50 protein-coding genes and 7 tRNA genes are annotated in these 56,050 nt (G+C 63.4%); 22 read left to right on the top strand and 35 right to left on the bottom strand.

The genetic code is table 11. The annotated features are described in order from the left end of the window. Positions 1-233: 233 nt before the first annotated feature. The gene (locus tag ACQ4WQ_RS05200; protein WP_240453406.1) at positions 234-833 is read left to right on the top strand and encodes a response regulator; all 600 of its coding nucleotides are present in this window, start codon (positions 234-236) and stop codon (positions 831-833) included. A gap of 416 nt (positions 834-1,249) precedes the next feature. Here ACQ4WQ_RS05200 and ACQ4WQ_RS05195 read toward each other — a convergent pair whose 3' ends face one another. After that, the gene (locus ACQ4WQ_RS05195; RefSeq protein WP_121669973.1) at positions 1,250-1,471 is read right to left on the bottom strand and encodes a hypothetical protein; all 222 of its coding nucleotides are present in this window, start codon (positions 1,469-1,471) and stop codon (positions 1,250-1,252) included. A 219-nt stretch (positions 1,472-1,690) separates the two neighbouring features. Here ACQ4WQ_RS05195 and ACQ4WQ_RS05190 point away from each other — a divergent pair, with 219 nt between their 5' ends. From ACQ4WQ_RS05190 to ACQ4WQ_RS05180, 3 genes are all read left to right on the top strand, one after another. Beyond that, positions 1,691-2,278, top strand: coding sequence for a chromate transporter (locus ACQ4WQ_RS05190; protein WP_436495125.1), 588 nt, complete (start codon positions 1,691-1,693; stop codon positions 2,276-2,278). Further along, positions 2,275-2,859: a chromate transporter gene (locus tag ACQ4WQ_RS05185; RefSeq protein WP_436495123.1), complete on the top strand. Its 585-nt coding sequence runs from the start codon at positions 2,275-2,277 to the stop codon at positions 2,857-2,859. Before ACQ4WQ_RS05190 ends, ACQ4WQ_RS05185 begins: the two co-directional genes overlap by 4 nt. A gap of 75 nt (positions 2,860-2,934) precedes the next feature. Beyond that, positions 2,935-3,474: a hypothetical protein gene (locus tag ACQ4WQ_RS05180; protein WP_436495121.1), complete on the top strand. Its 540-nt coding sequence runs from the start codon at positions 2,935-2,937 to the stop codon at positions 3,472-3,474. A gap of 23 nt (positions 3,475-3,497) precedes the next feature. Here the strand turns inward: ACQ4WQ_RS05180 and urtE are convergent, their stop codons facing one another. From urtE to urtA, 5 genes are all read right to left on the bottom strand, one after another. Next, entirely contained in the window at positions 3,498-4,196 is a 699-nt protein-coding gene (gene urtE / locus ACQ4WQ_RS05175; RefSeq protein WP_436495119.1) for an urea ABC transporter ATP-binding subunit UrtE, read from the bottom strand. Between the two features lie 2 nt (positions 4,197-4,198). After that, positions 4,199-5,029, bottom strand: a complete 831-nt coding sequence (urtD, locus tag ACQ4WQ_RS05170) for an urea ABC transporter ATP-binding protein UrtD (protein WP_326455897.1) — start codon at positions 5,027-5,029, stop codon at positions 4,199-4,201. Further along, positions 5,026-6,147, bottom strand: coding sequence for an urea ABC transporter permease subunit UrtC (urtC, locus tag ACQ4WQ_RS05165; protein WP_436495117.1), 1,122 nt, complete (start codon positions 6,145-6,147; stop codon positions 5,026-5,028). Before urtC ends, urtD begins: the two co-directional genes overlap by 4 nt. After that, on the bottom strand, positions 6,144-7,730 hold the full coding sequence (gene urtB, locus ACQ4WQ_RS05160; RefSeq protein WP_436495115.1) for an urea ABC transporter permease subunit UrtB: 1,587 nt from the start codon (positions 7,728-7,730) through the stop codon (positions 6,144-6,146). The genes urtC and urtB overlap by 4 nt, the downstream gene beginning before the upstream one ends. Positions 7,731-7,831: 101 nt before the next feature. Continuing rightward, complete coding sequence (gene urtA, locus ACQ4WQ_RS05155; RefSeq protein WP_436495113.1) at positions 7,832-9,085, bottom strand: urea ABC transporter substrate-binding protein; 1,254 nt, start codon at positions 9,083-9,085, stop codon at positions 7,832-7,834. A gap of 388 nt (positions 9,086-9,473) precedes the next feature. Between urtA and ACQ4WQ_RS05150 the strand changes: the two genes are divergently transcribed. Next, positions 9,474-9,713, top strand: coding sequence for a hypothetical protein (locus tag ACQ4WQ_RS05150; protein ID WP_436495111.1), 240 nt, complete (start codon positions 9,474-9,476; stop codon positions 9,711-9,713). Between the two features lie 170 nt (positions 9,714-9,883). Here ACQ4WQ_RS05150 and ACQ4WQ_RS05145 read toward each other — a convergent pair whose 3' ends face one another. Both ACQ4WQ_RS05145 and ACQ4WQ_RS05140 read right to left on the bottom strand, forming a co-directional pair. After that, complete coding sequence (locus ACQ4WQ_RS05145; protein WP_436495109.1) at positions 9,884-10,678, bottom strand: DUF4349 domain-containing protein; 795 nt, start codon at positions 10,676-10,678, stop codon at positions 9,884-9,886. A 16-nt stretch (positions 10,679-10,694) separates the two neighbouring features. Continuing rightward, complete coding sequence (locus tag ACQ4WQ_RS05140; RefSeq protein WP_326455891.1) at positions 10,695-11,294, bottom strand: transglutaminase-like domain-containing protein; 600 nt, start codon at positions 11,292-11,294, stop codon at positions 10,695-10,697. A gap of 265 nt (positions 11,295-11,559) precedes the next feature. Between ACQ4WQ_RS05140 and ACQ4WQ_RS05135 the strand changes: the two genes are divergently transcribed. The 3 genes from ACQ4WQ_RS05135 to ACQ4WQ_RS05125 are packed head-to-tail and all read left to right on the top strand — an operon-like array spanning position 11,560 to position 16,789. Then, positions 11,560-12,141: a DUF2760 domain-containing protein gene (locus tag ACQ4WQ_RS05135; protein WP_436495106.1), complete on the top strand. Its 582-nt coding sequence runs from the start codon at positions 11,560-11,562 to the stop codon at positions 12,139-12,141. Beyond that, positions 12,138-14,006, top strand: a complete 1,869-nt coding sequence (locus ACQ4WQ_RS05130) for an Hsp70 family protein (RefSeq protein WP_436495104.1) — start codon at positions 12,138-12,140, stop codon at positions 14,004-14,006. Before ACQ4WQ_RS05135 ends, ACQ4WQ_RS05130 begins: the two co-directional genes overlap by 4 nt. A 5-nt stretch (positions 14,007-14,011) precedes the next feature. Next, a complete protein-coding gene (locus ACQ4WQ_RS05125) occupies positions 14,012-16,789 on the top strand; it encodes an Hsp70 family protein (RefSeq protein ID WP_436495102.1) in 2,778 nt (925 codons plus the stop codon). Between the two features lies 1 nt (position 16,790). Here the strand turns inward: ACQ4WQ_RS05125 and ACQ4WQ_RS05120 are convergent, their stop codons facing one another. The 5 genes from ACQ4WQ_RS05120 to ACQ4WQ_RS05100 all read right to left on the bottom strand — a co-directional run bounded on the left by ACQ4WQ_RS05120 (position 16,791) and on the right by ACQ4WQ_RS05100 (position 22,907). Next, a complete protein-coding gene (locus ACQ4WQ_RS05120) occupies positions 16,791-17,474 on the bottom strand; it encodes a PEP-CTERM sorting domain-containing protein (RefSeq protein WP_436495100.1) in 684 nt (227 codons plus the stop codon). A 436-nt stretch (positions 17,475-17,910) separates the two neighbouring features. Further along, a complete protein-coding gene (locus ACQ4WQ_RS05115) occupies positions 17,911-18,342 on the bottom strand; it encodes a GFA family protein (RefSeq protein ID WP_436495098.1) in 432 nt (143 codons plus the stop codon). 63 nt (positions 18,343-18,405) lie between these two features. Further along, positions 18,406-19,947: a CHASE2 domain-containing protein gene (locus ACQ4WQ_RS05110; protein ID WP_436495096.1), complete on the bottom strand. Its 1,542-nt coding sequence runs from the start codon at positions 19,945-19,947 to the stop codon at positions 18,406-18,408. Between the two features lie 106 nt (positions 19,948-20,053). Beyond that, entirely contained in the window at positions 20,054-21,382 is a 1,329-nt protein-coding gene (locus ACQ4WQ_RS05105) for a serine hydrolase domain-containing protein (protein ID WP_414654658.1), read from the bottom strand. Between the two features lie 28 nt (positions 21,383-21,410). Beyond that, positions 21,411-22,907 (bottom strand): alginate export family protein, encoded by a 1,497-nt coding sequence (locus ACQ4WQ_RS05100; protein ID WP_436495094.1) that lies wholly within the window; start codon positions 22,905-22,907, stop codon positions 21,411-21,413. A 209-nt stretch (positions 22,908-23,116) separates the two neighbouring features. On the opposite strand from ACQ4WQ_RS05100, the gene ACQ4WQ_RS05095 reads away from it, so the two are divergent. Then, complete coding sequence (locus ACQ4WQ_RS05095) at positions 23,117-24,259, top strand: sigma-54-dependent Fis family transcriptional regulator (protein ID WP_436495092.1); 1,143 nt, start codon at positions 23,117-23,119, stop codon at positions 24,257-24,259. Between the two features lie 143 nt (positions 24,260-24,402). Continuing rightward, the gene (locus ACQ4WQ_RS05090; protein ID WP_436495090.1) at positions 24,403-26,211 is read left to right on the top strand and encodes an NAD(P)-binding domain-containing protein; all 1,809 of its coding nucleotides are present in this window, start codon (positions 24,403-24,405) and stop codon (positions 26,209-26,211) included. Positions 26,212-26,388: 177 nt separating this feature from the next. Here the strand turns inward: ACQ4WQ_RS05090 and ACQ4WQ_RS05085 are convergent, their stop codons facing one another. Beyond that, entirely contained in the window at positions 26,389-26,955 is a 567-nt protein-coding gene (locus tag ACQ4WQ_RS05085) for a YceI family protein (protein WP_326455881.1), read from the bottom strand. A gap of 471 nt (positions 26,956-27,426) precedes the next feature. On the opposite strand from ACQ4WQ_RS05085, the gene ACQ4WQ_RS05080 reads away from it, so the two are divergent. From ACQ4WQ_RS05080 to ACQ4WQ_RS05065, 4 genes are all read left to right on the top strand, one after another. Next, on the top strand, positions 27,427-27,885 hold the full coding sequence (locus ACQ4WQ_RS05080) for a YbaN family protein (protein ID WP_326455880.1): 459 nt from the start codon (positions 27,427-27,429) through the stop codon (positions 27,883-27,885). A 324-nt stretch (positions 27,886-28,209) separates the two neighbouring features. Next, positions 28,210-29,019 carry a methionine ABC transporter ATP-binding protein gene (locus ACQ4WQ_RS05075; RefSeq protein ID WP_070222288.1) on the top strand — a complete coding sequence of 270 codons (810 nt, stop codon included), beginning with the start codon at positions 28,210-28,212 and terminating at the stop codon, positions 29,017-29,019. Further along, positions 29,012-29,686, top strand: coding sequence for a methionine ABC transporter permease (locus ACQ4WQ_RS05070; protein ID WP_152251093.1), 675 nt, complete (start codon positions 29,012-29,014; stop codon positions 29,684-29,686). Before ACQ4WQ_RS05075 ends, ACQ4WQ_RS05070 begins: the two co-directional genes overlap by 8 nt. Positions 29,687-29,711: 25 nt before the next feature. Next, on the top strand, positions 29,712-30,539 hold the full coding sequence (locus ACQ4WQ_RS05065) for a MetQ/NlpA family ABC transporter substrate-binding protein (RefSeq protein ID WP_326455879.1): 828 nt from the start codon (positions 29,712-29,714) through the stop codon (positions 30,537-30,539). Positions 30,540-30,620: 81 nt separating this feature from the next. On the opposite strand, the gene ACQ4WQ_RS05060 is transcribed toward ACQ4WQ_RS05065, so the two are convergent. Next, positions 30,621-31,238, bottom strand: a complete 618-nt coding sequence (locus ACQ4WQ_RS05060) for an OmpW/AlkL family protein (protein ID WP_436495086.1) — start codon at positions 31,236-31,238, stop codon at positions 30,621-30,623. A gap of 145 nt (positions 31,239-31,383) precedes the next feature. After that, a complete protein-coding gene (locus ACQ4WQ_RS05055; RefSeq protein WP_436495084.1) occupies positions 31,384-32,280 on the bottom strand; it encodes a LysR family transcriptional regulator in 897 nt (298 codons plus the stop codon). A 164-nt stretch (positions 32,281-32,444) separates the two neighbouring features. Here ACQ4WQ_RS05055 and fur point away from each other — a divergent pair, with 164 nt between their 5' ends. From fur to ACQ4WQ_RS05020, 7 genes are all read left to right on the top strand, one after another. Next, positions 32,445-32,882 carry a ferric iron uptake transcriptional regulator gene (gene fur / locus ACQ4WQ_RS05050; RefSeq protein WP_436495082.1) on the top strand — a complete coding sequence of 146 codons (438 nt, stop codon included), beginning with the start codon at positions 32,445-32,447 and terminating at the stop codon, positions 32,880-32,882. 69 nt (positions 32,883-32,951) lie between these two features. Further along, positions 32,952-33,314, top strand: coding sequence for a MerR family transcriptional regulator (locus tag ACQ4WQ_RS05045; RefSeq protein WP_436495080.1), 363 nt, complete (start codon positions 32,952-32,954; stop codon positions 33,312-33,314). Positions 33,315-33,387: 73 nt separating this feature from the next. Continuing rightward, positions 33,388-33,978, top strand: coding sequence for an NAD(P)H-dependent oxidoreductase (locus ACQ4WQ_RS05040; protein WP_436495078.1), 591 nt, complete (start codon positions 33,388-33,390; stop codon positions 33,976-33,978). 180 nt (positions 33,979-34,158) lie between these two features. Continuing rightward, entirely contained in the window at positions 34,159-35,364 is a 1,206-nt protein-coding gene (locus tag ACQ4WQ_RS05035) for a SpoIIE family protein phosphatase (RefSeq protein ID WP_436495076.1), read from the top strand. Between the two features lie 65 nt (positions 35,365-35,429). Then, positions 35,430-35,987 (top strand): SiaB family protein kinase, encoded by a 558-nt coding sequence (locus tag ACQ4WQ_RS05030; protein WP_070222302.1) that lies wholly within the window; start codon positions 35,430-35,432, stop codon positions 35,985-35,987. Between the two features lie 22 nt (positions 35,988-36,009). Further along, entirely contained in the window at positions 36,010-36,408 is a 399-nt protein-coding gene (locus tag ACQ4WQ_RS05025) for a DUF1987 domain-containing protein (protein WP_326455874.1), read from the top strand. 3 nt (positions 36,409-36,411) lie between these two features. Beyond that, positions 36,412-37,152, top strand: a complete 741-nt coding sequence (locus ACQ4WQ_RS05020) for a GGDEF domain-containing protein (RefSeq protein ID WP_326455873.1) — start codon at positions 36,412-36,414, stop codon at positions 37,150-37,152. A gap of 10 nt (positions 37,153-37,162) precedes the next feature. Here ACQ4WQ_RS05020 and ACQ4WQ_RS05015 read toward each other — a convergent pair whose 3' ends face one another. The 9 genes from ACQ4WQ_RS05015 to ACQ4WQ_RS04975 form a co-directional block, all read right to left on the bottom strand. Further along, positions 37,163-37,873, bottom strand: a complete 711-nt coding sequence (locus tag ACQ4WQ_RS05015) for a substrate-binding periplasmic protein (protein ID WP_326455872.1) — start codon at positions 37,871-37,873, stop codon at positions 37,163-37,165. A 172-nt stretch (positions 37,874-38,045) separates the two neighbouring features. Then, a tRNA-Sec gene (locus ACQ4WQ_RS05010) sits at positions 38,046-38,141 on the bottom strand. A 20-nt stretch (positions 38,142-38,161) separates the two neighbouring features. Beyond that, positions 38,162-40,117 (bottom strand): selenocysteine-specific translation elongation factor, encoded by a 1,956-nt coding sequence (gene selB / locus ACQ4WQ_RS05005; RefSeq protein ID WP_436495072.1) that lies wholly within the window; start codon positions 40,115-40,117, stop codon positions 38,162-38,164. Next, positions 40,114-41,523, bottom strand: a complete 1,410-nt coding sequence (gene selA, locus ACQ4WQ_RS05000; RefSeq protein WP_436495070.1) for an L-seryl-tRNA(Sec) selenium transferase — start codon at positions 41,521-41,523, stop codon at positions 40,114-40,116. The genes selB and selA overlap by 4 nt, the downstream gene beginning before the upstream one ends. Then, positions 41,520-42,587 carry a formate dehydrogenase accessory protein FdhE gene (gene fdhE / locus ACQ4WQ_RS04995; RefSeq protein ID WP_436495068.1) on the bottom strand — a complete coding sequence of 356 codons (1,068 nt, stop codon included), beginning with the start codon at positions 42,585-42,587 and terminating at the stop codon, positions 41,520-41,522. The genes selA and fdhE overlap by 4 nt, the downstream gene beginning before the upstream one ends. Positions 42,588-42,759: 172 nt before the next feature. Beyond that, positions 42,760-43,440, bottom strand: coding sequence for a formate dehydrogenase subunit gamma (locus ACQ4WQ_RS04990; RefSeq protein ID WP_436495066.1), 681 nt, complete (start codon positions 43,438-43,440; stop codon positions 42,760-42,762). Next, positions 43,427-44,350: a formate dehydrogenase subunit beta gene (gene fdxH / locus ACQ4WQ_RS04985; RefSeq protein WP_436495064.1), complete on the bottom strand. Its 924-nt coding sequence runs from the start codon at positions 44,348-44,350 to the stop codon at positions 43,427-43,429. The genes ACQ4WQ_RS04990 and fdxH overlap by 14 nt, the downstream gene beginning before the upstream one ends. 13 nt (positions 44,351-44,363) lie before the next feature. Continuing rightward, the gene (gene fdnG / locus ACQ4WQ_RS04980) at positions 44,364-47,435 is read right to left on the bottom strand and encodes a formate dehydrogenase-N subunit alpha (RefSeq protein ID WP_436495062.1); all 3,072 of its coding nucleotides are present in this window, start codon (positions 47,433-47,435) and stop codon (positions 44,364-44,366) included. A 286-nt stretch (positions 47,436-47,721) separates the two neighbouring features. After that, positions 47,722-49,881, bottom strand: a complete 2,160-nt coding sequence (locus ACQ4WQ_RS04975; RefSeq protein WP_436495060.1) for a TonB-dependent receptor — start codon at positions 49,879-49,881, stop codon at positions 47,722-47,724. 382 nt (positions 49,882-50,263) lie between these two features. Here ACQ4WQ_RS04975 and ACQ4WQ_RS04970 point away from each other — a divergent pair, with 382 nt between their 5' ends. After that, positions 50,264-51,973 carry a methyl-accepting chemotaxis protein gene (locus ACQ4WQ_RS04970; RefSeq protein WP_436495058.1) on the top strand — a complete coding sequence of 570 codons (1,710 nt, stop codon included), beginning with the start codon at positions 50,264-50,266 and terminating at the stop codon, positions 51,971-51,973. A gap of 25 nt (positions 51,974-51,998) precedes the next feature. On the opposite strand, the gene ACQ4WQ_RS04965 is transcribed toward ACQ4WQ_RS04970, so the two are convergent. From ACQ4WQ_RS04965 to ACQ4WQ_RS04920, 10 genes are all read right to left on the bottom strand, one after another. Further along, positions 51,999-52,451, bottom strand: a complete 453-nt coding sequence (locus ACQ4WQ_RS04965) for a hypothetical protein (RefSeq protein ID WP_436495056.1) — start codon at positions 52,449-52,451, stop codon at positions 51,999-52,001. A gap of 69 nt (positions 52,452-52,520) precedes the next feature. Beyond that, positions 52,521-54,008, bottom strand: a complete 1,488-nt coding sequence (locus ACQ4WQ_RS04960; RefSeq protein WP_436495054.1) for a SulP family inorganic anion transporter — start codon at positions 54,006-54,008, stop codon at positions 52,521-52,523. Between the two features lie 276 nt (positions 54,009-54,284). After that, positions 54,285-54,358: transfer RNA gene (locus tag ACQ4WQ_RS04955), tRNA-Cys, on the bottom strand. Positions 54,359-54,400: 42 nt separating this feature from the next. Next, positions 54,401-54,476, bottom strand: a tRNA-Gly gene (locus ACQ4WQ_RS04950). Positions 54,477-54,565: 89 nt separating this feature from the next. Next, positions 54,566-54,641 (bottom strand) — tRNA-Gly (locus ACQ4WQ_RS04945). A 56-nt stretch (positions 54,642-54,697) separates the two neighbouring features. After that, positions 54,698-54,773: transfer RNA gene (locus tag ACQ4WQ_RS04940), tRNA-Gly, on the bottom strand. Between the two features lie 71 nt (positions 54,774-54,844). Continuing rightward, positions 54,845-54,920: transfer RNA gene (locus ACQ4WQ_RS04935), tRNA-Gly, on the bottom strand. A gap of 92 nt (positions 54,921-55,012) precedes the next feature. Further along, positions 55,013-55,088: transfer RNA gene (locus tag ACQ4WQ_RS04930), tRNA-Gly, on the bottom strand. A 105-nt stretch (positions 55,089-55,193) separates the two neighbouring features. Then, complete coding sequence (pgsA, locus tag ACQ4WQ_RS04925; RefSeq protein ID WP_034749601.1) at positions 55,194-55,778, bottom strand: CDP-diacylglycerol--glycerol-3-phosphate 3-phosphatidyltransferase; 585 nt, start codon at positions 55,776-55,778, stop codon at positions 55,194-55,196. A gap of 127 nt (positions 55,779-55,905) precedes the next feature. After that, a complete protein-coding gene (locus ACQ4WQ_RS04920) occupies positions 55,906-55,992 on the bottom strand; it encodes a hypothetical protein (RefSeq protein ID WP_287774109.1) in 87 nt (28 codons plus the stop codon). Between the last annotated feature and the right edge of the window lie 58 nt (positions 55,993-56,050).

Genomic DNA, 56,050 nt, shown 5'->3' with positions numbered 1-56,050 from the left:
GCGGGTTTCAACAATTTGCTGATTTCACAGGCAATTTTTTACCCCAATGAAATCAATGACTTGCAATCACGAATTTGCGCTCGAGCAAAGTTACTTCGCCACCATGAAAATATATTTTGCTGTGCATAAGCAATCTAGGCGCCAGGCCGTCTTGCTTGAACAGCATTGTTTTGACAAACCCCGTAGACTGGCATAGTGTGGAGTGGCAAGCACGATCAACGGTGGATAAACGCATGAACATGGATAGCGACAGCGCCGCAAAGGGGGCGGACGAACCGGACTGGCTGGTCGATGAGCCGCTGGCACGGGCAGACGCGGCGGCAGAGCCTGCCACCGCGGCGCCATGGCGCGTGCTGATCGTCGATGACGATGTCGACGTGCACGTGGTGACCAAGTTCGCCCTCAGCCAGGCCAGCTTCCAGGGCCGCAGGCTGAGCTTTTTGCACGCGTATTCGGGCGCCGAGGCGCTGGCCTTGCTGCGCGGCACACAAGATATCGCCGTGGTGCTGCTCGATGTGATCATGGAAACCCAGGATGCCGGGCTGCAAGTGGCGCGCCAGATCCGCGAAGAGCTGCACAACAGTGCCGTACGCATCATCCTGCGCACGGGCCAGCCGGGCCAGGCGCTGGAACACCGCATCATCATCGATTACGATATCAACGATTTCTGGTGCAAGACCGACCTCACCACGCGCAAGTTGTTTACCACCGTGATCGCCTCGCTGCGCACCTACGCCACCCTGCGCGAAGCGGAGCAGCAAGTCGCCGAACTGGCAGCCGCCCTGGCCCAGTGCGGCGAGACGCCAGCGGCGCCGGCCGGCGGCACGCCCTGAACGCGGCCGCTACTTTCAGTCATAAAAACAAGAGCACTGGATAGGCATACAGGCTTGTGCCATGCCCCGTTTTGGCCCATCTTACGCGCCCATGGCAGGCGCTGGCCCGTCCCATTTTCCTAAGTGGCGGATTGTTAAGCGCTTTTTCAGATATCCACACGGACTGTGGATATCTTTGTGGATAAGGGCCTATTGACAGCCTTCAAAGCCACAGCCCGTGCGGCTTTCAATAAACTGCTCAATCAAACAGCAAAAATAAAATCCATTAAAATCAAATACTTAGAAACTCACACATAATCACAAGAAAATTATTTCGCCAATTTCGTTAGCTCATCATTTGTGCATAACTGAGCCGTAATGAACAATCCGACAACACCGGACTGACGCTGCCGGCAACACAGTTGCCGCGAGGATACTCAGTGCACGGCCTGGCGGCGCTGCTCCGGATGCAGCAGCACGCGCTCGATCAGTTCAGGGGCGACATTGTATGACTTCAGGTATTCCAGCGCGCACAAGGTACTGAAGGCAGCCTGCACGGCGATGCCCAGATCGACGATATCGGACATCTTCTGATCGACCCGCGTATGCAGCATCACGGTTTTGACGGGCATATGCAGCGTTTCTGTGGAATGAGGCATGATAAGCAACTCCTGCGAAGGGGACGGAGGGATGAGAGGGCGTAGCGGGGCGAACCACGCCAGCGCGGACAGGGACAGCGGTCATGTTGCCGCTAAAAGTATTGCCGATAAACTCTCGATGTCAATGGCAGGGAAACATGAGCCACGGTTTTTTTCTTGCAGGCACAAGCAGAGCCGAAAGCAATGGACAAGCGTAATCGGCCACGGCGATAATCAGCCATGCCCTCGCCTTCCACGCCCCAGCCCGACCAGCCCCGTCCCCAGCCAGCCTCGCTTGCCGACCTGTTCTTCTCGTTCACCTGGCTGGCCCTGCAAGGCTTTGGCGGCGTGCTGGCCGTGATCCAGCGCGAAATGGTGGAGCGCAAGCGCTGGCTGACGCAGGAGGAATTCCTCGAGGACTGGGCCGTGGCGCAAATCATGCCCGGGCCGAATGTCGTCAACCTGTCGCTGATGGTGGGCGGGCGCTATTTCGGCTTGAAAGGCGCGCTGACGGCGCTGGCCGGCATGCTGGCCGTGCCCCTCGTCATCGTCCTGCTGCTGGGCGTGCTGTACACGCGCTTTGGCGACAACCCGCAGATGGCGGGCGCCCTGCGCGGCATGGCGGCCGTCTCGGCCGGCATGATCGCCGCCACGGGCGTGAAGCTGGCCACCGCACTGGCCAGGCATCCGCTGCCCCTGTGGCTGACCTTGTCCATCACCGTGCTGGGCGTGCTGATGGTGGCGATCTTCCGCTGGCCCCTGCTGTACATCCTGCTGGGCCTGGGCGGCATCGGCTGCCTGCTGACGTACCGGAAGCTGCCCGCATGACGCCGCCATTGCAACTGGCCTTGAGCGCGAGCGACTGGCTGAACCTGTTCGGCCACTACCTGATGCTGTCGCTGATGTCGATCGGCGGCGCCATTTCCACCACGTCCGAAATGCACCGCTTCCTCGTCGAACAGCATGGCTGGCTGACGCAGGCGCAATTCAACGAGTCGATCGCCATCGCGCAAGCCGCGCCCGGCCCCAACGTCCTGTTCGTCGCCCTGATGGGCTGGAACGTGGGCATGAATGCGGGCAGCTACACGGCCGCATATCTCGGCGTGTTCATCACGATGGTGGGCATCATGCTGCCCAGCACCACCCTCACCTACGTGGCGGCCCAGTGGGGCTACCGCAACCGCGACCTGCGCCCCGTGCGCGCCTTCAAGCAGGGCATGGCGCCCATCGTCGTCGCCCTCCTGATTTCCACGGGCATGATACTGGGCGGCGCCAACCATGACATCCGCACGGACTGGCCCCTGTGGAGCCTGTCCATCGTGGCCGGCCTGATCATCTGGCGCACGAAGATCCATTTACTGTGGCTGCTGGCGGCCGGCGCCGTACTGGGGTGGCTGCAACTGGTATGACCCGGCAAACGCAGGCAGGCAGTTTCATCTTATTGAAAGGTGGCAATGGGCGGAGATGTTTTGACAAGCTTGCTGATGCATCCGGTCAGCATCATCGTCTGGCTGGGCGTGCTGCTGGCAAGCACCTGCATCACCTATAAAACGGCAACGGCAAGGATGTTTTTATCGCCGCTACGCCTGCTGACTGGCTACGCTGGCGCTGTGCTGGCCTGCGCCATCCTGGCGGCTTACTCCGCTTACATTTCCCCAAGCGAAGCCAGTGCCGTATGGCACGTGCCAACGGAACGCTATCGGGAAGTACTGCAGCGGGAATTTATTTCCTCCCTCTTCCTCAGCGTCATGACGGCGACGACAGGCATCGCCCTGGTCGGCATGCCTGTCATGTTGCGTCTGGCCCGAGCCGGCCATGCACAGCTAGGCTGGATCATGATGGCGTCCGTGGCAATTTCGCTCGCATGGTCACTGCTGTTCAGTCTGGTTTTTCTCAGTAGTGCAACATTTTGGCTGAAAACGACCTTGCAGCTGATCGGCTTGTCGATTCCCGCCCACCTGTTCATTTGCGGCTGTTTCTGCCTGGGCGCCGGCGTGCCCTGGAAAACGCGCGCTCCAGCCTGAGACAGCTGCAACGCGCCTATCCTTCACACGGCCAGATGCCGCTTCACCTCCTCGCCATCCATCTGTTCCGCCTTGCCGCTGGCGACCACGCTGCCGCGCGACAGCACGATGAATTCGTCGGCCAGTTCGCGGGCGAAATCAAAATACTGTTCGCACAGCACGATGGCCATGTCGCCCCGCTTTTTCAACAAGGAAATGACCCTGCCGATATCCTTGATGACGGAAGGCTGGATGCCCTCCGTCGGTTCGTCGAAGATGATCAATTGCGGCTCAGCCAGCAGGGCGCGAGCGATGGCCAGCTGCTGCTGTTGTCCGCCGGACAGATCGCCGCCGCGCCGCTGCAGCATCTCTTTTAGTACGGGAAACAGCTCATACACGTGGGGATCGATGCGCGAGGCCAGCCTGCCCCGCTTCACCGCCATGCCCATCAGCAAGTTTTCCTCGACCGTCAGGCGCGCAAAGATGTCGCGTCCCTGCGGCACGTAAGCGATGCCCAGCTTGGCCCGTACATGCGGCGCCAGCCGGGTGATGTCGCGTCCATGGAAGACCACCTTGCCCTGCGCCACGGGCAGCACGCCCATCAGGCATTTCAGCAGGGTCGTCTTGCCCACGCCATTACGCCCCAGCAAGGCCAGGCATTCGCCCTTGCGCGCCGACAGGTCGATGCCGCGCAAGGTGTGCGAGGAGCCATAGTATTGATTTAATTGTTGCACTTCGAGCATGGTTACCTTCCCAGATAGACTTCGATGACGCGCTCGTCGGCCTGCACTTCGTCCATGCGCCCCTGTGCCAGCACGGAACCCTCATGCAGCACGGTGACGATGCCTTGCCGGGCGATTTCCGTGACGAAACCCATGTCGTGCTCGACCACCATGATCGAATGCTTGCCGCGCAATTCGTTGAGGAGTTCCGCCGTGCGCGCCGTTTCCGCGTCCGACATGCCGGCCACGGGTTCGTCCAGCAGGATCAGCTGCGGCTCCTGCATCAGCAGCATGCCGATTTCCAGCCACTGCTTTTGCCCGTGCGACAGCAAGCCGGCCGGCCGCGCCTCGTGGCCATTGAGGCGGATCAGGCGCAAGATCGCTTCGATCCTGCCCGCCTGCTCGGACGACAAACGCGCAAACAGGGTGGGCGCCACGCGCTTGTCCATCTTCATCGCCAGTTCCAGGTTGTCGAATACCGTGTGCTGCTCGAACACGGTGGGGCGCTGGAACTTGCGGCCGATGCCTGCGTGGGCGATTTGCGCTTCCGTCATGGTGGCCAGATTCATGGTCTGACCGAACCAGGCCGTGCCGGACGTGGGCCGCGTCTTGCCCGTGATGACATCCATCATCGTCGTCTTGCCCGCGCCATTCGGGCCGATGATGCAGCGCAACTCGCCCACGGAAATATCGAGGCTCAGCTTGTTGATGGCCTTGAAGCCGTCGAACGACACGCTGATGTCTTCCAGATACAAAATCGCGCCGTGCGTCGTATCGACACCCTCGCCTTTTACGCGCGCATACGTGGCGCCAGCCTCGGTGCCGGCCATGCCGGGCAACATGCGGATACTCATGCGGCCTCCTCTGCGACGGCGGCGACTTTTTTACGTTTGAGCTTGTCCAAGACACCGAGCATGCCTTGCTGCATGAACAGCGTCACGCCGATGAACAGCAAGCCCAGCGCGAACAGCCACAATTCCGGCAAGGCGGCCGTGAACCAGCTTTTCAAGCCGTTCACGGTGAAGGCGCCCACAATCGGACCGAGCAAGGTACCGCGCCCGCCCACCGCCACCCACACGACCATCTCGATGGAATTGGCCGGCGACATTTCGGACGGGTTGATGATGCCCACCTGCGGCACGTACAGGGCGCCGGCGATGGCGCACAGCACGGCCGACAAGGTCCAGACGAACAGCTTGAACCACAGCGGGTTGTAGCCAAGGAACATCAGCCGCGCTTCGCTGTCGCGCACGCCCTGCAACACCCGGCCCAGTTTCGAGCGGACGATGGCGCGCGCGCCGATCAAGGCCACCAACAGGAAGGCCAGGGTCAGCAGGAACAGCACGGCCCGGGTGGCGGGTGCCGTGATGTCATGGCCCAATATCGTCTTGAAATCCGTGAAACCGTTGTTGCCGCCAAAGCCGGTGTCATTGCGGAAGAACAAGAGCATGAAGGCATACGTCATCGCTTGCGTGATGATGGAAAAATACACGCCCTTGATGCGCGAACGAAAGGCGAAATAACCGAAGACGAAGGCCAGCACGCCCGGCACCAGCACGACGAGGGCCATGCAATACCAGAAGTGTTCCGTGAAGGCCCAGTACCACGGGTAGGTCTTCCAGTCGAGAAAAACCATGAAGTCGGGCAAGCTGCTGCGGTACTGGCCCTGGTCGCCGATGGCGCGCATCAGATACATGCCGTGCGCATACGCGCCCAAGGCAAAGAACACGCCGTGGCCCAGCGACAAGATACCCGTGTAGCCCCAGACGAGGTCCAGCGCCAGCGCAGCCAGCGCGTAGCACATGAACTTGCCCACCAGCGCCACCGTGTAGGCGGACACATGAAAGGCATGGCCTTCGGCAAACGCCAGATTAAAAATCGGCAACAGCGCCGCCAGCACGCTGCAGGCGGCAATCGCCAGCCAGACGGGCCGCGTGAACAGGCCCTGTTTGATCGGGTAGGAGGTAGTCATTCGACGCTGCGTCCCTTCATGGCAAACAGGCCCTGCGGCCGGCGCTGGATGAAAATGATGATGAATACCAGGATAGCGATCTTCGCCAGCACGGCGCCCGCCACCGGTTCGAGGAATTTGTTGACTTCGCCCAGGCCCAGCGCGGCGATCACGGTGCCGGCCAGCTGGCCCACGCCGCCCAGCACCACCACCATGAAGGAATCGACGATGTAGCTTTGGCCCAGGTCCGGCCCCACATTGCCCAGCTGCGACAAGGCCACGCCGCCCAGGCCCGCGATGCCGGAACCGAGTCCGAAGGTCAGCATGTCGACCTTGCCCGTGGCCACGCCCACGCAATCGGCCATGCGGCGGTTTTGCGTGACGGCCCGCACGAACAGGCCCAGGCGTGTCTTGTTGAGGATCAGCCACACGGCCACCACGACGATGACGGCGAAGGCGATGATGGCCAGCCGGTTGTACGGCAGCACGAGGCCGCCCAGTACCGTCACGCCGCCCGACATCCAGGCCGGATTGGCCACTTCCACGTTTTGCGCGCCGAATATCGTGCGGACCAGCTGCATGAGGATCAGGCTGATGCCCCAGGTAGCCAGCAGGGTTTCCAGCGGCCGCCCGTACAGCCAGCGGATCACCGTGCGTTCGAGCGCCACGCCCACCAGGCCGGCAACAAAAAAGGCGGCCGGCAAGGCGGCCAGCAGATACGCATCCTGCAGGCCAGGCAGATAGGCGCGGAAGAACAGCTGGCATAAATACGTCGTGTACGCGCCTATCATCAGCAATTCGCCATGCGCCATGTTGATGATGCCCATCAGGCCGAAGGTGATGGCCAGGCCCAGCGCGGCCAGCAGCAGCAAGCTGCCCAGCGAGATGCCGTAAAACACATTGCCGGCCAATTCCATGCGCGCCACTCTGCCCTTGATCTGGCGCATGGTGTCGATGGCGGCCAGCTGCACGGCTTCATCCGGCTCGCCGCCTTGCTCCAGCATGGCTTGCAGCACCGGCAGCAGGCGGGCATCGCTGCTGCCCGCCAGCGCCTGCACGGCGGCCTTGCGCGTGGCGGCATCGGGCGCATGCAGGTTGGCGCTGGCGATCAGCAGCTGCAATATCTGCTGGATCTCGCCATCGCTTTCCCGCGCCAGCGCGGTGCGGATCAACGGAAGCTGGGCGGGGTCGACCGCCTTTTGCAAGGCTTGCGCGGCGGCCAGCCGGGCGCTGCGCTCCGGCGCCAGCAGCTGCAAGCCCGACAAGGCGCCCGCCACGGCCGCGCGCAAGCGGTTGTTGACCATCACGCCATCGAGGCCTTCCGGCAGCGGCACGTTCTGGCCGATGACAGGGTCAACCGCCTGCTCGCCGTCAACGATGTACACCTTGCCGTCGGGCGCGGCGTATAAAGTGTCGTCCTGCAGCGCCTGCAGCACCTTGGCGGCCTCGGGCGTGGCCAGGGCGGCGATCCGGGCGACGGCGGCGACCCTGGCGTCGGGGTCGTCGCCGGACAGCGGTGTGAGCAGGTCGGGAGGGATGGCGGCCTGCGCCAGCGAGGATAAAAACAGGCAGGCGAGAACCACCAGTTTGAGGAGAAGCTGCATGTGCGTTCCAAAGAATGACTGCACGGGGGCGTATGCTGCCCCCAAAGGCGACGACTGGGGTCGGACACCCCGGCAGTTGCTGCTGGGTTAAATATCAGCGCCTACAGCTTCTGCTTGCCCTCATTACCCTTGATATACGGGCTCCACGGCTGGGCGCGTATCGGTTCCTTGGTTTTCCACACGACATTGAATTGCCCATCGGCCTTGATCTCGCCGATCATCACGGGCTTGTGCAAGTGGTGGTTCGTTGCATCCATGGTCAGGGTGAAGCCCGATGGCGCCTTGACGCTCTGGCCCGCCATGGCGGCGATCACCTTGTCCGTGTCCGTCGATTTCGCCTTTTCCACGGCTTGCGCCCACATGTGGATGCCGACATAGGTCGCTTCCATCGGGTCGTTCGTTACCACCGAACCGGCGTTCGGCAGCTTTTGCGCCACGGCGTACGCCTTCCACTGCTTGATGAAGGCCGTGTTCACGGGATTTTTGACGGATTCGAAATAATTCCATGCCGCCAGATGGCCAAGCAAGGGTTTGGTATCGATGCCGCGCAGCTCTTCCTCGCCCACGGAAAACGCGACGACGGGCACGTCCGTGGCTTTCAGGCCCGCATTGCCCAGCTCCTTGTAGAACGGCACGTTCGAATCGCCATTGATGGTGGAAATGACAGCCGTCTTGCCGCCCGTGGAAAATTTCTTGATGTTGGCGACGATGGTTTGATAATCGGCATGGCCGAATGGCGTGTAGACCTCGCTGATGTCGCTGTCCTTGACTCCCTTGCTTTTCAGAAAGGCGCGCAGGATCTTGTTGGTGGTGCGCGGATACACATAATCCGTGCCCAGCAGCACGAAGCGCTTGGCGCCGCCGCCATCTGTGCTCATCAGGTATTCGACGGCGGGAATCGCCTGCTGGTTCGGCGCCGCGCCCGTATAAAACACATTCTTTTCCAGTTCCTCACCCTCGTATTGCACGGGGTAAAACAGCAGGCTGTTGAGTTCCTTAAACACAGGCAACACCGACTTGCGCGACACGGACGTCCAGCAGCCGAACACGACAGCCACCTTATCCTGCGCCACCAGCTGTCGCGCTTTTTCCGCAAACAGGGGCCAGTTCGACGCCGGGTCGACGACGACGGCTTCCAGCTTCTTGCCCAGCACGCCGCCCTTGGCATTGATTTCGGCAATCGTCATCAAGGCCACGTCTTTCAGCGACGTTTCGGAAATGGCCATGGTGCCCGAGAGCGAGTGCAAAATGCCCACCTTGATCGTATCGGCGGCCAAGGCTGCCTGCATATAAGTGGACGTGGCCAGGGCCAGTGCGCCGGCGGCGGCCGCTTTCAGGATGATGCGTCGTGACATGGGAACTCCTGTAATGTATTCGTGGGGGACGGACTGGGCATACGATGTTGTTAAAGCAGAATGCATGCCAGGCATTGGCAAATGCAAGCGCCGCTGGGCAACGACGCGGATGCGCGAAGTCCTTCCCCTGTTTTGGTGCGGCGGCGCCATTTTCTGGTGAACGGCGACAGACAGGACGGCAATACGGCAGGTAATGGTGCAGCTGGCATGCGCCTCACGTGGCACGGCCATTGAACATATTATTTTGCAGCAAATATTAATCAAAAAAACAATTGAGCCTTATTGATAACTGCATTAAGATGGAATCACAACATGTCGCGTTTCCGATGACATGCAAAAAAAATAAAGCCATCCCCTCTTTGTACTTAAATAAGGTTAAATTTCGTCCATGAAAAAGATGCTTTTGAGTTTATTTTCGCTTTCTCTATTAAGCGCTTGTGCTTCTTCGCCCATGCCAGCGGGAACGACAACCAATGAAGTTGCCTATGAGGTGGACGAAGCCGTTACAGGCAGCAATATCAAAAAGCGTCTGAGAAAAGGCAACGACGTGATATCGGTGGTCAGTAAAGATGAAGTCGATGATTATCGACAGCAAATGCCGGCACAGCCAGCGGCAAGAGGCTTTTAAGGCGCCAGGATTATCTCCCGCCTATTTTGCAATAGATCTGTTCTGTATCAAAAGGGAATTACCCGCATCCTTCCCTGAAAATAAAAAAGCCTGCCTGCGTACCCAGATTCAATCTCAGTAACGCCGACAGGCTCTTTTATTACGATGCAATCGCGTGATATTCAGTCGTTTCAGCGCGTGATGTTTGCGGATTTACCTCTCAAGCGGCGCCAGCCCTTGCGGCCCAGCGGGAACAGCAGCACGAACGCCACCAGCCACGGCAGGATGTAGGCCATGGCCGTGATGGCGTTGGCCACGCCTTCCGACAGGTTGTCCGTGAAATTGCCCAGCGCGCGCTTGACGGGGCGCCAGAACGATTGCTTGCCTTCGGCGCTGATGGCCACGTTCAGCAAGTCCGTGTCGATGCGCTGCATCAACAGCGCATTGGCCGCCGTCGCCTGCTCCAGCTCCACTTGCACGGTGGCCAGCTCCTTGGTCACCTTGATCAGCGCATCGACATTCGCGCCCGAGCGCTTTTCCAGGTCCTGCAATTGCGCCTGGTACTGTTTCAGCATCTCCAGGCGCTTCTTGCTGTCGAGCACAGGACGGCCCAGGTCTTCCACCTTGGTGCCCTGGCTGGTGACGTCGCCTTCGGCCGCGACCAGCGCGACGAGCTTTTTGATGCCGGCCGGCTTGGCGCGCATGCTGATGCGTGCGTGCACGTAACGGCCGCCGTCGATGCTGGAATCGAGCAGCAGACAGCCGTTTTCCGTATCGGCCTTGCAGGCGGCGACCACTTTTTCATACAGGGGCCGCACTTGCGCCTCGCTCGTATCGACGCTGACATTATGTTCATAGGCAAGAAACTCGCTGCCTTTTTCCTTGCCATCGAGACGCGCGGCGCTCGATTGCCCGCCGCTCTCGCCCTTGCCGCCGCAACCGGCCAGCAGCAACAGGCCGAACAGACCAAGATACACTTTTTTCATGATTTCTTTCTTCGAGTTATTTGTGCTGCGGCAGCAGTTCGATATCGGGCAAGTGCGCCGCCACATCCTGCACGGTCGCATGGCCGGTCAGCGAGGCGATCACCTGGGGCAGCGGTGCCGGCCAGATTTCCGGCAAATCGCGCTCTTCCGGCGCCAGAACGGGAAAGGCCAGCTGTTCCTGCGGCGGCGTGAAGGCGGCGGCGACACCGGGCTTGTTGCCGCGCGCATCGATGCGGTACCAGCCAAAATCCTGCAGATACACGGCGTTCAAGCCATGCAGGCAAAACGGCGGGCCCGCTTCCCCCACGGCCAGGCGCTGGTAGCACAGGCCAGCGGGGATGCCATTGGCGCGCAGCAGCGCGGCCAGCAGATGGCTCTTCGCATAACAATATCCCGTGCCATGCTGCAAGACGTCGGACGCGCGGCAGGTGACGGGATTGCGCCGGTAATCCCAGCTGTGGGCGATCTCGTCGCGCACGAAGGCAAAGCAGCGGGCCGCGACGACGGCGTCGCCCACGGCGCCTGCCGCCAGTTCGGCCGCCTTGGCGCGCACGGCCGGATGATCGCTGTCGATATACAGGCTGCTGCCTAGATAAGGGGAGAAGTCGGTAGTCATGGCATAAAGGCAATGCGAAAAGATAATGCGCGATTCTAGTCGAAACGGCGCAACATTCAGCGTTTCTTTGCGCAGGAACAAAGAAAATCCACGCGTCAGGCTCGCTGCGCGGGGGCCGGCGACTTTGGCGCCGGCCCGGTAGCTGGTATCATGCGGGCAAACGCAGCCGGCCCTATTGGCCCGGCACATGCACTACCCTGCGAAGCGGCCCCGCCACCCGGCGCGCCGCCGACGCCTCCCTACAGATCAGAGAAACGAGTTCCCTATGAGCGCTTCATCGTCCCACCCATCGTTCTGGCGCAGAGTCCCGCTGGCCTTCGGCGCCTTCTTCAGCACCCTGTCGGACGCCGCCTATGCGGCCCGCGTGGAAAAACTGTCCCTGCCCGAGGCCGCCCCGGTAGCGCCCGTGGCCCCTGCTCCGGCGCCCGTGCCGACGCCGGCAGCCGCCCCCGTCATTTTGAAAGAAGCGACGCCGGACGCGGCCCTGCAATTGCTGGCCCTGCTTCAACGCGAAGCGCGCTTGATCGACTTTACCCAGGAAAACCTGGGCAGCCATGCCGATGCCGACATCGGCGCGGCCGCCCGCGTGGTGCATGAAGGCTGCGCCAAGGTCATGCGCGAATATTTCACCATCGACGCCGTGCGCCAGGAAGCCGAGGGCAGCCGCATCGTGCTGCAGGAAGGCTTTGATTCGGCCAGCGTGCGCCTGACGGGCAACGTGGTCGGTTCCGCGCCATTCACGGGCACCCTGAGCCACCGCGGCTGGCGCGCCTCCAGCGTGCGCCTGCCGAAACTGAGCGAGCAGCACGACGCCGCCATCCTGGCACCGGCCGAGGTGGAACTGTGAACGACGCAACGAACAACACCCCGCGCTACGCCATCGGCATCGACCTGGGCACCACCCACAGCGCCCTGTCGTATGTGAACCTGGTCGAGAGCGACGGCGAAAAGTCCAGCCACGGCGTGCTGAAAGTGCCGCAACTGTCGGCGCCCGGCACCGTCGAAGAATTGTCGCTGCTGCCCTCCTTCGTCTACCTGCCGCACGCCGATGAAGTGGCGGCGGGTGACCTGGCCCTGCCCTGGGTCACCGAGGAAGCCGAAGCGCCGTTCGTCGTGGGCGAAATGGCCCGCAGCCGCGGCGCCACCACGCCGATCCGTCTGGTGTCGAGCGCGAAAAGCTGGCTGTGCCACCCGGGCGTGGACCGCCGCGCAGCCATCCTGCCGAACGACGCGCCGGCCGAAGTGGCGCGCATCTCGCCGATCACGGCCGCCACGCGCTACCTGACGCATTTGCGCCAGGCCTGGGATAACGCCCACCCGCAAGCGCCGTTCGCCGAGCAGGAAATCACGGTGACGATACCCGCCTCGTTCGACCCGGCCGCGCGCGAGCTGACGATGGAAGCGGCGCAGGCGGCCGGCTACACCTCGCTGACCCTGCTGGAAGAGCCGCAGGCGGCCCTGTACAGCTGGATACAGACCAGCGAAGGCCGCTGGCGCAAGGAAGTCAAGCCGGGCGACATCATCCTCGTCGTCGACGTGGGCGGCGGCACCAGCGACTTTTCGCTGATCGCCGTCCTGGAGCGCGACGGCGTGCTGGAACCGCACCGCGTGGCAGTCGGCGAACACATCCTGCTCGGCGGCGACAATATGGACCTGGCCCTGGCCCATCTGGTGGCGCGCAAGCTGGCCGCCAACGGCACCCAACTCGATGCCTGGCAAATGCGCGCGCTGACCTACGGCTGCCGCAGCGCCAAGGAAAGCCTGCTGGCCGACAGCGGCCTCGATGTGGCACCGATCGTCGTGCCGAGCCGCGGTTCGAAACTGATCGGCGGCTCCATCCGCACGGAACTGACGCGCGCGGAAGTGTCGACTTTCATTCTCGACGGCTTCTTCCCGCAGGTGGAAGCGTCGAGCCGCCCCGCCGTGCGCACGCGCGCCGGCCTGACGCAACTGGGCTTGCCGTATGCGCAGGACGCGGCCATCACGCGCCACCTGGCCGCCTTCCTGGGCCGCCAAGTGGCGGCAACGGCCGAACTGGAAGGCTTCGCGGGCCGCCAGGCGGAAGGCGCCAGCTTTTTGCATCCGACGGCCGTGCTGTTCAACGGCGGCGTCTTCAAGTCCGACTTGCTGGTGCAGCGCATCATGGCGACCGTCAACGACTGGCTGTACATGGAAGGCGCGGAACCGGCGCGCATGCTGGCCGGGGCCGACCTGGACCTGGCCGTCGCCCGTGGCGCGGCCTACTACAGCTACGTGCGGCGCGGCCATGGCGTGCGCATCCGCGGCGGCACGGCCAGCGCCTTTTATGTGGCCATCGAATCGGCCATGCCCGCCATTCCCGGCATGGAACCGCCGATCCAGGCCCTGTGCGTGGCGCCGTTCGGCATGGAAGAAGGCAGCGAGCTGGAACTGCCGGGCCAGCAATTCGGCCTCGTCGTGGGCGAACCCGTGCACTTCCGCTTCTTCGCCTCGTCCACGCGCCGCAACGACCAGATCGGCGATTTGCTCGACTTCTGGGGCCCCGATGAATTGCAGGAGCTGAGCGAAATCCAGGCGACCCTGTCCGCCGAAGGCCGTCAGGCCGGCGACGTCGTGCAAGTCAAGCTGCACGCGCGCGTCACGGAAGCGGGCACGCTGGAACTGCTGGCCGTTTCCCCTGACGGCGCCGAGCGCTGGAAAGTGGAATTCGACGTGCGCGGCACGCCGCAATAAGCGCCATGGGCAGCACTGCGGGCAAGCCGGCCTTCCTGGTCGGCATCGACCTGGGCACCACCAACACGGTAGTGGCGTACGCCAATGCGGCCAAAGCGGCAGATGGGCAGGCGGACATCGAGCTGTTCGCCATCGAGCAGCTGGTCGCGCCCGGCGAAGTGGGCGCACGCCCCCTGCTGCCCTCCTTGCGCTACCACCCCGCCGCCGGCGAACTGGCGGCGGGCGATTTGCAGCTGCCGTGGCCGCAGCAGGACGTTGAGCATGCCGTGCTGGGCGCCTTCGCGCGCCAGCTCGGCGCCCAGGTGCCGGGCCGGCTCGTTTCCAGCGCGAAGAGCTGGCTGTCGCATGCGAACGTGGACCGCCAGGCGCCGATTTTGCCATGGGGCGCCGATGCCGACGTGGCCAAGGTGTCGCCCGTGGCGGCCAGCGCCAGCTACCTCGCCTACGTGCGCGCCGCGTGGAATCACCGCTTCCCGCAGGCGCCCCTCGAACAGCAGGAACTGGTGCTGACCATCCCCGCCTCGTTCGACGAGGGTGCGCGCGCACTCACATTGGAAGCGGCGCGCATGGCGGGCTTGCCCGCACTGCGGCTGGTGGAAGAGCCGCAGGCCGCCTTTTATGACTTCCTGCAGCGCCGGCGCGCCACCTTGCGCGCAGACTTGTCCAATACGCGCCGCATTTTGGTGTGCGACGTGGGCGGCGGCACCACCGATTTCAGCCTGATCGACGTGGCCTTCGATGACGACGGCGCACCGCAGCTCACGCGCAGCAGCGTGGGCAACCACCTGATCCTCGGCGGCGACAATATGGACCTGGCGCTGGCCCACCTGGTGGAAACGCGCATGGCGGCAGGCAGCGAAGGCGGCATGAAGCTGTCCGCCGCGCGCTTGTCGCAGCTGATGGAACGCTGCCGCGCCGCCAAGGAACTGCTGCTCTCCAGCGATGCGCCCGAGAGCGCCACCGTGACTTTACTGGGCGCGGGATCTCGCCTGATCGGCGGCAGCCGTTCCGCCGACGTCACGCGCGAGGAAGTGGCGGCCATGGTGGTCGACGGCTTCTTCCCGAAAGTTGAGCAAAACGATACGGTGAAAAAGGGCCGTGCCGGCATCGTCGCATTCGGCCTGCCGTATGCGCAGGACGCGGCGATCACGCGCCACCTGGCCAGCTTTTTGCACCAGCAACAGGGCGAGCTGCCCGACACCCTGCTGCTGAACGGCGGCGTGTTCCGCGCCGACGCGCTGGCGCGCCGCCTGGCCGAGACGCTGGCGCACTGGCGGGGCCAGCCCCTCACCATCCTGCATAACGATAACCCCGACGTGGCCGTGGCCCGTGGCGCCGTCGCCTACGCGCTGGCGCGACGGGGCCAGGCGCCGCGCATCGGCGGCGGCTCGCCGCGCAGCTATTTCCTCGTGCTGGGCGAGCCGGGCAAGGATCATCGCGCCGTCTGCATCCTGCCCCGCGGCAGCGCCAGCGGCGAGGAAATCCGCCTGACCGAGCGCCTGTTCGCGCTGCGCCTGGGCCGGCCCGTGCGCTTCCACTTGGCGTCATCGATCGCGGAAACGGGCACGCCGCCCAGGCTGGGCGACATCGTCGACCTGGCCGAGGGCGAGTACCTGCGCCTGCCGCCGCTGGCCAGCGTGCTGCATGCCAGCGACGCAGGCAACGACAAGCGCGAAATCGCCGTGCAGCTGGCCACCGTGACGACGGAAGTGGGCACCCTGGAAGTACACTGCGTGGCCGAAGCCGATGCGGGCCAGCGCTGGCTGCTGGAATTCCAGCTGCGCGGTGAAGAGGAAACGCAGGCCGAAACATCCAGCGTGCCGCCGCGCGTAAAGGATGCCATCGAGAAGATCGAGCGCATCTTCGGCGGCAAGGCGCAAAAGGTCGAGACCAAGGAAGTACGCCAGCTGCGCCAGCACCTGGAACGGGGACTGGGCGGGCGCGAGAGCTGGGACACGCCCTTGCTGCGCCAGTTGTTCGACGCCCTCATGCTGCGCGCGCGTGGCCGGCGCCGCTCCGCCGAACATGAGCGAGTGTGGCTGAACCTGGCCGGCTACTGTCTGCGGCCCGGCTATGGCGACGCGCTCGACCCGTGGCGCATCGAGCAGCTGTGGGCACTGTTCGACGCGGGCGTCCAGCATCACAAGGACAACCAGGTGTGCGCCGAATGGTGGACCCTGTGGCGCAGGGTCGCCGGCGGCTTGAGTTCGGCGCAGCAGCTGCGCCTGCTCGACGACTTCGCCTTCAACCTGCAAGCCGATGCGGCCCAGCGCGGCAGCCGCCCCGTCACCCTGGTGAACGGCAGCGACGACGACATGCTGCGCCTGGGCGCGTCGCTCGAGCGCATCCCCGGCGCCTACAAGGCGGAAGTGGGCGCCTGGCTGCTGAAACGCCTGCAAAAGGCCGGCAAGAAGGAGGAAGCGGCGGACACGAACACGCTGTGGGCGCTGGCCAGGGTCGGCGCGCGCCAGCCCTTCCACGGCAGCGCGCACGAAGTGGTCGACAGCGCCACCGTGGCCGAATGGCTGGCCGTGCTGCTGGCGCTGGACTGGAAAAAGGTGGAGCCAGCGGCGTTTGCCGCCGCCCACCTGGCGCGCATGACGGGCGACCGCTCGCGCGACATCGCCGACGAACTGCGCGCCACCATCCTCGCCCGCCTGAAAGCCGTCGGCGCGCCGCCCCTGTGGCAGGCGATGGTCAGCGAAGTGACGCAACTGGATGAAACAGCTACCCGGCGCATGCTGGGCGAAGCGCTGCCGCCGGGCTTGAAGCTGATCAGCTGAATCAGGCTGGCGCGCCGCTGCGCGCCCCACGGCGGCGGCGCAAGCCGGCTGCGCCGCACAGGGCCAGGCCGGCCAGCAGCATCGCATAGGTGCCGGGTTCCGGTACGGGCGATGTGAAAATGGTCAGGGTCGGATTGACGAAGCGGTAACTCGCATAGGCAGGAAGGCTCACGTCAAAGCTGTAGTCGGGGCCGTTCATGCGATATTGACCCAGCTGTGCATCGACATAGCTCATGCCGCTGATAAACATCGTGAACGGGTCCGTCAACGACAACCCCATTCCTTGCAGCAATATGTTCTGCGTGCCGTCCAGGCTTTCTTGGCGGAATGACTCGCCCGCGATGCGCTGCCCATGCGGCCCGGTCAAAGCGCTGGCTTCCATCGATCCACTGTTGCGCGCGTTGCCAGGCTGAACCATGCTGGCGCCAGGGGGCGCCTCGGCGACCTGCAGCACGCCTACCAGCGTGGCGGCAAAGGAAAAGCCCGTCACGCGATACCCGTTACGCACGCTGATATCGAACACGCCCGTGTACAGATCGCCATTCGACGTGCTGGTTCCCTGCGTATCCATGCTGAGGCTGCTGGCCAGGCTCGTCATGCCCAGTTTCGTCACGCCACCGGCATGGGACAACAGGGTCACCTTCTGTGCCTGCGTATTGCCATTGTATTCAGGATACTCCGTCATCAAAAAATTGCTGGTTTGCAAAGGTTGCATCGTTGCCTGGGCGTGCGCCGCGTGCATCGATGCAGCGGCCAGCATCGCGGTCAAAAAACACAGCTGTTTTCGTATCAGGTTCATTTGTCGGCTTTCGCGGAAAGGGAAGTGAGCACCTGCGGCGCAGATGATGCCTCACATGAAATTATCAAAAAATCATTTTAAATTAGTAAATAAATAAAAACAACAGTGTTTTTAAAATTTACTAAAAGATAATTCCACCTTCCGGCCCGGCCCTGCCATTTCCAGGGGATTTACAGAAGCGTAGGTCCGATTGACGCAGCATAATCCGACAATGCGTTGGTCAACCGGATACCCGAATTCGTCGTGGAAGACGCGCTGGCAGGCCTGTGCGCCATCACCGTTTAAATCGGCGCCAGCAGCACGTCGGATTATGCCCGCTGGGCTAATCCGACCTACTCGCCTTCCCTCCAGGCGGCTCCTCTTCGCTGCGCGAGCCGCGATAGCGCGGCAAGCCATCATTGAGCTTCACCCACTCCAGTTGCGTGCCCGTATAGATATGGCTGTGCGGCGGCAACTGTTCGGGATGGTCCAGGCTGCAGGTGGTCACGTCGACTTCATCGGGATAGGCACTGTCTTCAAAGGTCAGCTGCGTGCCGCAGCGGGGACAAAAGCCGCGCGTGCCATGAACGCTGGACGCATACGACATCGCTTGCCCCTGCAGCCAGCGGAAGTGCGCCCGTGGCACGCTGAACCAGGCGACAAACGGCGCGCCCGACGCGCGGCGGCACACGGAACAGTGGCAGGCGCTTTGATGAAAGCTGTCCGCGCCAGCGTCATAGCGGACCTCGCCGCATAAACATCCTCCCGTCAGCATGGCATCCTCCTGCAATATGAAAAAGGCGCCCAGTTTAGCGCCGCCGCGGCGCCACGGTTTGCGCTAGATCACGGCGACGAGCAACAGCACCACCGCCAGCGGCGCCTGCACCAGCACGATGCCGGGATGCGTGCGGCGCAGCTGGGCCCAGACGGACAGGCCCGGCACTGCCTCGTGCGGATGGTGGGCTTCGTCGCGCAGCGACATCGCGTGCAGGAACATGCCGGCGATCAGGGGGCCGGGGTTGACCCACCAGCCCTGCTCGAGCAAGCCGCGCGACAGGTAGATGGCCAGCGCGCCGATGACGAACGGCGAGGCCCACACCAGCGCCAGCATCAGGCGGATGCCATAGAATTCCGCCACGGTGCCCATGCGGTGCAGGCGGCTGAAATCGTGGTCTTCCATGCGCTTGTCGATGGCCAGTTCGGCGCGGCCGTACAGGGTCCACAGGCCGCCGAACAGGCAGCCCAGCAGCACGCCGATGACGATGTCGGCCGCGAACACCGCATATTTATTGACGTCGGCCGTGCCGATGCCCAGCGACGTGTGGGCGGCCGCGTGCAGGTGCAGGCCCGCCTGCTCGCCTTCGGCCGTCGTATAGCGGTCGCGCACGTCATACGTGCTGCCGATGTACACGACGTGCTTGCGCGGCGCCCCGGCATCCACGCCGGCCAGTCCATCGATCAGTTTGACGCGCGTGCGCGTGGGGTTCAGGAATGCCGGCGCCACGGCGGCCGGGTGAAACGGCGCGGTGACGGCGTTCTGTTCGGCCGCCGCCCTGGCGTCGCCGTGGATCACGGGTGCGAACGCCCAGCGCGCCAGCTCCTTTTCGCTGCCCGTGCGCTGCGCCAGCTGGCACACGCGGCCGGCCAGCGCCACCACTTCCTTTTGCTCGGACAGGATGGCCGGCATGGGCTGTTTCTGCTCCTGCTCGTCGGCGCCATGCGCCAGCTCGAAGGCCACGGCCGCCAGCACGGGGCTTTTCAGTTCGATGCGCGTGACGGCGCCCATGCGCTCGCGGATCTGCGGGCTGGCGAAGTGGATGCCGGCCGCGCAGCGCGCGCGTATCCATGCCAGGTTCGCGTTCCGGTCCGATTGCTCGGGCAGGATCAGCACCAGTTGCCGGCCGTCGGCGGCCAGCCGGTCGAGCAGGCGGTCGAGCGGCCGTTCGCCCGCCTTGTGCTGTTCATACACGGCCGGCGCCAGGTCCAGGTCGATGGCCAGCACCTTGCTGCCGCGCGCGGCGGCGCTGGCGATCACTTGCTCCAGGCGCGTGCGTTCCAGCGGTTCGCGCTCGTCGAACACCTGTTCGAACGCGGGCTGGTCGATCTCGATGATGCCGGGCCGGTAGGCGGCGCCCGGGTCCTTGCCGCGGTTCAGCAGTTGCCCCTGTTCCGCGCTGGCGCGCAGCATGGCCGCATCGAGCCATTCGAGCACGTGAAAACCTTCCAGCGCCAGCATCAGCGCGGCGATCAGGCTGGCGCCGATCACGTGATGCAGCAGATGCGTGCCCGTCAGCTTGAAGGCGGAGCCCAGCTGGGCGACCGGCCACAGCAGGCGCCGCCACAGCGGGGCGCGCGGTTGTTCCTGCTGGCTGGTTTCCACGGTGCGTTCCCTTCGCGTGCGTCACATGAATTATCATTAAAGCAACAAATAATGACGAAAGGATAGTATATTGCAGTTGTGCCCGTTCAGCCGCACTGCTGGCAGCCTACTTCGGCTTGGCCAGCAGCAGCTTGCCCAGCGCTTCGAAGGCCGGCGTGGTGGTCGGGTCGTTCGCCGCATTGGCCGCCGTCGGCGTCGAGGCGAAACGCACGATCACCATTTCCGCCTTCGGATCGACATAGATGCGCTGGCCGTACACGCCGCGCGCCATGTAGGCGCCATGGTCGTTATGCGTGACCCACCACATGTCGCGGTAGCTCCAGCCCTTGAGCAGATCGTAGCCGCCCTTGGCGAACAGCTGCTTGTCGCCGCCACGGCGGATATCGTCGACGGCCGCCTTGGGCAAAATCTGCTGGCCGTTGTAGCGGCCATCGTTGCGCAGCATCTCGCCGAAGCGGGCCAGGTCGCGCAAGCCCGCATTCAAGCCGCCGCCGGCAAACGGCGTGCCCGTCGAATCGACCGTCATGTAGGCATCCTGCTCGGCGCCCAGCTTCTGCCAGACATGCTCGGACAGGTAGTCGTTGACGTTCTGCCCCGTGACACGGGCGATGATCCAGCCCAGCACGTCGGAATTGACCGTGCGGTAGCCGAACGCCTCGCCATGCCGGCCCTCGTGCTGCACCGTTTGCAGGTACTCGAAATAGCTGCGCGGCCCCGTGTAATCCTTCGGCTTGGGCAGCGGGCTGCCGGCCGCCGCGTGCTGCCACACTTCCGCTTTCGGGTCCGCATAATCTTCGCTGAATTTCAGGCCAGTGGTCATGTCGAGCACCTGGCGCACGGTGGCGTCGCCAAACGCGGACTTGGCCAGTTCCGGCACATACTCGGCCACTTTTTTACCAGGATCGAGCTTGCCTTCGGCCACCAGCGCCGCGCCGATGGTGCCCATGACGGATTTGGTCACGGACATGGCGCCGTGCTGGCCGCTTTCCTTGAGCACGCCGAGGTAACGTTCATACACGATGCGCCCCCGGTGCAGCACCACGATGCCGTCCGTGTAGTTGGCGCCCAGCGACTGCTCCCAGGTCATCGTGTCCTTCGCGCCCAAAGGCGTGAAGCGCAGGCTGTCGATATCCGTGCGCAGCGCGCGTTTCAAGGGCACGGGTGCCTTCAAGCCGCGCGAGACGTCCACCGTCGGCATCAGCTGGCGGAAGTGCGACACGCTCCAGCGCAGCTGCGGGAAATTGAAATAGCTGCCATCGTCGAAACGGATGATCTTGTCGGCCGGTGGCGGCGCGCCCACCATCCATTGCAATGCGGCCGGATCGCTGGCGGCGGCCGACAGCGGCGCCGTCGCCTCGGCCGCGTGGGCGCCGGCGGCCAGCGCCAGGCAGGCGGCGGCCAGGGCCAGGCGTTTCATGCTGGGAAAATCGTTCATGCGATGCTCTCCTTGATAGACAGAATATTTAATAAACCCATACCACGTTCGCCAGCCATCCCGTCCAAGTCCTGGCCTGCCCGTTCACCAGCTGGTTCACGCCCGACTGTGCGAACGAGGCGCTGAAGCCCAGGGTCAGGTAGGTATTCGGGTTCACCACGCGCACGTATTTGACGAAGACATCGTTCGCCAGCATCGGGCGCAGCACGCCGGCGATCACCACGGGGGCGCCGCCCGGCACGTCGAGGCGCGTGGCCTGGCCGAACTGCAGCGGGCTGCCCATCTGGTTGGCCCGCACCTGGGCCTGGTAGGCGGTCACGGTGTCCTTCGGCGTCGGGTGCAGCTCGATGGTGGCCTGCAGCGCATTCACGTTGGCATTGACGAAGACCCAGGTCGCCTTGCTGCCCGAAGCCCAGGCGCCCGGCGTGCCTTCGAAGAACAGCGGGTCGAAGCGCTCGTTGCGCGCCGTGCGCGGATCGTCACCGGAAAAACTCTGGTAGCCAAGCGTGAACTTCGGCGTCCACGCCACGTCGGGCAGCGAAAAGCCCCCTTCCGTGCGCCAGCCCCAGGCCCGCATCGGCTCGCGCGTATTCCACTCGCGCGCGGCGTCGACGCCGAACCAGCCTTTCGACAGCACGGTGGGCAGCACGGGAACGCGCGCGTAGCCATACACGAACTGCAAGTCCTTGCGGCCGTCAGGCACGGCCAGCGGTGCGCCGATGCCGCCTGGCGCCGCCTGCGGATACGCCGCATGCGAACGGGGCACCTTGCCATACGCGATGCCGGCCTTGCGGTCGTTCGCGGGCGCGTAGCTGACGTCAACGCCGACGACGCGCGTGCCGCTATCGTTGTCGGGATTTTCATTCGGGTCGAGATAAAACACCTGGGCGCTGAACGCATCCTGGCTTATTTTGGCCACCACGGAATTCTGGAAGGCCTTGCGCGGCCCCAGTTTCAGCGCGCCGCGGTCAAAGCCGTTCGAGCCGCCATTGGCGATCAGCATGCCGGTACCCAGCGTGAAATTCTGCGCGCCGGCCGACACATCGACCATGGCGCGCGTGCCGCCGAGCGGCATGCGGATGCCGGCGACGAATTCCTCGATCGAGATGCGGCCCGTGTCGCCCGCGCCAAACGGATCGTGGCGCAAGGTGCCCGAGCCGACGGCGGACACGCGCGCATACAGCTGCTTGCCGTCGCCCAGGTTGCGCTTGAAGCCGAGCGCCGGCTTGACATAGAACTCGTACCAGTAGGGATTGAAATCGAAGCCGGGATTGCGCGCCGGCGTATTCGACAGCTTCCAGAACAGATTGCTCTCGCCGGCCACCTGCACGCCCGCTTCCACGGAACGCGTCATTTGCCAGCCGGCGACCATGGCCGGTTCGACGGCGGCGCGCCTGGCGACTTCTTTTTCCATGCTGCTCTGGCCATCGGGATCGAGCTGGCCGGCGGCGCCGCAGGCGGCGCTCCAGCCCAGCAGGGCCAGGACGAGTGAGCTGCGCACGGGGAACATCGCTTGCGTTGCCATAGGTATCCCTTGCGATAGCTGACCTCAGATTTGAACGGATGTTATCAGAGATGCTCTTTTTTATTGTTGTAAAGCATCCTACTGTGCGGCGCCAGGCGCTGAGACGAACGTCTCACGCGCGCGCCATGCTGCAGCGCAGAATGCGCCATCCCGGCCTTCATGCTACAAACGGAAATGCCATAAAAAATACCGAGACACCGGAGAGCGCCATGCCCTACGTCCGCCAGACCAGCCATATCGACCGCGTGCGCGACCTGATCGCCGGCCGTATCGTCAATCCAGGGGCCGATACGGCCAGGCTGGCGTCGTCGTACCGGCGCTCGCTGGACGACTACCGGCTCGATCCCGCCTCCACCACGGGACCGCGCATCCTGACGGGCGCCGAGCTGCGCGCCATCCAGCAGTCCGAGGAAAATTTTCTGCGCTCCACGGGCCAGTGCCTGCCGCGCCTGCACGCCATGGTGCGCGAAGCGGGCTACTGCGTCATCCTGGCCAATGCACGCGGCGTGACGATCGACTACATGGTCGACACGGACCAGCGCAAGGATTTCAAGAAGGCGGGCCTGTACCCGGGATCGTGCTGGTCGGAAGAGGAGGAAGGCACGTGCGGCATCGCCTCCGTGCTGCTCGACCAGGAAGCGATCACCGTGCACAAGACCGACCACTTCCGCGCCGCCTTCACGGGCCTGACCTGCAGCGCCGCCCCCATCTTTTCGCCGCACGGCGACTTGATCGGCGTGCTCGATGCCTCGGCCTTGAACTCGCCCGACGCGCGCGACAGCCAGCGCCTGGTCAAACAGCTGGTGCGCCAGGGCGCAACCCTGATCGAGGACGGCTTTTTTCTCAAGTCCTACGGCCATTGCTGCATCCTGCTGGCGCACCGCAACCGCCATTTCGTGGAAGTGCAGCCGGAGATGCTGCTCGCCATCGACGAGCATGGCGACATCGTCGCCGCCAACCGCTGCGCGCGCGACGTCATCGGCGGCCTGGACGCCCTTCCCCGCCCCGTCGCCGAGGTGCTGGAAGTACGCGCCGAACGGCTGTTCGATGCGCGTACGGGACACAGTCTGCTGTCGCTGCGCCTGGCCGGCGGCAGCACCTGGCTGCACGCGCGCGTGCGCGCGCCGCTGCGCCAGGCCAGCGCGCGGGCACGCGTCAAGAACGCCCCCCCCGTGACGCAGGACGCGCCGGCCTGCACGCCGCCGGAGCTGGCCGAGCGCACGCGCATCGTCAACGCCATGAACGCCGCCAAGTGGCGCCCGCTGCAGGCGGCCGCCATGCTGGGCGTCTCGCGCGCCACCCTGTACCGGCGCCTCAAGCAGCTGCACATCGTGCCGCCGCACCGCCAGTAAGGTATCCGGCAAGCTGAGATTTCCGTCTCATATTCCGCCATGCTGCGCTGCGGGATGCGGGTTCAAAACGCCAGTGTTACAACATCGTCAGCGGCAACACAGCCGCATCCCATCATAAAGTCAGCAGACTTGGAGGAGACACGATGCAAACCGAAATCAACCCGCACGACCTGGCCGTGGCCGGCATCCTGGAGCAGCTCGAAGGCTTTCTTCGCGCCAGCGACGGCACGGGCGCCGCGCAACTGTTCGAACAGGATGGCTACTGGCGCGACCTGGTGCTGTTTACCTGGAACCTGAAAACCCTGGAAGGCCGCGGGCAGATCGCCGCCATGCTGGCCGCCCAGCTGGGCGCCGTGCAGCCCGTAACAGTCCGCATCGCCGACGGCGAGCATGCGGTGGAAGCGGGCGGCGTGCTGCAAAGCTGGATCACGGTGGAAACGAACGCGGCGCGCGGCGTGGGTTTCATCCGCATCCGCGACGGCAAGATCTGGACCCTGCTCACCACCATGAGTGAGTTGAAGGGTTTCGAGGAAGCCAAGGGCGGCCGGCGGCCCATGGGCGCGGAACACGGCGCGCGCACCAACCGCAGCAGCTGGCTGGAAAACCGCGAACAGGAAGCCAAGGAACTCGGTTACGCGCGCCAGCCCTACTGCGTCATCATCGGCGGCGGCCAGGGCGGCATCGCGCTGGGCGCGCGCCTGCGCCAGCTCAATGTCCCCACCATCATCATCGAGAAAAACGCCCGTCCCGGCGACAGCTGGCGCAAGCGCTACAAATCGCTGTGCCTGCACGACCCCGTCTGGTACGACCACATGCCGTACATCCCCTTCCCCGATAACTGGCCCGTCTTCACGCCGAAGGACAAGGTCGGCGACTGGCTGGAAATGTACACCAAGGTGATGGAGCTGAACTACTGGGGTTCGACGTCATGCGAATCGGCCAGCTTCGACGAGGCCAGCGGCGAGTGGACGGTGCAGGTGCTGCGCGACGGCCAGGCCGTCACCCTGAAACCGAAGCAGCTGGTGCTGGCGACGGGCATGTCGGGCAAGGCGAACATGCCGAAGTTCAAGGGCATGGACGTGTTCCAGGGCGAGCAGCAGCACTCGTCGCAGCATCCGGGACCGGACGCGTATGCCGGCAAGAAGGTGGTGGTCATCGGCGCGAACAATTCCGCGCACGATATCTGCGCCGCCCTGTGGGAAGCGGGCGTGGACGTGACCATGGTGCAGCGCTCGTCGACGCACATCGTGAAGTCCGATTCCTTGATGGACCTGGCCTTGGGCGACCTGTATTCGGAACGGGCGCTGGCGGCCGGCATGACCACAAACAAGGCCGACCTGACGTTCGCCTCGATCCCCTATAAAATTCTGGCTGACTTCCAGAAGCCCGTCTTCAAGGCCATCCGCGAGCGCGATGCCGACTTTTATGCGCGCCTGGAAGAACGGGGTTTCATGCTCGATTTCGGCGACGACGATTCGGGCCTGTTCATGAAATACCTGCGCCGCGGCTCCGGCTACTACATCGACGTGGGCGCCTCCGAGCTGGTCGCCGACGGCAAGATCAAGCTGAAAAGCGGCGTCGGCGTGCAGGAACTGAAAACCCATTCCATCGTGCTGTCGGACGGCACGGAGCTGCCGGCCGACCTCGTGGTGTACGCCACCGGCTACGGCTCCATGAATGGCTGGGCGGCCGACCTGATCTCGCCCGAGGTGGCGAATAAAGTGGGCAAGGTGTGGGGCCTCGGTTCCGCCACGACGAAGGACCCGGGCCCCTGGGAGGGCGAGCAGCGCAATATGTGGAAACCCACGCAGCAGCAAGCGCTGTGGTTCCACGGCGGTAACCTGCACCAGTCGCGCCATTATTCGCAGTACCTGTCGCTGCAGCTGAAGGCGCGCATGGAAGGGCTGAACACGCCCGTGTATGGGCAGCAGGAAGTGCATCACCTGGCGTGATCGTAGCCAGCAACCCGTGTAGGTCGGATTAGCGCGGGAAGCGCGTAATCCGACACATTGCAGGCGGCTCATGTCGGATTACGCGCGGCTTTGCCGCGCTAATCCGACCTACCTCCACTCAAAAAAAATGGCGGCGGACCGAAGTCCGCCGCCATTTTTACGCCATGCAGCCAACGATTACTGCTTGATGGCTTCGATCGCAAACGTCAGGGTCACGTCATCGCTGACGGCTGGCGCATATTTGCCGGCGTTGAATTCCGAGCGCTTGATCTTGGCCGTGGCATTGGCGCCGCAGGCGTCTTTTTTCAGCATCGGGTGCGGTGCGCAGGTGAACGAGGTGACGGTCAGGGTGACTGGCTTGGTCACGCCTTTCAGGGTCAGGTTGCCTTCCACGGAGGCCAGCTTGTCGCCGTCGAAATTGAACTTGGTCGACTTGTACGTGGCGACCGGGTATTTGGCCGTGTCGAGGAAGTCTTCGCCCTGGATGTGCGTGTTGAACAGGGTCGAACCCGTGTCGACGGATTTGGTGTCGATCAGCACCTCGACGGCGCCCGTCTTGGCGGCGCGGTCCAGCGTGACCTTGCCGGTGGTGTTATTGAAACGGCTTTGCTGCGTCGAGAAGCCCATGTGGGTGTACTCGAAACGGGGGAAGGTATGGCTGCCATCGATGACATAGACTTCAGGGGCGGCAAAAGCGGACAGCGAGAAGCCGGCGGCGGCGATAAAAGCGAGCAGTTTTTTCATTGTTGGTTCCTAACAAAAAGTGGAGGATGTCAAAACCGCAAGCAGCTGCAGGCGAACGCCGCCTGCGGCTGATTGTCTGGCTTCAGTTGTAATGAATTATGCATGGCATGAAGATCGATGTAAAACGGAAAATATACCTAGTTAGCATCGATAAAATCGATAATAGAGCAGATCAGGTCCGCCACAGCGCCTTCTGCTGCCGATTATTGTCTGCATTGCAAAAAATATCCAGCGTTATCCAGCACCGCAGATAAGCCAGTAGATGAGAATGATTCTTGTTATTATTCTTTAGGGTTGCTATCATCGCTGCCCGGGCAGGCAGTGCCGCCCTGATTCATCCATAATAGAAAAAACAGAGCAGAAAACCATGACGGCCACCCGCCACACCCGCCACGATATGCGCATCTTGAACGCCCATCCTGTCGCCCCGCCGCTTCGCAGCCAAGGCCTGGCAGCCGGCGCCCCCGCCTGATGCGGGAGCCGCGCGCCCACGCTCCCCTGCGCGAAGCGCACGGCGTGCGCCTGCGCCGCTGGGCCTGGACGGCCGCCGGCGCCCTGATGGTGCTGCTGGGGATCATCGGCGCCATGCTGCCCGTCATGCCGACGACGATTTTCCTGATCCTCGCCCTGGCCTGCTTCAGCCGCGCCTCGCCGCGCCTCGAGCACTGGCTGCTGCACCACCCCCGCTTCGGCCCATCGCTACGCCAGTGGCGCGAACACCGCGCCGTCTCGCGGCGCGGCAAGGCCATGGCTTGCCTGGGCATGGCCATCGGCTTCGTCGCCATGTGCCTCGGCCATCCGCCGTGGTGGGTCATCGCCATGGTGGGCGCCATGGAAATCGCCGTCCTCATCTACCTGTTGCGCCGTCCCGAAGGCCCTGCGGCCAGCGGAGCAGAATCTGCCCCTGAAGAGGGCAATCGCAGGCAGTAAACGGCCCTGCCCGCATCAAAAAAACGGCAACTGCGCCGAACCGCACATAAAAGCACCGCGATACCGGCACAAGGCGCGTCGAACTTTTCACCAAGATGAGGCTCCGCCACGCCCATCGGCGCGATTAAATTCGGCAAGAACGCCGCTTTCCCGCTTTTTTCACTTGAAAACAGTCTCATAGACATTATTTGCATATTCAAAGCAAGATTCTGTCGTAGGAGTAATAACACGATCGGAGGTATACTACGCAACCGACGTAACAGGCTGGGCGATTTGGCCCCTGCAAGCACGCCTGTCACGGTCCAATAAAAAAGGAAACACTGCATGACCACACCACACCGTACGCCGGTGATTCGCATCGATGGCGCAAACAAGACCTTCGCGCTGCCCAAAGGCGAACAATTCCACGCGGTCAAATCGGTCACGCTGGAAGTCTATCCCGGTGATATTTTCGGCCTGATCGGCAAGAGCGGCGCCGGTAAATCGACCCTGCTGCGCCTGATTAACCTGCTCGAGCGCCCCGACAGCGGCACCATTACCGTGGCCGGGCGCGAACTGACCCGCCTGGGCAAGAGCGAACTGCGCGACGCGCGCCAGAACATCGGCATGATTTTCCAGCAATTCAACCTGCTGCAAAACGCCAGCGTCTTCGACAACGTCGCCTTCCCCCTGAAAATCCACGGCACGACCAAGGGCGAGCAGATCGCCGCCAGAGTCGAGGAGTGCCTGGCGCTGGTCGGCCTGTCCGACAAGCTGCACAGCTATCCGGCGCAACTGTCCGGCGGGCAGAAGCAGCGCGTGGCGATCGCCCGCGCCCTGGCCAGCCACCCCGACGTGCTGCTGTGCGACGAGCCGACGTCCGCGCTGGACGCGGAAACGACGCGCGCCCTGCTCGACACCCTGCGCGACATCAATGCGCGCCTCGGCGTGACCATCGTCATCGTCAGCCATGAGCTGTCGGTGCTGGGCGCCATCTGCAACCGCGTGGCCGTCGTGGAAAACGGCGCCATCGCCGAACAATTCGATTTGAGCGACACGGCCACCCCGCGCAAGACGGCGCTGGGACGCGAGCTGGCGTATTACGGCACCGAGGCGTTTGAAGCCACCGCATGGAAGGATGCAACACATGTTTGAAGAATCGATCAATAACGTCATCAAGCTGCTGCCGGAAATCTGGGTAGCGCTGGGCCAGACCATGACCATGCTGGGTATCGGCCTCACGGCCGCCATCCTGATCGGCGGCCCGCTGGGCATTTTGCTGTTCCTCGTCTCGGAAGGCCAGTCGCTGGAAAACCGTCCCCTGTCGACGATCCTCGGCTGGCTGGTCAATACCGTGCGCAGCTTCCCCTTCATCATCCTGCTCGTCGCGCTGACGCCGTTTACGCGCATCATCGCGGGCACCTCGATCGGCCCGCTGGCGGCCAGCGTGCCGCTGTCGTTCGCCGCCATTCCCTATCTGGCGCGCCTGGTGGAACAGAACCTGCGCGAAGTGCCGCGCGGCGTGATCGAGGCGGCGCACGCCATGGGCGCGTCGGAAATGCAGATCATCTTCCGCGTGCTGCTGGTCGAAGCGCGCTCCGGCCTCGTGCTGGCGCTGACCGTGCTGTCGATCAGCTTCCTGTCGTATTCGGCCGTGGCCGGCGTGGTGGGCGGCGGCGGCATCGGCGACCTGGCCATCCGCTATGGCTACTACCGCTTCGAGACGGACATCATGGTCGCCACCGTGGCCATCCTGATCGTGCTGGTGCAAACCATCCAGTTCGCCGGCACGCGCATCGCCAAGCGCCTCGACAAACGTTAATTCATATTCAGAAACAAGGACCTGCATGAACCACCTTCGCCGTAATTTGCTCCTGGCCGCCGCCAGCCTGGCCTTCGCCACCGCCGCCCACGCCAAGGACCCGAAAGAACTCGTCATCGGCACCAGCTCCGGCCCGTATTCCGACCAGCTGAAGCTGGGCATCAAGCCTATCCTGGAAAAACAGGGCTACAAGGTCAAGATCGTGGAATTCAACGACTACGTGCAGCCGAACTATGCGCTGGCCGAAGGCTCGCTGGACGCCAACGTGTTCCAGCATATCGTCTACCTGACCAAGTTCGCCACCGATAACAAGCTGCCATTGAGCGCCCTGATCACCGTGCCGACCATGCCGATCGGTCTGTACGGCGGCAAGCAGAAGTCCCTGGCGGAAGTCAAGAACGGCGCCACCATCACCATGCCGAACGACCCCACCAACCAGGCGCGCGCGCTGGTGATGCTGGCCAAGATGGGCTGGATCAAGCTCAAACCGAACGTCGACCCGCTGCGCGCTTCCGAGCGCGACGTGCTGGACAACCCGAAGAAGCTGAAACTGGTGCCGCTGGAAGCGGCGCAGCTGCCACGTTCGCTGGCCGATGCCGACTATGCTTTTGTGAACGGCAACTTCGCCCTGGCCGCCGGCATGAAGCTGACGTCGGCCCTGGCCGTGGAAAAGATCTCGGACAGCTACATCAACCTGGTGGCCATCCGCACGGCCGACAAGGCCAAGCCATGGGTCAAGGACCTGGAAGCGGCCTACCGCTCGCGCGCCTTCCTCGACGCGACGAACAAGTATTTGGCCGGCTACGAAAAGACGGACTACCAGCTGGCGCTGGAAAAGACGCTGAAAAAATAAACGGCGCATGCAATGCAAAAAGGACGGCCAAGGCCGTCCTTTTTTATTGTCCGCGCCTTGCGGGCGCTATCGACACTACATTTAGAAGCGGTAGCCGACGCCTACACCGATCAGCAATGGATCAACCTTGACTTCGCTGGCCTTGGCGCCACCGATGAACACGTCGCTGCGGATCTGCACTTTCTTGATGTCGAAGTTCAGGGACCAGTTTTTGTCCAGCTTGTAATCGACACCGGCTTGCAGCGAGTAACCCCAGCTGTCATGCTCCAGGCGGCCGGCGCCGTTCAGCAATTTCACGTCCGAGATATTCGTGTAGTTCACGCCCGCGCCCACGTAAGGGCTGAACTGTTTTTCAGGCATGAAGTGGTATTGCAGCGACAGGGTCGGTGGCAGGTGCTTGAAGGTACCAATATTGTTGCCGTCGAGCTTGACGTCATGCTTTTGCGGGTAGGTCAAGATCAGCTCGGCAGCGATATTCGGCGTGAAGAAGTACGAAATATCGATTTCAGGAATCGTCTTGCTGCTGACCGTCAAACGGTCGGATGCGCCGACGCCACCAACAGGAGCAGATTTATCGGCCGGATCGATATGCACGGCGCGGGCGCGGACCAGCCAAGGGCTTTCCTGTGCCATCGCATTGCCGGCGAATGCGCCGATGGCGGCCAAAACGATTGCTGCTGCAGTTGCGGACTTTTTCATTTTATTTCCCTCTGTCGTTAAGTAACGCTGCGAAGTCTAAGAGTGCAGTGCAACAAAAACTTTGATCCACATCAAATAGTGCTAGATGGCATCAACAGAGGGATTTTTTCCTTTGCCCAGGTCAAGAAAATGCGGCGTTGCAAAATCACGCCGCCTCGGCGAACAGGCTGGCGACCCAGTCGGCAAACACGCGCACGCGCGGCGACAATTGCCGGTGATGGGGATACAGCACGGACACAGGCAGCGGGTCGGGACGCCAGTCCCGCAGCACTTCCACCAGCTCGCCGGCCGCCAGCGCCCGCTCCAGGTGATAACGGGGCGCCTGGATCAAGCCCATGCCCGCGCGGCAGCACGCGTGATACGCGTCCGCATTGTTGACGGACACCGTGCCCGGCAAGGCCACGCTGTGCCGCTGCCCATCCGCCTTGAAATCGAAGGGCCAGACCTTGCCTGTCTGGGCGGAAAAGAAATTGACGGCGCGATGCCCCGCCAGCTGCGCCAGGTTCTCCGGCGTGCCGTGCGCGGCCAGGTAGGCGGGGCTGGCACAGGTCACCTGCTCCAGCAGCGCCACCCTGCGCACCACCATCGACGAGTCGCCCAGTTCGCCCACGCGCAGCACGCAATCGACGCCTTCGCGCACCAGGTCGACGAGGCGGTCGCCCATGCCGATTTCCAGTTCGATCAAGGGATAGCGGGCGCAGAACTGCTCCAGCACGGGCATGACGAAGTGCATGGCCAGGGTCGCGTGCAAGTCGATGCGCAGCTTGCCGGCCGGCTGCTGCGCCGCCGAGGAAAACACGGCTTCCGTTTCTTCCAGGTCCGCCAGCAGGCGTGCGCAGCGCTGGTAATACGCCTCGCCATCGGGCGTGGGCGTGACTTGCCGCGTGGTCCGCTGCAGCAGGCGCACGCGCAGCCGCGCTTCGAGTTGCTTGATCGCGTGCGTGACGGTCGCCTTCGGATAGCCGAGGTCATGCGCCGCCTGCGTGAAACTGCGCAGTTCGACGATGCGCGTAAAGATGCGCATCGCATCGAATCGGTCCATGTCCCCTCCATTGTTATTGCCTGCTGCACAGTGTAGCGATGTGAGCGCGATTTTTCCATCATCCGCCCCATGCAGTTCGCACGACACAAATGAGAATAGTAATGATTATCATTTGCGATATAATGGCTTACCTCGCTTGGCGACTACAACAAGGAATGGGAGACATGGATATATTGAGGGAACTGCGTGAATCGGGCTTGAAGGTAACTATCCCCCGCCTGCGGATTCTGCAGCTGTTCCAGGAAGGCACGATCAAGCACCTGAGTGCGGACGATGTCTATAAACTCTTGCTGGCCGAAAAGATCGACGTGGGCCTGGCCACCATCTACCGCGTGCTGACGCAGTTTGCCGAAGCGGGCATCCTGTTTCGCCGGCACTTCGAATCGGGCCACGCCGTCTTCGAGCTGAACGAAGGCCAGCACCACGACCACCTGGTCTGCACGGGCTGCGGCAAGGTCGATGAATTCGTCGACGAAGGCATCGAACTGCGCCAGAACGAAATCGCCGCCGAACGGGGCTTCGTGCTGCACGAGCACGCGCTGTCGCTGTACGGCACCTGCGCCGAGTGCACGGCGAAGAAAATCCCGCCGCGCCGGGCCTGAAGGTGCCTGGGCCGCCTGGACACCACTGCCTTGCGGTAAGATTCGCTCACGCTCGAGAAAGGATCACCCATGTACATCGGAGAAATCGCCCGCCTGGCGGGCACCTCGCCCAAGGCCTTGCGCCACTATGAAGCGCTCGGCTTGCTGGGCGATGTGCGCCGTTCCGGCGCCTACAGAGTCTACACGCAGCAAGACCTGGCGCAGGTCAAACTGATACGGCAGGCCCAGGTCCTGGGCTTCCGCCTGGCTGAACTGCTGCCCGTCCTGGCCGGCGACGAGACCGACTGGGCCGCCCTGTCGCGGCACATCGATGCCAAGCGCGCGCAGGTGCGGCAGGATATCGCCCGCCTGCGCCAGCTCGACGTGCAACTGGCCGATATCGACACGGAAATCCGCGACTGCCTGGCGCGCCAGCAACTGCAGGCAGCCTGAAAATCCGCGCTTGACTCTGCCATTAGGGGCAGGCTTTAGCATGCAAGCTCTTCTTTAACGGACAGCCTGCATCATGACCAAAACGACACCCAAGCGCATCTTGATTCTCCTCGGCCACCCATCCAGCGACAGTTTCTGCGCCGCCCTGGCCGAGGCCTACGCCGCCACGGCCCGCAGCGCAGGCCATACCGTGCGCGAAGTGCGCCTGGGCCAGCTGGATTTCGACCAGAACCTGCATGAAGGCTACCGCCAGGTGCAGCCGCTGGAGCCGGACTTGCTGGCCGCGCAGGAAGCCATCATCTGGGCCGAACACCTGGTGTTCGCCTACCCGATCTGGTGGGGCGGCGCGCCGGCCCTGCTGAAAGGCTTTGTCGACCGCATCTTCCTGCCCGGCTTTGCCTTCAAGTATCGCCCGGGCAAGGCCTTTCCCGCCCAGTTGCTGCTGGGACGCACGGCGCAGCTGCTGGTGGCGATGGATACGCCGCCCTGGTATTTCCGCTGGGTCTACCACATGCCCGGCATCCACCAGCTGCGCAAGACGACCCTGGAATTTTGCGGCGTCAAGCCCGTCAAGGTGGCCAGCTTTGGCCCCATGATCGATTCCACCGAAGCGCAGCGGACGCGCTGGCTGGAACAGGCGCAGGCGCTGGCGCGGCGCCTGTAAGCCCGGCAACGGCTTGCCATGCAGCCATCTTGCATACGGTTTTGACAAGCCGGTAATCAAGCCGTCATATTCACAGGCTACCATGATGATATTGCCTGTTTGTCAGTCGCCTTGCTCTCGCGACAACAAGGGTCCGATCGTCATGTAAAGGTAGCCGCTGTGGAGTTCAACGCTTCTCGATTGCATCTTCCCCGTTATCGCACGTCGGTGGCGCTTGATCTGTGCATTCCCACGGAATCCGTGCAGGCCGACGCCAGCAACTTCGCCGTGCTGGAACTGTTCACGGAGCGGCGTGACATGATGAGCCTGCCCGTCACGGAGCAGCAAAAGCCCATCGGCTTGATCAGCCGCAATATCTTCATGTCGCAGATGTCCAAGCCCTTTTATCACGAGGTCTACGGCAAGAAGAGCTGCATCGCCTTCATGGACAAGGAACCGCTGATCGTCGATGGCGCCATGAGCATCGAAGACCTCACCTTCCGCGCCGTCGAGGCGGGAGAGAAGGCGCTGGCCGACGGCTTCATCATCACCGAAGATGGCGCGCTGGCCGGCGTGGGCTTCGGCTTGCAGCTGATGAACGTGGTGGCCACCATGCAGGCGGAAAAGAACCGGCAGATCATGCACAGCATCGATTACGCCAGCGTGATCCAGCGCGCGCTGCTGCGCACTTCCGATGCGGAATTGCGCGCCACCCTGCCCGACGCCCACCTGGAATGGCAGCCGCGCGACGTCGTCGGCGGCGACTTCTACTTTTTCGAACGTTACGAAGGAGGCTGGTTCGCCGCCATCGCCGACTGCACGGGCCACGGCGTGCCAGGCGCCTTCATGACCCTGATCGCCTCGTCGGCCCTGAGCCAGGCCTTGCGCGAACGGGGGCCGCGCGATCCGGCCGCCCTGATCGGCGCCGTCAGCCGCGCCATCAAGACCCTGCTGGGCCAGGACGGCGCCGACAGCGCCCACGCCGGCTCGAACGACGGCATGGATTGCGCCTTCCTCTGCTACGACACGGCCAGCGCCAGCCTGCGTTTCGCGGGGGCGAAACTGGCGCTGCACGTGGTGGCGCCGGGCGAAGACGCCGTGCGCGCCATCGACGGCGCGCGCATGGGCGTGGGCTATGTCGACACGCCGGCCGGCTACTGCTGGCACAACGAGACGCCCGACATTCCCGCCGGCAGCCTGCTGTTCATCACCACCGACGGCTTGCTCGACCAGATCGGCGGCGCGCGCGACATCGCCTATGGCAAGCGGCGCATGCGCGAGCAGCTGCTGGCGCGGCGCGACGCGCCGGCCAGCGACGTGGCAGCGGCCCTGCTGCAGGACAGCGCCGCCTGGCAAGGCGCGCAACCACGCCGCGACGACCTGACCTTTTTCTGTTTCCGCCTGTAGTTCGGGCGCCATCGAGCCACCTTATCAACAAGACACCGGGTCACCGGCTAGCCAGGAGCACGGACGTGCTGTACGAAGAATTCAACGAGTTTTGGGATGTGGCCCGCAAGCGCAACATCATCTTTTTTTACGTGGGCTATTTCTCGCAGCACGTGGTCAGCGCCATTTCCGAAACCATCAAGGCGCGCCTCGATACGGCCGGCGCGGCCGGACCCACGCGGCGGCGCATCTTTTCCTCGTTCATCGAGATGTCGCAAAACATCATGCATTATTCGGCCGACAGCCTGACGCCCGACGCGCAGCTGGACCAGCAGATGCGGCGCGGCTCATTCTGCATCGGCACGCGCGGCGACAGCTTTTTCCTGCTGTGCGCCAACCCCGTCTCGACGGACAACGTGGCGCAGATCCGCGCCCGCCTGGAGCCGCTGCACACGATGACGATGGAAGAAATCCGCCTGGCCTACAAGAAGGCCCTGCGCGAGGAAGCGCCGTCCGACAGCAAGGGCGCGGGCCTGGGTTTTCTCACCATGGCGCGCGACGCCAGCGAACCGCTGGAATTCGAATTCGTCCAGGACCCACAGGAGCCTGGCCACACCATCTTCTGCATCAAAGCCATCATTTGAAAGAGCCGACTCAGGAAAGCATATGCAATTACCGTCACCACTGTTCATCGCCGCGACCCCGAGTTCGCCCGAAATCGACTTCCGTTTCGAGCAGCACACCCTGTCGATCAAGGGCGAGTCGTATCCGGAAAACGCGGCCGCCTTCTATGGCCCGCTGATCGCCGCCGTGCGCGCCTACCTGGAAGACTGCCGCGCAGCAGCCATCACCGTCAACGTCTCGCTGGCCTACTTCAACAGCTCCAGCACGAAGATGCTGTTTACCCTGTTCGACACCCTGAACCAGGCGGCCGTGGACGGCAACCAGGTGCGCCTGAACTGGTATCACGACGAGGACGACGACACCATCCTGGAATTCGGCCAGGAGCTGCAGCAGGACTTTACGGCGCTGGACTTCCGCGACCATCCCGTGCAGGGCAGCTAGGGCATGCGCGCCGCCATCTCCGAGGCCGGACCGGAACCCGACCTGTTCACCGTGGAAGCGGCGGCGCTGGCTGCCGCGCGCCGCATGCACGCCGACCTTCACGCCAGCGGCGAGGCCCAGCGCCGCGTGCTCGGTGAACTGATCGGCCACTACGAGCGGTTGATGCGCGAGACGCGCCGCCTGATCGGCCGCAGCGACCGCGCCGAGCGCGACATGCATCTGCTGAACCGGCAATTGCAAACCCTGGCCGGCCAGCTCGAATACCGCGCCACGCACGACCCGCTGACGGGCGCCCTGAACCGCGGCGCCGTGATCGACCATGCGTCGCGCTGCCTGGCGCAGGGCGACATGGCGCTGATCGTGCTCGATATCGACCTGTTCAAGCAAGTCAACGACGACTTCGGCCACCCGGCCGGCGACGGCGTGATCCAGGCCGTGGTCGACTGTCTAAAAGGGTTGTTGGGACAGGAAACGGCCATCGGCCGGGTCGGCGGCGAAGAGTTTTCCGTGGTCTGGCCCACCTCCTCGCGCGACGAGGCGGCGCAAGTGGCGCAGCGCATCTGCGAGACGGTCGGCCGCCAGCGCCATGCGGCGCCCATCACGCGCGCCATCACCATCAGCGTGGGCCTGAGCTGGAACCGCGCCGGCACGCCGTTCGACACGGCCTACAGCCATGCGGACCAGGCCCTGTACCAGGCCAAGCGCGAAGGACGCAACTGCGTGCGCCAGTGGCTGGAAAGCTGAAGCGGCGCAATCAGCGCAGCTGTTCGCGTGCCATGCTGCCGTCGCGGCGCATGGCCGCCGCCGCCCGCTGCATGGCGGCCACCTGCGCCTCGGGCACCTTGAGGTTGCAGGCCAGGTAAGTCTGCACGCGGTTGAAGGTCAGCAGGGGCACCACCTTGCCCTCCCACTCCTTGCCGACGAAAGGCTTGCTGCCCACCGCCAGGCCCACGGCCCACAGGTCGATGCGCCCGAGCAGCAGCTTTTGCGGATTGATCCACTCCTGCGTGACAGGCGCCACGTTCATGCCGTGCTGGCGCAGGTAATCGTCGCGCGCGTCGCCCAGCACCGTGCCGATCACCAGGCCGCGCGCATCGGCCAGGGTGCGCAGCGCCAGATGCCGCTCGGCCAGGCCATACAGTATCCACTCCGCTTCGTTGAGGGGGCCGATCCAGCGAAACTGCGCTTCGCGCTCTTGCGTGCGCGTGGTGGAAAAGATGCAGGTATCAGGCTCGCGCAGCGCCTGCGCATACGCGCGCTTCCACGGCAGCAGTTCTATCGTATAGCCGATGCCGGCACGCGCCATGATCTCGCGCACCTTCAGCGTTTCGCGTCCCACGACGACATTGCCTTCCATCATGCTCGACGGCGGCAAATGCTCGCCGACGATGCGCAGGCCCGCCGCCCCGGCCGCCACCGGCAGCAACAGCGCCGCCAGCAGCCATGCCATGCTTGCTTGTTTCATGCTTGCCTTCTTCTACCACAGGGGATACGCATCCCTGCCACCTGCAGGATGGTACCATCGGCCCCCTTTGGCCATGGCTGAACATTATCAATTAAATCATTATTTTTCCGTAACGTGGCTCAGGGCCAACGCCGGGATCATCATGCAAGGGGAAGATGGCGAGAAAAACAATTGGCGGAAAACAGTAGGAGTCGAACCTACGGGAGAACGTCTGACGCCCTCCACCGGGTTTGAAGCCCGGCCACATCACCGGATGAGTGTGCTTTCCGCGGAGCCTGAGCTAAGTACTTAGCTGTCGGGCAAGGCTGCAGTGTAGGACCACAACGCTTGCGGGCGCAATAGATGCCCATTACCAACACGGCGAGTATAACCGACGCGGTCGAAGAATTCCAAGACCTGGATCGCCCGCTTGCGGCCCAGGCCGCTGGCGTCGCGGAAAGTGGCCGCGCCCACGGCGCCATTGCCGACCGGTAAGCCGGCATCCTCTTCCGCCTTGCGCGCCAGTTCCCGCACCAGTTGCGCCAGCCCGGCCAGCGCCGCCTGGTGATAGAACAGGTCGTGCACCACCTGGCTGATCTGCCCTGCCTTGGCAAGCTTGCGCAGGAGCCGGCGCGTTTCATCCTCGGCCAGGCCGAAGTCGCGCGCCAGGTCGCGCGTCCAGGGCGGATCGGCACGCCCCTGCTCCAGCGCGGCCAGCAAGGGCTCGGCCATCGCCTGCTCCTGCGGCGTCAGTTCCACGCTGTGCGTCGGCAAGTGCAGGCTGGCGCCGCGCGCCAGGATGCCGCCCTGCGCCAGCAAGCCTTCGACCAGGTGGCTCCACAAGGCGTCTTCCATCTCCGCGTCGACGATGCGTTTCAGGCGCCACAGCTCCGGCCCCGCCTCGTCGGGCGCGCGCGCATGGAAGACGGCCAGCGCGGCCAGCACCCGCTCTTGCAGCGCCAGCAAGGCCGCCGGCGCCAGCAGCAGGGCGTCATCGCCGCGCAGGGCGATGCGCCGTGTATCGGGCGGCAGCGCCAGCGCGTTCGCCGGCAGCAGCGACAGGCGCACCAGCAGCGACTGGCGCAGCCCCAGCGGGCTTTGCGCCAGCAGGGCCGCATAGTCGCCGTGCGCGACAAACGCGGCCAGGGCATCGAGCCAAGCCAGCCGCGCCGGGCTGCGGCGCTTGCGCGCGGGACCGAACGGATCGAGCACCATGCCGCCGCCCACCGTCTGCGTGGCTTGCGCATTGCGCACGACGAAGCGGTCGCCCGGCACGCCGTGCATGGGCGCCTCGAACACCAGTTGCACCCTGCCCGTCTGTCCCGGCGACAGGGTCTCGCCATCGAGCATGACGGCGCGCGCCAGCTGGTGCGCCGCGCCCAGGTGCACGTGCAGCGGCGACCAGGCTTTCAGCTGCACGCCCGCGTCGGGCAGCAGGGTCAGTTCCACGTCGAGGCGTTCGGAACACTGCGCCAGCTCGGGCGCGACGATCCAGTTGCCCCGCTCGATGCGTTCGCGGTCGATGCCGGCCAGGTTCAGCGCCAGGCGCTGGCCCGCCATGCCCGTCTCGGCCGCGCGGTTCTGCGCATGGATGCTGCGCACGCGCGCCGGCGCGCCGCCAGGCGCCAGCTGCAGCATGTCGCCCACCTGCGCGCGTCCCGCCAGCGCCGTGCCGGTGACGATGGTGCCCTGCCCCGACAAGGTGAACACGCGGTCCACGCCCAGGCGGAACAGCCGGCGCTCGTCGCGTTGCGGCAGGCTGCGCGCCACCTGCGTCAGGTGCGCCAGCAAGGCGGCAACGCCGGCATCGCCGTCGCGATTGGCGGCGGTGGGGAAGATCGGGCTGCCCGCCAGCGGCGTGCCGGCCAGCAGCGCCTCGATGTCCGCCTCCACCTGCGCCACGCGGGCGCCGTCGGCGCGGTCGATCTTGGTCAATGCCACGGCGCCGCACGTCACGCCCAGCAGCTGCAAGATGGCCAGGTGCTCATGCGTCTGCGGCATGATGCCATCGTCGGCCGCCACCACGAGCAGGGCGAAGTCGATGCCCGTCACGCCGGACGCCATGGTGCGGATGAATTTTTCGTGGCCGGGCACGTCGATCACGCCCAGCACCGTGCCATCGCCCAGCGGCAGATAAGCGTAACCGAGCTCGATCGAGATGCCGCGCGCCTGTTCTTCCTTCAGGCGGTCCGTGTGCACGCCCGTCAGCGCGCGCGTGAGGGTCGTCTTGCCATGGTCGATATGGCCTGCGGTGCCGACGATCATGCGGACAACTCGTCGAGCTGCGCGATGAAAGCCGTCTCGTGCGCCGCTTCCAGGCAGCGCAAGTCCAGCCACAGGGTGTCCTGGCCGATGCGGCCGATCACGGGGCACGGCAAGGCGCGCAGGCGCTGCTCCAGCACGCCCAGCGGATTGCTCAGGCGCGAGCCGGGCGCGCTGCGCACGGCCAGGCCAAAGCTGGGCAGCTGGTCGACGGGCAAGGCGCCGCTGCCGATCTGGCTGGTCAGCGCTTCGGCCGTGACCACATAGGCGGCGCCCAGCGCCGACTGCAGCAGCGGCAGCAGGGTTTGCGCCTGCGCGCGCATGGCGGCCGCGGGACGCGTCAGCAGGCGCAAGGTGGTCAGGCGTTCGGCCAGCAAGTCCGGCGCGCGGTACAGCTGCAGCACGGGGGCCAGGGCCGCCAGGGTCAGCTTGCCGACCCGCAGCGCGCGTTTCAATGGGTTGCGCTTGATCTTCGCGATCAAATCGGCACGCCCGACGATGACGCCGCATTGGGGGCCGCCCAGCAGCTTGTCGCCGCTGAAGGTCACCAGGTCGGCGCCCGCCTCGATGGTTTCGCGCACGGTCGTTTCATGCGGCAAGCCGTACTGCGCCAGGTCGACCAGGGTACCGCTGCCCAGGTCCACGGCCGTGGGAATCGCGTGTTGCGCCGCCAGCGGCACCAGTTCGTCGAGCTCCACGCTTTTCGTGAAACCGGTAATGGCGTAATTGCTGCAATGGACCTTCATCAGCAAGGCCGTGTGTTCATTCACGCCATTCGCGTAATCGGCCAGGTGCGTGCGGTTGGTGCTGCCCACTTCGCGCAGCACGGCGCCCGCGCGCGTCATCACGTCGGGGATGCGGAAGGCGCCGCCGATTTCCACCAGCTCGCCGCGCGAGACGACGACCTCTTTGTTCTGCGCCAGGGTATTCAACATCAGCAGCACGGCGGCCGCATTGTTGTTGACGATGGTGGCCGCTTCGGCCCCCGTCAGTTCGCGCAGCAATTCCTCGACCAGGTCGTCGCGGTCGCCGCGCTTGCCCGTTTCCAGGTCGAATTCCAGGTTCATCGGCCACTGCAGCGCCTCCACCACGGCTTGCACGGCGGCGTCGGGCAGCAGCGCGCGGCCCAGGTTCGTGTGAAGCACGGTGCCCGTCAGGTTGAACACGGCGCGCAGTTGCGAATGCGATTGCGATTGCAGCCGTTCGTCCACCTGCGCGACGATGGCGGCGATCGACGCGCCCTCTTCGCAGACTGCACCGGCCAGCATGGCGGTGCGCAGTTCGGCCAGCACGGCGCGCGCGCAGGCCAGGGTCTGCACGCGGCCGTAGTGCGCAATCAGGGCCAGGCAAGCCGCGTCGCCCAGGATGCGGTCCACCGATGGCAGGCGCACGGTTTGCCCCGTCGTCATGCTGGCTGGCCCTCGTTGCTGTCGCTCTTCCCCAGCCACAGCAGCGGATTGCCGCTGGCGCGCTGGTAGCCCGCTTCGCCCACCAGCAGGTCGAGCATCAGGCTGGCCAGGTCGTCGGCCAGGGGCTCGACGTTGTAATCGTGTTCCTGGTTGAAGACTTTTCGATAGGTGTGGCAGTCGTCGCAGGTTTCCGCGCGCGCCACCTTCTTCGGATCGTTGGCCTTGTTCGGCAATTTGTCGTCCTTCGCCGCCACGGGGTCGAACGGGGCCGCGTCGGCCGCATCGAGGCCCTGGTAGGCGATCTTGCCATTCTGTTCGCAGGTCGAGCATTTCACGCGCACCATATGCCATTCGCTTTCGCAAATGCCGCAATGCAGGTAGCGGTAGCCCTGCGACTGGCCGCCGATGCGGATCACGCTGGCGACGGGATGCGAACCGCAGACGGGACACAGGGTGCCCGTTTCCAGGTCCGGCACGCGCGCGGCGCGCAGTTCGCTGGCAGATACCGACCACAGGATTTGCAGGGCGGCCGCGACGAACGGCGCGTGCATGGGATTGAGGTTGTCGCCGTTTTCATCGAGCACGGCATCGGCGCAGGCATCGAGCGCTTTCGCGTCGAGCGCGCGCAGCTGGGCCAGCACCTGCGTCAGGCCGCCGGACAGGGCCGGCTGGCGTACCGCCGTGGCGGCCAGTTCATCGAGCAGGCTGGCAAAGATGTCGCGCCAGACGGGCGGACGGGCGCCGCTGACGGGCAGCACGGGCATGCGGTGGGCGATGGCGCGGCGCAGCGCGTCGGGGTCGGCGGCAGGCACGGCGCCGGGCGCCAGTTTGCCCACCACGGCGGCCTGCGCATCGGCCAGCGCGGCCATCAGCACCAGGTAGCCCTGCATGCCAGCGTCAACGGGGATGCCCTTGATATTGCCCTGCGCCAGTTCGCGCAAGCGCAAGGCGCGCGCCGTAAACAGGCTGGCTGGCTGCGGCAGCAGCAGGCGCGGAATCGCGTTGTGGTCCAGGCCTTCGATTTCGCCTGGCTGAAGAATGCGTTGTACCAATGGAGTTCCCATCAAAAAAGGCAAGGCAAAGCCAGCGGAGTTGGCTGTGCTGTCAAAGTATTTTAATCCATAAAAAGAAAGGGGCCAGTCCTGGGAGACTGGCCCTGGCTGTCGCTGGCATGAGAAAAACGCCGGCGGCGGAGCATGTCGGCTTACGCGAAGCTAAGCCGACCTACTCTTCCGCCTATTTTTCCGTATGACGGATCACCGCCTCAAACCACTTCGGATGGTGCTTGCGCGCCCAGCCGTAGGTGACGGTGCCGCGCACCATGGCGCCGATCGAGCCCTTGACCCAGATCGCCGCATAGATGTGCACGATGATGGCGCAGATGATGCCGAACGCACACACGGCGTGCAGCAAGGCGGCCGCGCGGATGACGGGAATCGGGAAATAGAACGCGAAATACGCGCGCCAGATCACGATGCCCGACAGCAGCAAGCCCACCATGCAGGCCAGCAGCGCGAAGAACAGCATCTTCTGGCCGGCATTGTATTTGCCGATCTTCGGAAGCTTGTCCTCGCGGTTATTGAGCACGTCGTCCATCTGTTTCAGCCACTGCTTGTCGCCATCCTCGAACTTGTTGTGGTGCCAGAAGCGCACCACGAGGATCGCGAACGAGACGAACATCACCAAGCCGGCAAACGGATGCAAAATGCGCGTCCATTGCCCGCCGCCGAACAAGTTCGCCAGCCACGCCATCGAGGGATGGAACATGGCCAGGCCGGACAGGGCCAGCATGACGAAGGTGATGGCCGTCACCCAGTGATTCGTGCGCTCGTTCGGGTTGTAGCGTTCGATCAAGGGATTGCCATCCTTGTCGCGCAGCTTGTCGTGACGCTCACCGTGCTGTTCATGATGATTCATGCTGACCCTCCTTGATGCGCTCGGCCTCGTCCAGGGCTTCGCGTTCCTCATCCTTGCTCACTTCGTTCGGACCGACACGCGTGTAATGGAAGAAGCCTGCCAGGGCCGTGGCGGCCATGCCGGCCACCGCCAGCGGCTTAGACCAGCCCTTCCAGAAGCCCACCATCGGACTGATGCGCGGGCGTTCCGGCAAGTTCGAATACAGCTTCGGCTTGTCGGCATGGTGCAGCACGTACATCACGTGCGTGCCGCCCACGCCCAGCGGGTCGTACAGGCCCGCGTTCTCGAAGCCGCGCGACTTCAGGTCGACGATGCGCTCTTCCGCATGTACCTTCATGTCTTCCTTGGTGCCGAACACGATGGCGCCCGTCGGGCAGGTTTTCACGCAAGCCGGTTCCTGGCCCACGGCCACGCGGTCCGAGCACAAGGTGCACTTGTAGGCGCGGTCGTCCTTTTTCGAAATGCGGGGCACGTCGAAAGGACAGCCGGCCACGCAGTAGCCGCAACCGATGCAGTTTTCCTGGTGGAAATCCACAATGCCGTTCGTGTATTGCACGATGGCGCCCGGCGCCGGACAGGCTTTCAAACAGCCCGGGTCCTCGCAGTGCATGCAGCCATCCTTGCGGATCAGCCACTCGAGGTTGCCGTCGTTGTTTTCGTGTTCGGCAAAACGCATCACCGTCCACGATTGCGGGGTCAGGTCCGTCGGATTGTCATAGGTGCCATGGTTTTCGCCGACTTCATCGCGCAAGTCGTTCCATTCCATGCACGCCGTCTGGCAAGCCTTGCAGCCGATGCATTTCGACACATCGATCAGCTTGGCCACGGTGCCCGTCACCGGGCTGCGCGCTTGCGGCGGCGTTACCGTGGTCGCCGACAGGCGCCGGATATCTAAGGATTGCAGTGCCATTATTGAGCTCCCATCATGCTTTTTCCACCTTCACGAGGAAGGACTTGAATTCCGGCGTTTGCGAATTCGCATCCCCCACGCCCGGCGTCAGGGTATTAATCAGATACCCCGGCTTGGCCACGCCCGTAAAGCCCCAGTGCAGCGGCAGGCCCACGGTATGCACCGGCTTGCCTTCGATCATCAAGGCCTTGATGCGCTTGGTGACGACGGCCTTGGCGATGATGTGGCCCCGCTTGGAACTGACGCGCACTTCGCCGCCAGCCACGACGCCGATGCTCTTGGCCAGCTCTTCGCCGATTTCGACGAATTGCTGCGGCTGGATGATGGCGTTCAGGCGCGCATGCTTGGTCCAGTAATGGAAATGCTCGGTCAAACGGTAGCTGGTCGCCACATGCGGATACTCCTCATGCGTGCCGAACATTTTCCGGTCATCGGCGAACACGCGCGCGGCCGGATTGCTGGTCGCCTGCGGGTTTTTCGGATGCATGGGGTTGTAGCCCAGCGGATTTTCGAACGGCTCGTAATGCTCGGGGAACGGTCCTTCGGCCATGGCGCCGCGCGCAAAGAAGCGCGCCACACCCTCGCCCAGCATGATGAACGGACCCATGCCGTTTTCCGGAGGTTCGTCGACCTTGAAGTCGGGAATGTCGGCCCCGCTCCAGTTCGTGCCATTCCATTCGATCAACTTGCGGGTCGGATCGAAAGGCTTGCCTTTCAGGTCGCACGAAGCGCGGTTGTACAGCACGCGGCGGTTCGCCGGCCACGCCCAGGCCCAGCCCAGGGTCTGGCCGATGCCGGTCGGGTCGCTATTGTCGCGCCGTCCCATCTGGTTGCCCGCCTGCGTCCAGCTGCCGGCGAAGATCCAGCAACCGCTGGTGGTCGTGCCATCGTCGCGCAATTGCGCAAACGAGGCCAGCTGCTCGCCCTTTTTGACCAGCAGCTTGGTCGGATCTTTCGGATCGTACAAGTCGGCCAGCGCCTTGCCGTTGAATTCGCGGGCGATTTCTTCCGGCTGCGGGTTATGCGGCTGCGCATAATTCCACGTCAGGTTGACGATAGGATCGGGGAACTTGCCGCCCTCTTTCTTGTACATGCTACGCATGCGCAGGAACAGGCCCGACATGATCTCCAGGTCGCTGCGCGCCTGGCCCGGCGGTTCAGCCGCCTGCCAGTGCCACTGCAGCACGCGCGAGGAACTGACCAGCGAACCGCGTTCCTCGGCGAAGCAGCTCGTCGGCAAGCGGAACACTTCCGTCATGATCTTGGTGGGATCGACTTCGTGGTATTGGCCGTGCGCCTTCCAGAATTCGCCCGTTTCCACGGCCAGCGGGTCCATGATGACGAGGAACTTCAGCTTCGACAGCGCTTCCGTGACCTTCTGCTTGTTCGGCGCGGACGCCAGCACATTGAAGCCCTGGCAGATATAGCCCGTCATCTTGCCTTGGTGCATGTTCTCGATGGCTTGCATCAAGTCATACGGCTTGTCGAGTTTCGGCAGGTAGTCGAAGGCGTAGTTGTTCTCGGCCGTGGCGAAGTCGCCCCACCACGTCTTCATGAAGCTGACGTGGAATTTGCGGTAATTGCTCCAGTAGCTGAGCTGGTTCGGCCGCAGCGGCTTGGTGGCGCGCGCGGCGATGTAGGCGTCGAAATCCTGCTCGCCCTCGTTCGGCAAGGTCATGTAACCTGGCAACAGGTTCGACATCAGGCCCAGATCGGTCAAGCCCTGGATGTTCGAGTGGCCGCGCAAGGCGTTCATGCCGCCGCCCGCGATCCCCATATTGCCCAGCAACAGCTGCACCATGGCGCCCGTGCGGATGGTTTGCGCACCCGTCGAGTGGTGCGTCCAGCCCAGCGCGTACAGGATGGTGCCGGCGCGTCCCGGCACGGCGGTCGAAGCCAAGGCTTCCGCCACCTTGTGGAACTTGTCGGCCGACACGCCGCACGTCCGCTCGACCATCTCGGTCGTGTAGCGCGCGTAGTGCTTCTTCATCATCTGGTAGACGCAGCGCGGGTGCTCCAGGGTCGGGTCGACCTTGGCGTAGCCGTCGTCGCCGATCTCGTAATCCCAGGTGGCCTTGTCGGTGTACTTGCCTTTTTCCTTGTCGAAACCCGAGAACAGGCCGTCCTCGAACGCATAGTCTTCGCGCACGATGAAGGGCATGTCCGTGTAGTTGCGCACGTACTCATGCTGGATCTTGTCGTTCGTCAGCAGATAATTGATGATCGCGCCAAGGAAGACGATGTCCGTGCCGGTACGCGTGGCGCAGTAGTAATCTGCCACGGATGCGGTACGGGTAAAACGCGGATCGACAACGATCAGCTTGGCCTTGTTATGCGCCTTCGCTTCCGTTACCCATTTGAATCCGCAAGGATGTGCTTCTGCTGCATTGCCGCCCATGACCAGGATCACGTCGGCATTCTTGATATCGACCCAATGATTCGTCATCGCGCCACGGCCAAACGTCGGGGCAAGACCTGCCACCGTCGGTCCGTGTCATACACGCGCCTGATTATCAAAGGTCAGCATCCCCATGCTGCGCACTGTCTTGTGGGTCAGATACCCGACCTCGTTGCTGCCGGCGGACGCAGCCAGCATGCCGGTGGAGAGCCAGCGGTTGACGGTCTTGCCGTCGGCATTCTTTTCGATCAGGTTGGCATCGCGGTCATCCTTCATCAGGCGCGCGATCTTGTCGAGCGCCACATCCCAGGAGATCGGTTGCCATTCCGTGCCGCCCGGTGCGCGGTATTCGGGCACTTTCAGGCGGTTCGGGCTGTGGATGAAGTCGACCAGGCTGGCGCCTTTCGGGCACAGCGTGCCGCGGTTCACCGGATGATCGGCATCGCCTTCCACGTGGATGATGCTGGAGACGGCATTTTTCGCGCCATCGCCCAGGCCATACAGCAGGACGCCGCAGCCAACGGAACAGTAAGGACAGGTATTGCGGGTCTCGGTCGTGCGAGCCAGCTTGTATTGCCGTACCTCTGCCAACGCCTGCCCCGGCGCGAAACCGAGCAAGGCGAGGCTGGAGCCAGCAATCGTGGCGCCAGTGACCCGAAGGAACTGGCGCCTGGATATCTGAACCATATCAGACCTCTATGATGTGAGTAAATAAAAAGTCATACGGCGTCATGGCAGTGTCATATCATTAAGATATAAGCACCATGCCTGTGCCGTATGACGCCATTTTACCCCTCAAAGCCAGCCAAGGCTTAGTCCGCCAGAAAAAATTGCACACAGTCAACATTATTTTATCGGTACCGAACAATTCCTCTAAACCATGCCAGCCTGCCGGCCCCGGTCCTGCGCAGCGCCCGCCAATGAAAAAACCCGCTCGCGAGCGGGTTTTTGGGGGTGTGACAACAATGACAGATTACAGACTGTAGCGCAAGGTCAGCGCCACGTTGCGCGGCGCGCCCGGCAAGCTCAGGTTCGGGCTGGAACCGTGGCCCGACACGATGTAGCGCGTGTCGCCGATATTGTTGACGTTCAGCTGCACTTCATAGCGTCCCGTGCGGTACGCGGCCATGGCGTCGGCCGTCACATAGCCTGGCAGCACCACCGTGTTGCCCGGATTGGCGAAGCGGCTGCCGACGGCGTTCGCGCCGCCGCCCACCGTGAAGCCGTGGCCCAGGTCTTTCGTCAGCCACAGGTTGGCCGTATTGCGCGATGTCAAGGTCGCGCGCTTGCCCTTGACCGGCACTTCTCTGGCGACGGTGCCGCCCGGCACATTGACGCTCTTGTCGACGGCGATGGAGTCGGTGATGGTGGCGTCCAGGTAAGCGTAGCCGGCCATCATCTTCCAGCCATCATGCAAGTCCGCGTTGAAGGTCAGTTCCAGACCATCCGTGCGCTGCGTGCCGACGGGCACGATGCGGTTCGTGATCGGGTCGCTCGTCTTGATATTGTCGCGCTCCAGGCGGAACAGCGACACGGTGGCGTTGGCGCGGCCGCCCCACAAGTCATACTTGGCGCCCACTTCAGTGTTGCGCGTGGTTTCCGGCGCCAGGTCGGCATTGTTGGCGGCCAGGGCGAAGTTCTCGCCGCTGGGCTGGAACGAGCGACTCCACGACGCGTAGTACGATTGCGTCGCGCCCGGTTGCCAGACGAGGCCGGCGCGAGGACTGTAGGCCGAATCCGTGCGCGACAAATCCGCCGTCGTCACGCCAAGCGCATTGGCGAGGCGCGACTGCTGCTTGTAACGGTCGTAGCGCAAGCCGGCCAGCGCCTTCCACTCGTCGCTGAAGCTGATGGCGTCCTGCACATAGGCGGCGGCCGTGTCGTAGGTACCGAAGGTATCACTGCGCGCGCCCAGCTTGCTGCGATCGACGACGGGCAGAACAGGATTGAAGATCGACACGGGCTTCGCAGGTGTCGTTACAGCGATGGCGGCCCAACTGTTGGCATCCTTGTTTTGCTTGCCGAATTCGGCGCCGTACAGCACTTCGTGGCGCATGGTGCCCGTGACCAGCTTTTGCGTCAGTTCCGTCTGGTTGAACCAGCCGCTTTCGTCGCGGTTGAGCTTGGCGTGGCCCAGGCTCATCGTGCCCTTGACTTCGTTGACGTTGCCGGAAATATTCGTGTTGTTGCGGTCCAGGTGGTAATCGTAATAACGGAAGGCATTGCGCAGCGACAAGCTATCGCTGAACTTGTGCGTCAGCGTGGCGGCCGTGGACACCACGCGCGACTGGCTGAAGTCGGCATCGCGGGCGTTGGCGGCGCCGTAATACGTGCCCGCATCGACGGCGACGGGGCGGCCCTGGTAGGACGGGATGCCGAAGTCCGTCAGGCGGCGGTCTTCCAGGTAATCGCCCTGCAGCAGCAGCTTGGTGGCGCTGGAGAGGCGGATGGCCACGGATGGCGCCAGCGCCGTGCGGTTGATGAATTGCTGGTCGCGGTAGCTGTCGGATAATTCGCGCGCACCCGTGACGCGCCAGTCCACCGTCTCGCCGACACGGCCCACGTCGACTTCGCCGCGGCGCCCTGCCGTGTTGTTCAGGCTCAAGGCCACGTCCGTGATATCGATACCCGGCTTCTTGGTGATGCGGTTGACCAGGCCACCGGATGAGCCGCGTCCGTACAGCACGGCGGCCGGTCCCTTGATCACTTCCAGGCGCTCGACGTTCGACAAGTCGCGGAAATACAGCGCGTCATCGCGGAAGCCGTCGACGAACTGGTCGCCGATGGCCGTGAAGCCGCGGATGAACACCTGGTCGCGCTGGCCGTCGCCTGTCGACAGCCCCACGCCGGGGATGTTCTTCATGATGTCCTGGATCGACATGGCGTTCTGGTCGCGAATGACGGCGGCCGGCACCACGTTGATCGTCTGCGGCACGTCGCGCAGGGCCATTTCCGTCTTGGTGCCGCTGGCGGAGGTGGCGGCGACATAGCCGTCCTTGTCCTTGGCCGCCGTCACGGTGACGGCGGGCAAGCTTTCCTGCGCCCAGGCTGCCAATGGCGTGGCGCCCAAGGTCAGGGCGCCCAGTACGGCGATGGTGATCGGTTTACATCCTGGCTTGCGACGTTGCTGCATACAATTCCCTGGTCGATGTTGTAATACGAATGATTATCATTAGTATTTTATCAGCCAGGGCGGAGAAAAGTAAGGCGGAATGTAAGTGATAGTACTTATGGACCAGGGACTTGATGTAAAAAAGCAACAGGAAATCAATGTCAAAAAATAATTAAAATTGCCGTAAGAAACTATTTCCGTGCGTCAATGCTATACTTGCGGCTTGCTGGGCAACGGTCAGCCTGACCGGCATGCCCCCTGCTTCACCTCCAACGCCACGCTCAGCGCGGCGCGCCGCACAGCCATCACGCGGCACCCGAAGACCCCGATCCCCTGCGCCTTGCGGCGCCTGTCCGCCCCTGCTGGCGGCGGCGATCATGACTATTAAACTGTTAGGAATTACATGAAAAACCTGAACATCGGCAGCCGCCTTGGCGTCGGCTTTGCTGTCGTATTGCTGTTGCTTGCCGCCTTGACCATCACCGCCCTCGTGCGCATGCAAACGGCCAGCGACCTGACTTACCGCCTCATCAATACCAGCATCAAGAACCAGCGCATGGTGGCCGAATGGTCGAAGATCATTGAACTCAACAGCGTGCGCGGCGTCGCCTCGTTCGAGATCACCGATCCCGTCGTGCGCGCCAAGATCGAGGACGATCTGAAAGTCGATGCGGACCGTTCCAGCAAGCTGCAGGACGACATCATCGCCTCGCTGCGCAATCCTGCCGTGATCGAGCAATTCAAGGTCGTGCGCAAGGTGCGCACCGACTACGTGACGACGCGCGCGCGCGCCTTCAAGATGAAGGCCGACGGCGACGTGGCCGGCGCCAAGGTCGTGTTCGACAAGGAAGTCGCACCGATCACCGTCGCTTACCTGGCCGAAGTGAAGCGCTTTGCGGGCATGCAGATCCAGGCGGCCGACGGCGTCGGCGCCAGCATCATCGAAGCCTACAGCGGCACGCGCATCTTCCTGATCACCATGGGTGTGCTGGCCGTGCTGATGGGCATCGGTTTCGCGTGGTGGATCACGCGCTCGATCACCGGCCCCATCCGCGACGCCGTGAAAGTGGCGGAAACCGTGGCGGCGGGCGACCTGAGCAGCGTCATCACGGTGCAAGGCCGCGATGAAACGGGCCAGCTGATGCACGCCCTGAAAACCATGAACGACAGCCTCGTCGGCATCGTGGGCCAGGTGCGCAGCGGCACCGACACCATCGCCACGGCGTCCGCGGAAATCGCCGCCGGCAACCAGGACCTGTCGTCGCGCACGGAACAGCAAGCCAGTTCGCTGGAAGAAACGGCGTCGTCGATGGAAGAATTGACGTCGACCGTGAAACAGAATGCGGACAATGCGCGCCAGGCCAATAAACTGGCCGGCGACGCGGCCGGCATCGCCAGCCGCGGCGGCGCCGTGGTGGCCGAAGTGGTCGCCACCATGGGCGAGATCAATACCTCGTCGAAGAAAATCGTCGACATCATCTCCGTCATCGACGGCATCGCCTTCCAGACCAATATCCTGGCCTTGAACGCGGCCGTGGAAGCGGCGCGCGCCGGCGAACAGGGCCGCGGTTTCGCCGTCGTGGCAACCGAGGTGCGCAACCTGGCGCAGCGCTCGGCAGCGGCGGCGAAAGAGATCAAGGGCTTGATCGACGATTCCGTGCAAAAGGTCGACGTGGGCACGGACCTGGTCGACAAGGCCGGCAAGACGATGGAAGAAATCGTGCAAAGCATCGGCTTCGTCACGTCCATCATGAGCGAAATCAGCAACGCCAGCGAAGAGCAGAGCGCGGGCATCGAGCAAGTCAACCAGGCCATTTCCGAAATGGATCAGGTGACCCAGCAAAATGCGGCGCTGGTGGAAGAAGCGTCGGCCGCAGCCGAAGCGATGCAGGAACAGGCGAGCGAACTGGCGCAGGTGGTCAGCGTCTTCCGCCTCGATACCAATGCGGTGGCCACCGACCGTTTCAGCGTGAAAGCGGCGCAGCGCAGCGCGCCGGCAGCGCCGGCAACCGCGGCCGCACCTGTCCGCAAAGCCCCTGCCCTGCGCCTGCCCGCGACGCGCACCAGCAGCAAGGCAACGGCGCCGGCCGAAGGCGAGTGGGAAGAGTTTTAAATCTGCTGCAGCAAGCCGCGCGGCATCAAGCCGCGCGCGCTTGCGCTGTGGCGATCAGTGCTGCCAGCTCGCGTGGCACCGATTGCCCCAGGAATGCCAGCGCCAGTGCCTCCGGATCGATGGCGGCATCCATCGGCAAGCCATGCTCGAAGCCGCCCACCATGGTGCGGCAGAAATGCGGCGATTCCGCCCGCGTTTCCACATACCAGCAGCCCGCATGACCCTGCACGAAGTATTCGCCGATAAAGTAGCCGAGCATGGTTTTCACCCATTGCCAGCTCTCGTCGCGGATGACGATGGTGCGCATGGCCGCATCGATGTACGGCAGGTATTCGGCCGCGTTGGTCAGCACTTCGTGCGCGGGCTGGATGCCCAGGCGCTCGACAAAATTCACCAGCGACGCGCCCAGCGCGTCATAGTAGGCATCAAAAGCCGCCTGGCTTTGTTGTAACAATTGTTCTTGTTCGTTCGACAGCATTCACACTCCACAGACATTCAACAATTTCGCCCATGCCGAGAAATCGGGCGGAGCAGACTTTCCCCTATTTTACGCCACGCTCACATCGACGCCAGCGCGCTGCAGCAAGGCCTGGTTGCGAGCTGACAGATGCGTCACCTGCAGGTGCTTGCCCGCCTTGTCGTAGCGCTCATACAAGGCTTCGATGGCCGCGATGGCCGAGTGGTCGGCCATGTGCAGGTGGCGGCAATCGAGGATGACGCGGGCCGGATCGGTCGCCGCCTGGAACAGTTCCAGGAAATGCGTGGTCGAGGCGAAAAACAGGGTGCCGTGCGGCAGGTACACGCGCACGCCGGAGCTGCCATCATCGATGTCGGCACGCATGTCGCGTGCATGTTGCCAGGCAAAATTCAAGGCGGCAATCACGATGCCGCACAGCACGGCCATCGCCAGGTCCGTGAACACGGTGATCACCGTCACGGCGACGATCACCAGCGCATCCTGCAACGGCACCTTGCCCAGCACGCGCAGGGAACCCCAGGCAAACGTCTGCTGCGCCACGACGAACATCACGCCCACCAGCGCGGCCAGCGGGATGCGCTCGATCAAGGGCGACAGGAACAGGATGAACAATAAAATCATCACGCCGGCCGTCACGCCCGACAGGCGCGAGCGGCCGCCCGAGCTCAGGTTGATCATGGTCTGCCCGATCATGGCGCAGCCGCCCATGCCGCCAAACAGGCCCGACACGACGTTCGAGGCGCCCAGGGCGATGCATTCGCGGTTCGGCTGGCCCCGCGTTTCCGTTATCTCATCGGTGAGATTAAAGGTGAGCAAGGTTTCCAGCAGCCCCACCATGGCCATCAGCGCCGCGTACGGGAAGATGAGGTGCAAGGTGGCCATGTCCAGCGGCACGGCGGGCCAATGCAGGGCCGGCAAGCCACCGGCGATATGCGCGAGGTCGCCCAAGGTGCGCGTGGGCAGGTGCAGGAAATGGCTGAGCACGCCCACACCCAGGATAGCCACCAGCGCGGGCGGCACGGCTTTTGTCAGGCGCGGCAGCACGTAGACGATGGCCATGGTCAGCAGCACCAGCGCGCCCATCACATACAAGGGCGTGCCTTGCAGCCAGGTTTCGCCCTGCGGCGTGGCCTGGCGAAAATGTTCCAGTTGGGCCATGGCGATGACGATAGCCAGGCCATTCACAAAGCCCAGCATCACCGGGTGCGGCACCATGCGGATCAGCTTACCCAGGCGCAAGATACCAAACAGCGCCATCAGGATGCCGCTCAGCACCACGGTCGCCAGCAGATATTGCACGCCATGCTGGGCCACCAGTGCCACGATGACGACGGCCATGGAACCGGCCGCGCCCGAAATCATGCCGGGACGCCCGCCAAAGATGGCCGTGAATGCGCAGATGATGAAGGCGCCATACAGGCCCATCAGGGGATTCAACTGTGCCACCAGGGCAAAGGCGATGCATTCGGGCACCAGGGCAAACGAGGTGGTCAGGCCCGCCAGGACATTTTTTTGTATGTTCGAGAACCACTCTTCCCGAAAAGTTGCGTTGATCATTGATGCGTATCCAAAGTCGGAACAGGGAAATGCCGGCCCGATGGAACCAATCAGGCGCAGCCATGCCAGCGGGCGTCACAGAAACGCGGCGCTGAGGTTGAATGGCACAGGAAAGGCGTCGGTGACTACATCGGTATGGCGGAAAGGGGCAGTTTCATAAGGCGCCAGGCGGCGCGGCTGAGCTTGCTGGCATTATACAAGATGGCCAGCGGGCGAAGTCTGGCGAAAGCGCAGACAAAAAAATAGCCCACTCGAAAGTGGGCTATTTTTTTCATCTGGAGGCGAGGACGGGAATCGAACCCGTCTAAACGGCTTTGCAGGCCGCTGCATAACCTCTTTGCTACCTCGCCAGAGGAACTGCTTGGATGCGCCTTGCGGCCCACCTTGAAAACTGGAGCGGGAGAAGAGTCTCGAACTCTCGACCTCAACCTTGGCAAGGTTGCGCTCTACCAACTGAGCTACTCCCGCATTGGAGCTTGTTTACCGCCTGATCACGCCGCTTGACTGCTTTACGGCGGATAAAAAAAGGAAGCCAGCTTAGCTTCCCTTTAGAATTCTGGAGCGGGAGAAGAGTCTCGAACTCTCGACCTCAACCTTGGCAAGGTTGCGCTCTACCAACTGAGCTACTCCCGCATTGGAGCTTCTATTTTCTGCTACTGCCATTCTTGCTGTACTGCCTCAGCTTTCGCTGGAGCGGGAGAAGAGTCTCGAACTCTCGACCTCAACCTTGGCAAGGTTGCGCTCTACCAACTGAGCTACTCCCGCATACGAACCGCTATTTTACTGCTTTTTGCTACCGTTTACCAGTGCTGCTTTACTGCTGATCCAGTGTTCACTGGAGCGGGAGAAGAGTCTCGAACTCTCGACCTCAACCTTGGCAAGGTTGCGCTCTACCAACTGAGCTACTCCCGCAGTGGACAACATTGTATCAGAAGCTCTACTACATCGCCAGTACTACTTTTTACTGCATTTGCTGTTTTTACCTATGACACGATCCAGAAAACTGGAGCGGGAGAAGAGTCTCGAACTCTCGACCTCAACCTTGGCAAGGTTGCGCTCTACCAACTGAGCTACTCCCGCGTCATCAACAACAGGCCAGCATTATAGAGGGATTACAGGGGCTGTCAACGGGCAATATCTGGTCTTTTGCAAAATATTCCGCATAAAGCAGCCGCCTGCCTGTTCTTAGTGCAAATTGCCCGCTTTTTCCTTGATGAGCGGCCATGCCAGGCGCAGGTAATAGAACATCGACCACACCGTCAGCACGCAGGCGATCCACAGCAGCTTCTCGCCCCACACATGGGTGTCGATCGCGCCGAAGATCACTTCGTGGTACAGCAGCAAGGGAATGGCCGTCATTTGCGCGGCCGTCTTGATCTTGCCGATCGAGCTGACGGCCACCGACTTCGATGCACCGATCTGCGCCATCCATTCGCGCAAGGCGGAAATCGTGATTTCGCGGCCGATGATGATGAAGGCCAGCACGGCATTGACACGGTCCAGCTGCACCAGCACCAGCAAGGCGCCCGCCACCATCAGCTTGTCGGCCACGGGGTCGAGGAAGGCGCCGAAGGCCGAGGTCTGGTTCCAGCGCCGCGCGAGGAAACCATCGAACCAGTCGGTCACGGCTGCAACGATAAAGACCAGGGTGGCAACCAGGTTCTGGTCGCCATGCAGCAGCATCGACGGCGGCAGGTAAAACACGCCGACGACGAGCGGGATGAGGGCCACGCGCAGCCAGGTCAAAAGGATGGGAATATTAAAAGGCATAAGAGAGCAATCGGCCGACGGGTAAATTGAGCATGAAGAAAGCGTGAAGAAAGCGCCACTAGTCTACATGGCCCCGGGGTATTAGCCTAGTCCGGTTGCCGCAGCGCCGGACCAGGCCACCTGTTCATTAATGCAGCTGCTTGTAGATTTCTTCCGCCAGCTGCGTGGAAATCCCCTCCACCGACATCAGATCCTCGACGCTGGCGTCGACCACGCCGCGCAAGCCGCCAAAGCGCGACAGCAGTTTCTGGCGGCGCTTGGCGGCGCATTGT

Origin of the sequence: Janthinobacterium goodfellowi, assembly GCF_051380695.1 — a bacterium.
Classification (GTDB): Bacteria; Pseudomonadota; Gammaproteobacteria; order Burkholderiales; family Burkholderiaceae_D; genus Janthinobacterium.
Note: the sequence above shows the minus strand (reverse complement) of the source record. Positions and strands in the feature narration are given on the sequence as shown.

What these genes read in the sequence shown, in the direction of transcription:
- ACQ4WQ_RS05080 (WP_326455880.1), top strand. Translation starts at nt 27,427, where the DNA reads ATGCGGGAGCCGCGCGCCCACGCTCCCCTGCGCGAAGCGCACGGCGTG.
- fdhE (WP_436495068.1), bottom strand. Translation starts at nt 42,587, where the DNA reads ATGGGAACTCCATTGGTACAACGCATTCTTCAGCCAGGCGAAATCGAA.
- ACQ4WQ_RS04990 (WP_436495066.1), bottom strand. Translation starts at nt 43,440, where the DNA reads ATGAATCATCATGAACAGCACGGTGAGCGTCACGACAAGCTGCGCGAC.
- ACQ4WQ_RS04975 (WP_436495060.1), bottom strand. Translation starts at nt 49,881, where the DNA reads ATGCAGCAACGTCGCAAGCCAGGATGTAAACCGATCACCATCGCCGTA.
- ACQ4WQ_RS05125 (WP_436495102.1), top strand. Translation starts at nt 14,012, where the DNA reads ATGGGCAGCACTGCGGGCAAGCCGGCCTTCCTGGTCGGCATCGACCTG.
- urtE (WP_436495119.1), bottom strand. Translation starts at nt 4,196, where the DNA reads ATGCTCGAAGTGCAACAATTAAATCAATACTATGGCTCCTCGCACACC.
- ACQ4WQ_RS05145 (WP_436495109.1), bottom strand. Translation starts at nt 10,678, where the DNA reads ATGAAAAAAGTGTATCTTGGTCTGTTCGGCCTGTTGCTGCTGGCCGGT.
- ACQ4WQ_RS05115 (WP_436495098.1), bottom strand. Translation starts at nt 18,342, where the DNA reads ATGCTGACGGGAGGATGTTTATGCGGCGAGGTCCGCTATGACGCTGGC.
- ACQ4WQ_RS04965 (WP_436495056.1), bottom strand. Translation starts at nt 52,451, where the DNA reads ATGCTGTCGAACGAACAAGAACAATTGTTACAACAAAGCCAGGCGGCT.
- ACQ4WQ_RS05040 (WP_436495078.1), top strand. Translation starts at nt 33,388, where the DNA reads ATGACCAAAACGACACCCAAGCGCATCTTGATTCTCCTCGGCCACCCA.
- urtA (WP_436495113.1), bottom strand. Translation starts at nt 9,085, where the DNA reads ATGTCACGACGCATCATCCTGAAAGCGGCCGCCGCCGGCGCACTGGCC.
- ACQ4WQ_RS05070 (WP_152251093.1), top strand. Translation starts at nt 29,012, where the DNA reads ATGTTTGAAGAATCGATCAATAACGTCATCAAGCTGCTGCCGGAAATC.
- ACQ4WQ_RS05195 (WP_121669973.1), bottom strand. Translation starts at nt 1,471, where the DNA reads ATGCCTCATTCCACAGAAACGCTGCATATGCCCGTCAAAACCGTGATG.
- ACQ4WQ_RS04970 (WP_436495058.1), top strand. Translation starts at nt 50,264, where the DNA reads ATGAAAAACCTGAACATCGGCAGCCGCCTTGGCGTCGGCTTTGCTGTC.
- selB (WP_436495072.1), bottom strand. Translation starts at nt 40,117, where the DNA reads ATGATCGTCGGCACCGCAGGCCATATCGACCATGGCAAGACGACCCTC.
- ACQ4WQ_RS05090 (WP_436495090.1), top strand. Translation starts at nt 24,403, where the DNA reads ATGCAAACCGAAATCAACCCGCACGACCTGGCCGTGGCCGGCATCCTG.
- ACQ4WQ_RS05150 (WP_436495111.1), top strand. Translation starts at nt 9,474, where the DNA reads ATGAAAAAGATGCTTTTGAGTTTATTTTCGCTTTCTCTATTAAGCGCT.
- ACQ4WQ_RS05200 (WP_240453406.1), top strand. Translation starts at nt 234, where the DNA reads ATGAACATGGATAGCGACAGCGCCGCAAAGGGGGCGGACGAACCGGAC.
- ACQ4WQ_RS05065 (WP_326455879.1), top strand. Translation starts at nt 29,712, where the DNA reads ATGAACCACCTTCGCCGTAATTTGCTCCTGGCCGCCGCCAGCCTGGCC.
- urtD (WP_326455897.1), bottom strand. Translation starts at nt 5,029, where the DNA reads ATGAGTATCCGCATGTTGCCCGGCATGGCCGGCACCGAGGCTGGCGCC.
- ACQ4WQ_RS05105 (WP_414654658.1), bottom strand. Translation starts at nt 21,382, where the DNA reads ATGAACGATTTTCCCAGCATGAAACGCCTGGCCCTGGCCGCCGCCTGC.
- ACQ4WQ_RS05055 (WP_436495084.1), bottom strand. Translation starts at nt 32,280, where the DNA reads ATGGACCGATTCGATGCGATGCGCATCTTTACGCGCATCGTCGAACTG.
- ACQ4WQ_RS05060 (WP_436495086.1), bottom strand. Translation starts at nt 31,238, where the DNA reads ATGAAAAAGTCCGCAACTGCAGCAGCAATCGTTTTGGCCGCCATCGGC.
- ACQ4WQ_RS05100 (WP_436495094.1), bottom strand. Translation starts at nt 22,907, where the DNA reads ATGGCAACGCAAGCGATGTTCCCCGTGCGCAGCTCACTCGTCCTGGCC.
- ACQ4WQ_RS05120 (WP_436495100.1), bottom strand. Translation starts at nt 17,474, where the DNA reads ATGACGGAGTATCCTGAATACAATGGCAATACGCAGGCACAGAAGGTG.
- ACQ4WQ_RS05140 (WP_326455891.1), bottom strand. Translation starts at nt 11,294, where the DNA reads ATGACTACCGACTTCTCCCCTTATCTAGGCAGCAGCCTGTATATCGAC.
- ACQ4WQ_RS05025 (WP_326455874.1), top strand. Translation starts at nt 36,010, where the DNA reads ATGCAATTACCGTCACCACTGTTCATCGCCGCGACCCCGAGTTCGCCC.
- fur (WP_436495082.1), top strand. Translation starts at nt 32,445, where the DNA reads ATGGATATATTGAGGGAACTGCGTGAATCGGGCTTGAAGGTAACTATC.
- ACQ4WQ_RS05085 (WP_326455881.1), bottom strand. Translation starts at nt 26,955, where the DNA reads ATGAAAAAACTGCTCGCTTTTATCGCCGCCGCCGGCTTCTCGCTGTCC.
- pgsA (WP_034749601.1), bottom strand. Translation starts at nt 55,778, where the DNA reads ATGCCTTTTAATATTCCCATCCTTTTGACCTGGCTGCGCGTGGCCCTC.
- ACQ4WQ_RS05180 (WP_436495121.1), top strand. Translation starts at nt 2,935, where the DNA reads ATGCATCCGGTCAGCATCATCGTCTGGCTGGGCGTGCTGCTGGCAAGC.
- urtB (WP_436495115.1), bottom strand. Translation starts at nt 7,730, where the DNA reads ATGCAGCTTCTCCTCAAACTGGTGGTTCTCGCCTGCCTGTTTTTATCC.
- ACQ4WQ_RS05075 (WP_070222288.1), top strand. Translation starts at nt 28,210, where the DNA reads ATGACCACACCACACCGTACGCCGGTGATTCGCATCGATGGCGCAAAC.
- selA (WP_436495070.1), bottom strand. Translation starts at nt 41,523, where the DNA reads ATGACGACGGGGCAAACCGTGCGCCTGCCATCGGTGGACCGCATCCTG.
- ACQ4WQ_RS05015 (WP_326455872.1), bottom strand. Translation starts at nt 37,873, where the DNA reads ATGAAACAAGCAAGCATGGCATGGCTGCTGGCGGCGCTGTTGCTGCCG.
- fdxH (WP_436495064.1), bottom strand. Translation starts at nt 44,350, where the DNA reads ATGGCACTGCAATCCTTAGATATCCGGCGCCTGTCGGCGACCACGGTA.
- urtC (WP_436495117.1), bottom strand. Translation starts at nt 6,147, where the DNA reads ATGACTACCTCCTACCCGATCAAACAGGGCCTGTTCACGCGGCCCGTC.
- ACQ4WQ_RS05135 (WP_436495106.1), top strand. Translation starts at nt 11,560, where the DNA reads ATGAGCGCTTCATCGTCCCACCCATCGTTCTGGCGCAGAGTCCCGCTG.
- ACQ4WQ_RS05045 (WP_436495080.1), top strand. Translation starts at nt 32,952, where the DNA reads ATGTACATCGGAGAAATCGCCCGCCTGGCGGGCACCTCGCCCAAGGCC.
- ACQ4WQ_RS05190 (WP_436495125.1), top strand. Translation starts at nt 1,691, where the DNA reads ATGCCCTCGCCTTCCACGCCCCAGCCCGACCAGCCCCGTCCCCAGCCA.
- ACQ4WQ_RS05020 (WP_326455873.1), top strand. Translation starts at nt 36,412, where the DNA reads ATGCGCGCCGCCATCTCCGAGGCCGGACCGGAACCCGACCTGTTCACC.
- ACQ4WQ_RS05185 (WP_436495123.1), top strand. Translation starts at nt 2,275, where the DNA reads ATGACGCCGCCATTGCAACTGGCCTTGAGCGCGAGCGACTGGCTGAAC.
- ACQ4WQ_RS05095 (WP_436495092.1), top strand. Translation starts at nt 23,117, where the DNA reads ATGCCCTACGTCCGCCAGACCAGCCATATCGACCGCGTGCGCGACCTG.
- ACQ4WQ_RS04960 (WP_436495054.1), bottom strand. Translation starts at nt 54,008, where the DNA reads ATGATCAACGCAACTTTTCGGGAAGAGTGGTTCTCGAACATACAAAAA.